At 38.1% G+C, this 56589-nt stretch carries 58 protein-coding genes (1 of these 58 running past the window's edge); 21 read left to right on the forward strand and 37 right to left on the reverse strand.

Going from position 1 to position 56589, the window contains the following annotated elements; genetic code table 11:
- From ACYT32_RS04190 to ACYT32_RS04235, 10 genes are all read right to left on the reverse strand, one after another.
- Positions 1-182 carry the beginning of a ClbS/DfsB family four-helix bundle protein gene (locus ACYT32_RS04190; RefSeq protein WP_395264549.1) on the reverse strand. 385 nt of this gene lie to the left of the window's left edge, so 182 of the gene's 567 nt are visible here — the first part of the coding sequence; its start codon is at positions 180-182; its stop codon lies beyond the left edge, outside the window.
- A gap of 192 nt (positions 183-374) precedes the next feature.
- Positions 375-1799, reverse strand: a complete 1425-nt coding sequence (locus ACYT32_RS04195; RefSeq protein WP_395264548.1) for a C69 family dipeptidase — start codon at positions 1797-1799, stop codon at positions 375-377.
- Between the two features lie 30 nt (positions 1800-1829).
- Positions 1830-2696, reverse strand: coding sequence for an L-serine ammonia-lyase, iron-sulfur-dependent, subunit alpha (gene sdaAA / locus ACYT32_RS04200; RefSeq protein WP_395264547.1), 867 nt, complete (start codon positions 2694-2696; stop codon positions 1830-1832).
- 12 nt (positions 2697-2708) lie between these two features.
- On the reverse strand, positions 2709-3380 hold the full coding sequence (gene sdaAB / locus ACYT32_RS04205; protein ID WP_395264546.1) for an L-serine ammonia-lyase, iron-sulfur-dependent subunit beta: 672 nt from the start codon (positions 3378-3380) through the stop codon (positions 2709-2711).
- Positions 3381-3518: 138 nt separating this feature from the next.
- Complete coding sequence (locus tag ACYT32_RS04210; protein WP_395264545.1) at positions 3519-4949, reverse strand: C69 family dipeptidase; 1431 nt, start codon at positions 4947-4949, stop codon at positions 3519-3521.
- 34 nt (positions 4950-4983) lie between these two features.
- Positions 4984-5322 (reverse strand): PqqD family peptide modification chaperone, encoded by a 339-nt coding sequence (locus ACYT32_RS04215; protein ID WP_395264766.1) that lies wholly within the window; start codon positions 5320-5322, stop codon positions 4984-4986.
- Between the two features lie 34 nt (positions 5323-5356).
- Positions 5357-7270 carry an OPT/YSL family transporter gene (locus ACYT32_RS04220; protein WP_395264544.1) on the reverse strand — a complete coding sequence of 638 codons (1914 nt, stop codon included), beginning with the start codon at positions 7268-7270 and terminating at the stop codon, positions 5357-5359.
- A gap of 380 nt (positions 7271-7650) precedes the next feature.
- Positions 7651-7815 carry a hypothetical protein gene (locus tag ACYT32_RS04225; RefSeq protein WP_395264543.1) on the reverse strand — a complete coding sequence of 55 codons (165 nt, stop codon included), beginning with the start codon at positions 7813-7815 and terminating at the stop codon, positions 7651-7653.
- 2 nt (positions 7816-7817) lie between these two features.
- Positions 7818-9164 carry a PTS sugar transporter subunit IIC gene (locus tag ACYT32_RS04230; RefSeq protein WP_395264542.1) on the reverse strand — a complete coding sequence of 449 codons (1347 nt, stop codon included), beginning with the start codon at positions 9162-9164 and terminating at the stop codon, positions 7818-7820.
- 27 nt (positions 9165-9191) lie between these two features.
- Positions 9192-10574 carry a glycoside hydrolase family 1 protein gene (locus ACYT32_RS04235; RefSeq protein ID WP_395264541.1) on the reverse strand — a complete coding sequence of 461 codons (1383 nt, stop codon included), beginning with the start codon at positions 10572-10574 and terminating at the stop codon, positions 9192-9194.
- A 162-nt stretch (positions 10575-10736) separates the two neighbouring features.
- Here ACYT32_RS04235 and ACYT32_RS04240 point away from each other — a divergent pair, with 162 nt between their 5' ends.
- A complete protein-coding gene (locus tag ACYT32_RS04240; RefSeq protein WP_395264540.1) occupies positions 10737-11462 on the forward strand; it encodes a GntR family transcriptional regulator in 726 nt (241 codons plus the stop codon).
- 51 nt (positions 11463-11513) lie between these two features.
- On the opposite strand, the gene ACYT32_RS04245 is transcribed toward ACYT32_RS04240, so the two are convergent.
- Positions 11514-12536: an LCP family protein gene (locus tag ACYT32_RS04245; protein ID WP_395264538.1), complete on the reverse strand. Its 1023-nt coding sequence runs from the start codon at positions 12534-12536 to the stop codon at positions 11514-11516.
- A 228-nt stretch (positions 12537-12764) separates the two neighbouring features.
- Between ACYT32_RS04245 and ACYT32_RS04250 the strand changes: the two genes are divergently transcribed.
- Together ACYT32_RS04250 and ACYT32_RS04255 are read left to right on the forward strand one after the other, a co-directional pair.
- The gene (locus ACYT32_RS04250) at positions 12765-13256 is read left to right on the forward strand and encodes a cysteine hydrolase family protein (protein WP_395264536.1); all 492 of its coding nucleotides are present in this window, start codon (positions 12765-12767) and stop codon (positions 13254-13256) included.
- Between the two features lie 84 nt (positions 13257-13340).
- A complete protein-coding gene (locus ACYT32_RS04255; protein ID WP_395264535.1) occupies positions 13341-13511 on the forward strand; it encodes a hypothetical protein in 171 nt (56 codons plus the stop codon).
- A 116-nt stretch (positions 13512-13627) separates the two neighbouring features.
- Here the strand turns inward: ACYT32_RS04255 and ACYT32_RS04260 are convergent, their stop codons facing one another.
- The 7 genes from ACYT32_RS04260 to ACYT32_RS04290 all read right to left on the reverse strand — a co-directional run bounded on the left by ACYT32_RS04260 (position 13628) and on the right by ACYT32_RS04290 (position 20043).
- Positions 13628-14464 (reverse strand): metallophosphoesterase family protein, encoded by an 837-nt coding sequence (locus tag ACYT32_RS04260; RefSeq protein WP_395264534.1) that lies wholly within the window; start codon positions 14462-14464, stop codon positions 13628-13630.
- The gene (locus ACYT32_RS04265) at positions 14457-15548 is read right to left on the reverse strand and encodes an ABC transporter ATP-binding protein (protein WP_395264533.1); all 1092 of its coding nucleotides are present in this window, start codon (positions 15546-15548) and stop codon (positions 14457-14459) included. The genes ACYT32_RS04260 and ACYT32_RS04265 overlap by 8 nt, the downstream gene beginning before the upstream one ends.
- A gap of 13 nt (positions 15549-15561) precedes the next feature.
- Positions 15562-16380 (reverse strand): carbohydrate ABC transporter permease, encoded by an 819-nt coding sequence (locus tag ACYT32_RS04270; RefSeq protein ID WP_395264532.1) that lies wholly within the window; start codon positions 16378-16380, stop codon positions 15562-15564.
- Positions 16373-17257: a carbohydrate ABC transporter permease gene (locus ACYT32_RS04275; protein ID WP_395264531.1), complete on the reverse strand. Its 885-nt coding sequence runs from the start codon at positions 17255-17257 to the stop codon at positions 16373-16375. Before ACYT32_RS04275 ends, ACYT32_RS04270 begins: the two co-directional genes overlap by 8 nt.
- Complete coding sequence (locus ACYT32_RS04280; protein ID WP_395264530.1) at positions 17241-18518, reverse strand: ABC transporter substrate-binding protein; 1278 nt, start codon at positions 18516-18518, stop codon at positions 17241-17243. The genes ACYT32_RS04275 and ACYT32_RS04280 overlap by 17 nt, the downstream gene beginning before the upstream one ends.
- A gap of 139 nt (positions 18519-18657) precedes the next feature.
- Positions 18658-18927 carry a hypothetical protein gene (locus ACYT32_RS04285; RefSeq protein ID WP_395264529.1) on the reverse strand — a complete coding sequence of 90 codons (270 nt, stop codon included), beginning with the start codon at positions 18925-18927 and terminating at the stop codon, positions 18658-18660.
- 792 nt (positions 18928-19719) lie between these two features.
- Positions 19720-20043 (reverse strand): thioredoxin family protein, encoded by a 324-nt coding sequence (locus tag ACYT32_RS04290; protein WP_395264527.1) that lies wholly within the window; start codon positions 20041-20043, stop codon positions 19720-19722.
- Positions 20044-20210: 167 nt separating this feature from the next.
- Here ACYT32_RS04290 and ACYT32_RS04295 point away from each other — a divergent pair, with 167 nt between their 5' ends.
- On the forward strand, positions 20211-20486 hold the full coding sequence (locus ACYT32_RS04295) for a metal-sensing transcriptional repressor (protein WP_395264526.1): 276 nt from the start codon (positions 20211-20213) through the stop codon (positions 20484-20486).
- A gap of 135 nt (positions 20487-20621) precedes the next feature.
- On the opposite strand, the gene ACYT32_RS04300 is transcribed toward ACYT32_RS04295, so the two are convergent.
- Positions 20622-21323 carry a VIT1/CCC1 transporter family protein gene (locus tag ACYT32_RS04300; RefSeq protein ID WP_395264525.1) on the reverse strand — a complete coding sequence of 234 codons (702 nt, stop codon included), beginning with the start codon at positions 21321-21323 and terminating at the stop codon, positions 20622-20624.
- A gap of 15 nt (positions 21324-21338) precedes the next feature.
- Positions 21339-22028 carry a VIT1/CCC1 transporter family protein gene (locus ACYT32_RS04305; RefSeq protein ID WP_395264524.1) on the reverse strand — a complete coding sequence of 230 codons (690 nt, stop codon included), beginning with the start codon at positions 22026-22028 and terminating at the stop codon, positions 21339-21341.
- A gap of 190 nt (positions 22029-22218) precedes the next feature.
- Here ACYT32_RS04305 and ACYT32_RS04310 point away from each other — a divergent pair, with 190 nt between their 5' ends.
- The 5 genes from ACYT32_RS04310 (at position 22219) to ACYT32_RS04330 (ending at position 25583) form a co-directional block, all read left to right on the forward strand.
- Complete coding sequence (locus tag ACYT32_RS04310) at positions 22219-22680, forward strand: Fur family transcriptional regulator (RefSeq protein WP_395264522.1); 462 nt, start codon at positions 22219-22221, stop codon at positions 22678-22680.
- Positions 22673-23092 (forward strand): arsenate reductase ArsC, encoded by a 420-nt coding sequence (locus tag ACYT32_RS04315; protein ID WP_395264521.1) that lies wholly within the window; start codon positions 22673-22675, stop codon positions 23090-23092. Before ACYT32_RS04310 ends, ACYT32_RS04315 begins: the two co-directional genes overlap by 8 nt.
- Positions 23093-23213: 121 nt before the next feature.
- The gene (locus ACYT32_RS04320) at positions 23214-24119 is read left to right on the forward strand and encodes a metal ABC transporter solute-binding protein, Zn/Mn family (protein WP_395264520.1); all 906 of its coding nucleotides are present in this window, start codon (positions 23214-23216) and stop codon (positions 24117-24119) included.
- Positions 24119-24799, forward strand: a complete 681-nt coding sequence (locus ACYT32_RS04325) for a metal ABC transporter ATP-binding protein (RefSeq protein ID WP_395264519.1) — start codon at positions 24119-24121, stop codon at positions 24797-24799. The genes ACYT32_RS04320 and ACYT32_RS04325 overlap by 1 nt, the downstream gene beginning before the upstream one ends.
- On the forward strand, positions 24786-25583 hold the full coding sequence (locus ACYT32_RS04330) for a metal ABC transporter permease (protein WP_395264518.1): 798 nt from the start codon (positions 24786-24788) through the stop codon (positions 25581-25583). Before ACYT32_RS04325 ends, ACYT32_RS04330 begins: the two co-directional genes overlap by 14 nt.
- 84 nt (positions 25584-25667) lie before the next feature.
- On the opposite strand, the gene ACYT32_RS04335 is transcribed toward ACYT32_RS04330, so the two are convergent.
- The 3 genes from ACYT32_RS04335 to ACYT32_RS04345 all read right to left on the reverse strand — a co-directional run bounded on the left by ACYT32_RS04335 (position 25668) and on the right by ACYT32_RS04345 (position 28156).
- Complete coding sequence (locus ACYT32_RS04335) at positions 25668-27086, reverse strand: MFS transporter (protein ID WP_395264517.1); 1419 nt, start codon at positions 27084-27086, stop codon at positions 25668-25670.
- The gene (locus tag ACYT32_RS04340) at positions 27070-27627 is read right to left on the reverse strand and encodes a PadR family transcriptional regulator (RefSeq protein ID WP_395264516.1); all 558 of its coding nucleotides are present in this window, start codon (positions 27625-27627) and stop codon (positions 27070-27072) included. The genes ACYT32_RS04335 and ACYT32_RS04340 overlap by 17 nt, the downstream gene beginning before the upstream one ends.
- A gap of 97 nt (positions 27628-27724) precedes the next feature.
- Entirely contained in the window at positions 27725-28156 is a 432-nt protein-coding gene (locus tag ACYT32_RS04345; RefSeq protein ID WP_395264764.1) for a Fur family transcriptional regulator, read from the reverse strand.
- A gap of 128 nt (positions 28157-28284) precedes the next feature.
- Between ACYT32_RS04345 and ACYT32_RS04350 the strand changes: the two genes are divergently transcribed.
- The 5 genes from ACYT32_RS04350 (at position 28285) to ACYT32_RS04370 (ending at position 33642) form a co-directional block, all read left to right on the forward strand.
- On the forward strand, positions 28285-28977 hold the full coding sequence (locus tag ACYT32_RS04350) for a response regulator transcription factor (RefSeq protein ID WP_395264515.1): 693 nt from the start codon (positions 28285-28287) through the stop codon (positions 28975-28977).
- The gene (locus tag ACYT32_RS04355; RefSeq protein WP_395264514.1) at positions 28974-30356 is read left to right on the forward strand and encodes a sensor histidine kinase; all 1383 of its coding nucleotides are present in this window, start codon (positions 28974-28976) and stop codon (positions 30354-30356) included. The genes ACYT32_RS04350 and ACYT32_RS04355 overlap by 4 nt, the downstream gene beginning before the upstream one ends.
- 245 nt (positions 30357-30601) lie before the next feature.
- Positions 30602-32104, forward strand: a complete 1503-nt coding sequence (locus ACYT32_RS04360) for an AMP-binding protein (RefSeq protein ID WP_395264513.1) — start codon at positions 30602-30604, stop codon at positions 32102-32104.
- Positions 32105-32107: 3 nt separating this feature from the next.
- Positions 32108-32920: an ABC transporter permease subunit gene (locus tag ACYT32_RS04365; protein WP_395264512.1), complete on the forward strand. Its 813-nt coding sequence runs from the start codon at positions 32108-32110 to the stop codon at positions 32918-32920.
- Positions 32920-33642, forward strand: coding sequence for an ABC transporter ATP-binding protein (locus ACYT32_RS04370; RefSeq protein WP_395264511.1), 723 nt, complete (start codon positions 32920-32922; stop codon positions 33640-33642). Before ACYT32_RS04365 ends, ACYT32_RS04370 begins: the two co-directional genes overlap by 1 nt.
- A 96-nt stretch (positions 33643-33738) precedes the next feature.
- Here ACYT32_RS04370 and ACYT32_RS04375 read toward each other — a convergent pair whose 3' ends face one another.
- Genes ACYT32_RS04375 through ACYT32_RS04385 form a run of 3 tightly spaced genes read right to left on the reverse strand, consistent with a single transcriptional unit; the run spans position 33739 to position 36461 of the window.
- The gene (locus tag ACYT32_RS04375; protein WP_395264510.1) at positions 33739-34236 is read right to left on the reverse strand and encodes a PTS sugar transporter subunit IIA; all 498 of its coding nucleotides are present in this window, start codon (positions 34234-34236) and stop codon (positions 33739-33741) included.
- 11 nt (positions 34237-34247) lie between these two features.
- The gene (locus ACYT32_RS04380; RefSeq protein WP_395264509.1) at positions 34248-35753 is read right to left on the reverse strand and encodes a PTS transporter subunit EIIC; all 1506 of its coding nucleotides are present in this window, start codon (positions 35751-35753) and stop codon (positions 34248-34250) included.
- An 18-nt stretch (positions 35754-35771) separates the two neighbouring features.
- Positions 35772-36461, reverse strand: coding sequence for an N-acetylmannosamine-6-phosphate 2-epimerase (locus ACYT32_RS04385; RefSeq protein WP_395264507.1), 690 nt, complete (start codon positions 36459-36461; stop codon positions 35772-35774).
- Between the two features lie 158 nt (positions 36462-36619).
- On the opposite strand from ACYT32_RS04385, the gene ACYT32_RS04390 reads away from it, so the two are divergent.
- Positions 36620-37435: a MurR/RpiR family transcriptional regulator gene (locus tag ACYT32_RS04390; protein WP_395264506.1), complete on the forward strand. Its 816-nt coding sequence runs from the start codon at positions 36620-36622 to the stop codon at positions 37433-37435.
- Positions 37436-37560: 125 nt separating this feature from the next.
- On the opposite strand, the gene ACYT32_RS04395 is transcribed toward ACYT32_RS04390, so the two are convergent.
- The 7 genes from ACYT32_RS04395 to ACYT32_RS04425 form a co-directional block, all read right to left on the reverse strand.
- On the reverse strand, positions 37561-38535 hold the full coding sequence (locus ACYT32_RS04395; RefSeq protein ID WP_395264505.1) for an aliphatic sulfonate ABC transporter substrate-binding protein: 975 nt from the start codon (positions 38533-38535) through the stop codon (positions 37561-37563).
- Positions 38532-40049, reverse strand: coding sequence for an AMP-binding protein (locus ACYT32_RS04400; RefSeq protein ID WP_395264504.1), 1518 nt, complete (start codon positions 40047-40049; stop codon positions 38532-38534). Before ACYT32_RS04400 ends, ACYT32_RS04395 begins: the two co-directional genes overlap by 4 nt.
- Positions 40006-41223 carry an acyltransferase gene (locus ACYT32_RS04405; RefSeq protein WP_395264503.1) on the reverse strand — a complete coding sequence of 406 codons (1218 nt, stop codon included), beginning with the start codon at positions 41221-41223 and terminating at the stop codon, positions 40006-40008. Before ACYT32_RS04405 ends, ACYT32_RS04400 begins: the two co-directional genes overlap by 44 nt.
- 176 nt (positions 41224-41399) lie before the next feature.
- Complete coding sequence (locus ACYT32_RS04410) at positions 41400-42209, reverse strand: SDR family NAD(P)-dependent oxidoreductase (RefSeq protein WP_395264502.1); 810 nt, start codon at positions 42207-42209, stop codon at positions 41400-41402.
- 86 nt (positions 42210-42295) lie between these two features.
- Positions 42296-44620, reverse strand: a complete 2325-nt coding sequence (locus tag ACYT32_RS04415; protein ID WP_395264501.1) for a glycoside hydrolase family 65 protein — start codon at positions 44618-44620, stop codon at positions 42296-42298.
- Between the two features lie 270 nt (positions 44621-44890).
- Positions 44891-45148: a RodZ family helix-turn-helix domain-containing protein gene (locus tag ACYT32_RS04420; RefSeq protein WP_395264499.1), complete on the reverse strand. Its 258-nt coding sequence runs from the start codon at positions 45146-45148 to the stop codon at positions 44891-44893.
- Between the two features lie 262 nt (positions 45149-45410).
- A complete protein-coding gene (locus tag ACYT32_RS04425; protein ID WP_395264498.1) occupies positions 45411-45899 on the reverse strand; it encodes a hypothetical protein in 489 nt (162 codons plus the stop codon).
- Positions 45900-46345: 446 nt separating this feature from the next.
- Between ACYT32_RS04425 and ACYT32_RS04430 the strand changes: the two genes are divergently transcribed.
- The 6 genes from ACYT32_RS04430 (at position 46346) to ACYT32_RS04455 (ending at position 52989) form a co-directional block, all read left to right on the forward strand.
- On the forward strand, positions 46346-47359 hold the full coding sequence (locus tag ACYT32_RS04430) for an ABC transporter ATP-binding protein (RefSeq protein ID WP_395264497.1): 1014 nt from the start codon (positions 46346-46348) through the stop codon (positions 47357-47359).
- Positions 47356-48327, forward strand: coding sequence for an ABC transporter ATP-binding protein (locus tag ACYT32_RS04435; RefSeq protein WP_395264495.1), 972 nt, complete (start codon positions 47356-47358; stop codon positions 48325-48327). Before ACYT32_RS04430 ends, ACYT32_RS04435 begins: the two co-directional genes overlap by 4 nt.
- Positions 48327-49286 carry an ABC transporter permease gene (locus ACYT32_RS04440; protein ID WP_395264494.1) on the forward strand — a complete coding sequence of 320 codons (960 nt, stop codon included), beginning with the start codon at positions 48327-48329 and terminating at the stop codon, positions 49284-49286. The genes ACYT32_RS04435 and ACYT32_RS04440 overlap by 1 nt, the downstream gene beginning before the upstream one ends.
- 15 nt (positions 49287-49301) lie before the next feature.
- Complete coding sequence (locus tag ACYT32_RS04445; RefSeq protein ID WP_395264493.1) at positions 49302-50252, forward strand: ABC transporter permease; 951 nt, start codon at positions 49302-49304, stop codon at positions 50250-50252.
- Between the two features lie 145 nt (positions 50253-50397).
- Positions 50398-52209, forward strand: coding sequence for an oligopeptide ABC transporter substrate-binding protein (locus tag ACYT32_RS04450; RefSeq protein WP_395264492.1), 1812 nt, complete (start codon positions 50398-50400; stop codon positions 52207-52209).
- A gap of 210 nt (positions 52210-52419) precedes the next feature.
- Positions 52420-52989 carry a sugar O-acetyltransferase gene (locus ACYT32_RS04455; protein ID WP_395264491.1) on the forward strand — a complete coding sequence of 190 codons (570 nt, stop codon included), beginning with the start codon at positions 52420-52422 and terminating at the stop codon, positions 52987-52989.
- 62 nt (positions 52990-53051) lie between these two features.
- Here the strand turns inward: ACYT32_RS04455 and ACYT32_RS04460 are convergent, their stop codons facing one another.
- The 4 genes from ACYT32_RS04460 to ACYT32_RS04475 all read right to left on the reverse strand — a co-directional run bounded on the left by ACYT32_RS04460 (position 53052) and on the right by ACYT32_RS04475 (position 56505).
- Complete coding sequence (locus ACYT32_RS04460) at positions 53052-53663, reverse strand: NAD(P)H-binding protein (protein ID WP_395264489.1); 612 nt, start codon at positions 53661-53663, stop codon at positions 53052-53054.
- Between the two features lie 147 nt (positions 53664-53810).
- A complete protein-coding gene (locus tag ACYT32_RS04465; protein WP_395264488.1) occupies positions 53811-54875 on the reverse strand; it encodes a baeRF8 domain-containing protein in 1065 nt (354 codons plus the stop codon).
- 188 nt (positions 54876-55063) lie between these two features.
- Positions 55064-55909 carry an aldo/keto reductase gene (locus tag ACYT32_RS04470; RefSeq protein WP_395264487.1) on the reverse strand — a complete coding sequence of 282 codons (846 nt, stop codon included), beginning with the start codon at positions 55907-55909 and terminating at the stop codon, positions 55064-55066.
- Positions 55910-55968: 59 nt separating this feature from the next.
- On the reverse strand, positions 55969-56505 hold the full coding sequence (locus ACYT32_RS04475) for a GNAT family N-acetyltransferase (RefSeq protein ID WP_395264486.1): 537 nt from the start codon (positions 56503-56505) through the stop codon (positions 55969-55971).
- Positions 56506-56589: the final 84 nt, after the last annotated feature.

Genomic DNA, 56589 nt, shown 5'->3' on the forward strand with positions numbered 1-56589 from the left:
TATGAAAGCATCTCTCTAGGTGTTTTATCCACCTGCTCGATTCTTTCATCAGCAACCTCATCGCTGATACCCTCATATTCACCAATGAATTTATGATAACTCTCTCTGATTTGGTCTATCAATTCTTCTGAATTTTTATATACCTGCATGCCTTCGCTACCTTTCATTGATTTTATTCCCAATCTGGGAAACTCCCAATATCTATTATAGGCTTGAAGTTGTCATCTGACTAAAAAAAAGCTCATGATATAGCCAATTTGTTGTTGGAAAACGTTTTATTTATGTTATATTAATTGGTTATACAAAAAAATGGAGCTTTTTAGACAATGAAAAATGCCTAAGAAACTCCATTTTTTCTCAAAATTTAACAGCTATTAAAGATTTGGGTCCATTTTAAAAGTTAATTTACTCAATTCAGTTCCTTGCGTGATCAAGTCACCGAGATGTTCACGTGTTTTTTCATTAAAGTATTTTGCAATTTGGTGATTCTGTTGTGTTAAATAATCGGTTAAAGCTTGGCCTGACATATTAGCAGTCGCTTTATCGACGGCCGCTATCTTTTGTCTAGCCCAGATCGACAGTTCTTTTTGATAATCTAGATTAACTTGGGCAAACTCGCTGTAATGGCTCTCGACAATCATTGAAAGACTTTCATACAACCAATAAGAGCTCTTCAAATCCAATTTCTTTGGTACATAACTGTATGACTCATCAATGTCGTCAGCATTAGTAAAGAAAGGCACATAAGGCGTAAAACTAGGAATTCCTAGTGCCTTCCATTCGATCGCATTAGCAGGGAACTTTTGGGCATCCCGTAATTGTAAAATGTGGGAATTGGCCGTCCTGGACAAAGAAATAGCCCGATAACGTTGCTTTTCTTCGACAGTGCCACTCCCAAGCGGATCAAACGGCGTTTCGTTGTAGTGCGAGGCTAAAATATATTGAATATCTTCGACAGCAATCTTATGTTCTGGTTTTCTCAAAAAAGGTAGATCACTAGCTTCAGGATCTTGTTTTACCGAAGGATTGAGCACTTTTTGACCGTACCATACTCGCGGTGTGTTGTAATGACGATCTTGTTTAGTACTCGTTCCAAAAATATGACGGAAATTCCAAGTGTTGTCATCAGGGTTAAGATCATGCTCTGCAACAAATTCTTGAATTCCTGGTGACCATTGATAATTGGCAGGATCATTAAAATCAATCGTTTCGATTCCAATTTGATTGGCAGCGACCGCATAACAATCATCTGGAATTCTGATTGCCACCCAATGGTGTCCAGTCGCTATTTCCATATACCAAATTTCATTTTGATCAAAGAACTCCACTCCATTACTTTCAGTGGAACCATATTTAGCAATCAAATCGCCTAAATATTTAACCCCTTGGCGAGCTGAGTCGATGTAGGGCAAAACTAGTGTTGTTATTGAATCTTCTGCCACCCCGTTTTCAATCAAAGGATCGTATGCCAAAACTAACTCATTGGCAACGACGCTCTCGGTAGCGCTCAACCCCACATTCTGCTCATTGATACCGTCTTCCTCGTACCATCCCTCAGTTTGATCAGCATCAGGCGAAGCAGTGTAGCGATAACCGTTTTCTGGCAATTCAACACTTAACTTATTGTAAGGTGACGTGTAAGTCTCGTGGCGGTCTTTAACCGCTGGCACAACGATAAAACGTTTAGGCCAGTTAGCCACAAAATTATCTTCGTTCCGAGCAATATAATTAACCCCATCGATGGCGGCTTTCTTACCGACCATAATAGATGTACAGGCCATATGTTTTTGATTTCTCATCGTAAACTCCCCTCATAGACAAAACACTACTTAGTCTCCAAAAATCTCTTTCTTTAGTTTCAAAGCTGTTGGTGTCGTTGCCAGACCACCTTCTGCCGTCTCTTTAAAGATTGAAGGCATCTGTTGACCAACCTTATGCATTGCTTCAACCACTTCATCAACTGGAATTACACTCTTGATTCCAGCCAAAGCCATATCTGCTGAAATCATCGCCTGTGAGGAACCTAAAGCATTACGTTTGACACAAGGAACTTCAACTAAGCCTGCGACAGGATCACAGACTAAGCCCATCATATTTTGAAGCGTGATTGAGATAGCCTCTGCTGCCTGTTGAGCTGTACCACCTTTGGCACAAACTAAAGCAGCTGATGCCATTGCAGCAGCTGAACCAACTTCAGCCTGACAGCCACCTTCAGCTCCAGCAATCGAAGAGTTATTGGCAATTACTAATCCAAACGCACCGGCAGTAAAGAGGAAGTCTACTTGTTGGTCACGAGTTAAATGGAGTCGGTCACGATTAGCAACCAAAACACCAGCCAATACACCCGCACTACCAGCAGTCGGTGTAGCACAGATCAAGCCCATTTTAGCGTTGACTTCATTTACGGCCACAGCATTGCGAACTGCCTCAAGGATAGGCTCACCACTCAAAAAATCACCTTTTTTGAGATACTCGTCCATTAATTTGGCATCTCCACCAGTGAGACCAGTAACTGATTTAACACCAGCGACTCCTTCTTCAATCGACTTTTCCATAACCTCTAAGTTACGTTCCATCTGTTGGCGAATAAATTCTTTACTGCGCTGAGTATTTTCCATTTCTGTTTGAACCATTAAATCGGCGACTGAATCATAATCAGCACTTTTTTCGACTAATTCTTTAATTGTATAGAACATTTTTCAATCCCCTTATTCAAAATACGTCGCATTATCAACATTTGGTAAAGCTTTCAATCTAGCTAAGATTTCTGGACGATCACGACGCTCATCAACTTCGATAATCATAATCGCTTTTTCACCCTTAGCCGCTCTAGTAACAGTCATCGTACCGATATTGATCTTAAATTGGGAAAAAACATCGGTAACTTTTGCGATCATCCCGGCAATATCTTGATGAACAGTAATATAAGTTGGCGTTCCCAAACTCAACGACATCTTGAAACCATTGATTTCAGAGATTTGAATATTTCCTCCACCAATAGAAATTCCGGTAACTGATAATTCATGATCACCCTTCACTAAATTAATCTTAGCCGTATTAGGGTGATCAACTTTGTCACTCTTAGGAACAAAAGCAACTTTGATTCCTTGATCATAAGCAATCTTCAAAGAGTCGGCCAAATGCTCATCATCAGGCTCCATCCCTAACAAACCACCGACAATAGCAACATCAGTTCCATGACCACGGTACGTCTTAGCAAAAGATTCATACAAGTCGATAGTTATTTTGTCAGGCTGCTCGCCAAAAATATCATGCACGACTTTACCAATTCTAGCTGCACCAGCTGTATGCGAACTGCTTGGTCCTACCATGACTGGACCAATAATATCAAAGACACTTTTAAAACGAATATCCTTCATAATCAATACCTCGTGACTTTTTTCATTAACTAAATTTTACAATTAATAGATATTAAAATCATTATTATTTTCAGATAATAAAAGACCTAGCAATCAAAATTTGATCACTAGGCCCTCCTGTTTCCTAAGTTTTTTTAATTAAAGATTTGGATCCATCTTGAAAGTCAATTTGCTCAATTCAGTACCTTGAGTAACTAAGTCTGCCAAATGTGCCATTGTCTCTTCATTGTAGTGTTTTACAATCTCATGGTTTTGTTCTGTAAGGTAATCTGTCAAAGCATCGCCTGACATTGTAACAGCCTTCTTGTCAACTTCAGCAATCTTTCTGCGTGCCCATTCTGACAAAGCTTTTTGATAGTCTAGGTTAGGTTCGACGAATTCCTTGTAGTGTGACTCAACTACCATTGCCAAAGCTTCATACATCCAATAGGCACTCTTTAAGTCCATCTTTTCTGGAGTGTAGCTGTATGATTCATCAATGTCATTAGCATTAGTAAAGAATGGTACTTGTGGACAGAAGCTAGGAATACCAAAGCCAGTCCATTCAACACCAGCAGCTCCATTCTTATCTGAATCTCTCATTTGAAGGATATGGGAGTTGGCTGTACGTGATAGTGAAATAGCACGATAAGTCTTCTTGTCATGTTCACTGCCGCTACCAAGTGGATCATATTTTGTTTCATTGTAGTGTGACTTCAAAATATATTGAATGTCTTCCACAGCAATCTTGTGGTCTGGTTTTCTGATAAATGGCAGCTCAGCTGATTCTGGGTCTTGTGTGTCATCAGATGGGTTCAAATAACGTTGGGCAAACCATACACGAGGTGTGTTGTAGTGATGATCTTTTTCAGTATCTGTACCAAAGATATGACGGAAATCCCAACGATCAAAATCAGGGTTTAAGTCATGTTCGGAAACAAATTCTTGGATACCATCAGCCCACATGTAGTTGTCAGGATCGTTAAAATCAATATCTTGGATAGCTACTTGGTTAGCAGCGACTGCATAACAATCATCGGGGATACGTACAGCTACCCATTGATGTCCAGTTACGACTTCCATATACCAAACTTCATTCTTGTCGTTGAATTGAAGTCCATTACCTTCAGCTGAACCATATTTAGCAACCAATTTACCTAAGTATTCAACTCCATGACGAGCTGAATCGATATATGGCAAAACTAAAGTTGCAAGCGAGTCTTCAGCTAGTCCATTCTTAACGTATGGATCAAAGGCAAGAACTTTTTCATTGGCATAAACACTTTCAGTTGCACTCATACCAACGTTCTTTTCGTTAAATCCATCTTCTTCATTAGGACCGGTACTTTGATCGGCATCAAGTGTCGATGTATAACGATAGCCGCTTTCTGGATAAGGTGCTGTCATTTGATTATATGGTGAAGTATATGTTTCGTGACGTCCTGAAACTGCAGGTTGTACAATGATCCGTTTTCTGTAGATAGCATTGAGACGGTCTTCATTTCTGGAAATATAAGTTGCTCCGTCCATTGAAGCCTTCTTACCTACCATGATTGATGTACAAGCTGATAATTCGATACGATCTGTCATTTTAATATCCCCCATTAATTTATTTTTATAATACCTATGATACACGTTCAATTAGATGATCAACATTCTCAATTTGTTGTAAAAACAAAATTAATCTCGTATAGCGATATTGGTCAGTATCTGGGAATTTTTCGGCCAGTTCCTTACCAATTTCGTAGGCATTACGATGACCATTGACCTTAGTAAAGACGTAACTGCCATACTCGTCTAATTCCAAATAAGTTTTCTCAGGAATTCTGACATGCAGCTTCCGGAAAAACTTCTGAATCGGATGATCTTGTTCACGCACGATGGTAATGATACCGGCTTTTCTTTCAAAAGTTACTGCCGGATTCTTTTTAAAAACCATCTTCTTTAAATCTGCTTCAGTCAATTGTGGACGTTTTGCCATTTTTATCGCCCCTTAATTATTTTGTTTCTTTTTTAATATTTAATAATGGAATAATAATGCTTACTACTAGGACTGCCAAGAGGATCAAGCCCATTTCATTGCTGCCGGCAAAGCCGGATGGCATCTTGCCACTCAAGACACCAGTTACGTGCAAGATAATACCAATCAAACCAATAATTGAACCACCAGCGATTAAACCAGATGAAAGACTGACACCACTTTGCACACGTCTGTCCTTGAGTTCATTATCTGCCGTAACTTTTTCGATCAATAGTTTGATCAAAGCACCGACTAAGATAATTGAAGTCGTGGAAATTGGTAGATAGAATCCTAAAGCAACCGTCATAATTGATAAACCTAACATCCAACAAACGATGGCCATAACGACACCGATGATGATCATGATCCAAGGCAAATTTCCAGACATGATACCGGTCGTCAATGTAGCAATCAAGTTAGCTTGAGGCATACCAAATGGTGGATTTGAACCTGTAATTTTAAGTTGAGGTTCAAGGATTACTGTAGTACCAACTACAACAATGACACCAATCATGGCAGCAATCATGAAGTATCTCATCATTTCATTCTTGTTACCACCGATAATATAGTTAACCTTTTGTGTCTGCATGTAGGCACCACCAACAGAAATAGCTGTAACGATGAAGACACCGAATAGTAATAGTGTTTGATTATGTGCATTGCTAGTCCAGCCACAAATGACAAAGACTAAAGTCATAATAACTAATGAAGCAATTGTCATACCGGAAACTGGAGCGTTAGAACAGCCAATCGTACCAGCTAAACGTGCTGAAACGATAACGAATAATAGAGCTAAAATCAAAGCTAAAATACCACCAACAAAGGCCATGGCGATATTGCCAGAAATAAAGAAACCAACAACGAAGATAGCGATAACAGCGATAACTAAAGACCAAATACCTAGCATATTGCGATCGTCACCACCACTGTTTCTGGCATTAAGAGTTTTCTTAATTGAAGTAACGATAACTGGAATCAATTTAACCGCACCAACGATACCACCACAGAGCATCATCCCGGCACCGATATATTTCGAATAAGAACCGGCAACTTGGTCGACACCCATCTGGTTAACCGCGATGGAAACATCATTCCAGTCTTTAGCATGATTCCCAGCCATTTGCGTAAAATTAGCAATCAATGGCGTAATAGCAAAGTTAGAAAGAATCGACCCAGCAAACATCGTTAAAGCAACATCTAGCCCGACTACGAAACCAATTCCGGCTAACATTGGATTAACTTCGGTCGACATCTTCCAACGATAAAACGAGTTACCGATGTAGGTGATCGTACTATTGACCCAGCCAAATACTTGCGTCGTCAAAAGTGTCAAAATACCACCGATTCCAAAACCGATCCCCATAAATTTCAGAGAATCACCACCAGCTTCAGAAGCAACTAAGGCTTCCGAGATAGCCATTGATTCTGGATATACCAGCCTGCCATGCTCTTCAACAACCAAATAGTTTTGAACTAAGGAGGCCGTCCCAATTGCAAAGAGTACCGCTAAGGCTCCGACAAAAACCCCAGAGATAAAATTGACGCGTCCACCAATGATAATAATTGCAGGTAGAACATAAATCATCCCACTGGCAATGGATTCACCACCACTGGACATTCCTTGCATGAGATTTTTTCCCAGGATACCTTTCTTCTTGGCAAAAGCCGCAATCAAACCAGAACCAATAATTGACCCTGGAATACCAGCAGCAACCGTCAATCCAGCCTTCATTCCTGAATAAGCTGTCGAAGCGGCAAAGATAACTGCCAAGATGGCACCCATAATCATGACCACAGAATTGCCGCCATGATTATCTTGATCAGTCACATACGGTACATATTTTTCTCCAGATATGCCACCGTAAGCTGACTTAGATAAACTTTTCTTCATCTAAAACATCCCCTAACTTATAAAGTGGTTCGTTTCGCTCAAGAAATAATTATCATTTTCTCCTTTGTTTGATTTCATTTTTATGGTAACGCTTACAGACATTTAAAACAACCAAATTTTGTGATTAAAATCACATTTTCTTTAAATAAAGTCACAGAATTGCCAACGTGTGTAGGTTTTGTGAACATGTGTATACACATGGTTAACAGTGGAAACTGATATAAGTGCGTATCCCTCCATTCTAAGGTTCATTATATAAATCATATAAAAGCTTTATTTTGATAAGATGGAATTTACTTAATAACCTTGCCCACTATGGATTATAGAAGCTTTACTTTCATATAACAAAAAAATCCCACAAATTAATGTGAGATTTTTCATCATTTTTTCTTATTAGTAGCCAACTTGTTTCTTAACTCAACGATAAACAAAATAGCTACAACAAAGGTACTGACAGTCGTAAGATTTAAGCCAAAATTCACTAGATCGAATAATCCTAAGAGGATCAAAGCAGCTACCGCTAAATAACTAAACCAAATTTTCATAATTAGGCTTTAGCTTCTTCACGGTGCATTTCAGCTTGTTTTGCGGCTACACGTTCACTGATCTTCATGAATGGTAGATACAAAGCAACACCGACTGCCAAAATTATGACTTGTAGTACGACTGAACGCCAATCACCTGCAGTTGATAGATATGGTCCAATCAGTGGAGGTGTGGTCCATGGAACTAAGACGACGGTTCTTGAAACCCAGCCGAACAAGGTTGCATAGTAACCCATCAAAGCACCAATCACTGGGAACAAGACGAATGGAATCATCATAGGTAGGTTGAAGACAATTGGATAACCAAAGATCATAGGTTCATTGATATTGAAAATACCAGGTGCCAATGAAAGTTTTGCCACGTCTCGACTAGACTTAACTTTACTGAATAATAGAATAGCAATAATTAATGAAATAGTTGAACCAGAACCACCAACTAGTACGTAGTTTGAAACGAATGAAGTTGTGATGATGTTAGGAATAGCTGCATGATGAGCATAAGCTAACATATTCTGATTCATGTTGATCAAAACAAGTGGGTCCATCAAAGAACCTGAAATAACAGTTTGGTGAATACCCAAAGTAAAGAGGAAGTTAGCACAGAAGTAAATGACACAGAAACCGACGATACTTGTGTTGAAACCTCTGAGTGGTTCTTGAATCCAATTCTTGATCAAATTGATCAAATCGGCATTGAATAGACCTGATAGTAATGCAGCAATCAATGCAAAGAGTGACATCAAAATCAAAGCAGGAATCAAAACACTGAATGATTGACTGACTGCAGGTGGAACATTTTCACCCAAATTAATTTGTAACTTTTTAATTCCGGCTAGTTTGATAAAAATGGCTGTGGCAACCAAACCAACGATAATACCACCGAACATACCTTGTGTACCGGTATTTAAATAACTCATACCACCAGTAACAGTATGCATCGTTTTCCCATTTAGACCGGTTAAAGAAATTTGACCTGGCATCATGATAAAGAGTGAAGCCAAAGCCATTGCGGCTGCAGCAATAGGATTATTAAAGCCTTTATTACGAGCCAACATGTAACCGATCATTGGTGCAACCAAAACACCAGCGACATTTAAAGTACCATTTGCGATGGCATTACCAAAGACTTGAACTTTAGCCAATGTGGCACCCTTGAATAGCCAAACAAAAACTGTGTTATTTAACAGTGTTCCTAATCCAGCAATAATGAACACTGGTAAGATAACCGCGAAAGCATCACGAAGTGACCTTAGATAAACCCAATTACCAACAGTCACTGAAACTTTAGTGAACTTGTCAAGAAATGAACTATGTTCTAGTTTTTCTGACGTTGTTTCATTACTTTCCATAATTTCGCCCCCAAAATATCTTTTAGATTATTTCAAATCTGATAAATCTGCACCATTAGTAGCGATAACATGTTGCAACCACCAATAGCTCTTCTTTGGTACACGTTTCATATCCTTCAAATCATGGTTGGTACGGTTGACATAAACCGTTCCATAACGTTTATCCATATTTCCGCTGGAACTTGGAATATCGATCAATCCCCAGCCAAGATATCCAAGCACTTTAACCCCATCTTTGAAAATGGCATCTTTCATAGCTTGAATATGTTCGCGATGATACTCGATCCGTTCGTTGTCTTGAATTTCATTACCATCGAATTTCTCACGCAAACCGATACCATTCTCAATCGGAAACATAGGTACGCTATATTCGTTATAAACTTTTGTCAAAACATCTCTAAATCCTAATGGATCAATTTGCCAACCGAATTCGGATGCCTTGAGATAAGGATTCTTTTCGTTTCCTTTATCAAGATAATAATTAGGAATTGTACCTTCTGGAACTGCTTTGGAATTAATGGTGTCGCTTCTATAATAGCTAAATGCAATAAAATCAGATGAAACCTTAACCAAAGTATCCGAATCTTCCTCACGATAATCCATATCGATTGCACGATTCTTGACAAAAGTCATAACTTCATTTGAATAACGACCATAAACAAACACATCCAAGAGATCATTATTCATGAATTCATTGATCTGGCGTGCATAAAGAATATCTTTTGGATCAGATGTTGCTGGATAAACTTCACTATAAGCTAACATTCCTCCAATCAGGCAATCAGTCTGGTCATGAATATAATTTGCTACTCCGGCATGTACCAGCATAACGTGATGACTTATTTGATACAATTCATCGACCGTCTTGTCACCAGTCAAGTACCCTGCAATTCGGAATGCTTCACTAGAATGATATAGATTTTGCTCGTTGAAAGTGATCCAGTATTTTACTCGATCACCGAAACGTTTAACCATTTCCCGGCCGTAACGAACAAAAGCGTCGACCACATGTCGAGACAAGAAGCCGTTGTATTCCTCAGCTAAATGCAGCGGCATATCGAAGTGATATAGACAAATCATTGGCGTTATATTGCGTTTCAACAAAGCGTCAATCAAATCACTGTAAAATTGAATGCCTTCTTCATTGAACTCACCATCGCCTTGCGGATTGACTCGGCTCCAAGAAATTTGAAAACGATAAAAATTCATCCCTTGTTGTGCCATCAGATCAAAATCCTCGTTGTAACGATGATACTCATCAATCGCATCATGCCAATCAGAACTATTCTCTGTAGCAGGTCGAATATCATAAACCGACTTGCCCTTACCTCCAAGATCATAGGCTCCTTCAGTTTGCATGCTCGAAGTGGAGTTACCCCAAAAGAAATTCTCTGGTAATTTTTCTGTCATATCCACCTTCCTCTCTGTTGTTTATTTTTGAATACGCTTTCAGTATAGACTCACTTTCGAGATATGTGAATATTTATTTTTATAAAAGTATATGCTTTTATTCCCAACAATTATTTCTTTTTAATGATAAAATAGCAGTAATAAGTTGGGGAGATTGGAACAATGGCCTATAAATACAAAGAAGTAGCGGATCAAATTCGTACACAAATTCAAAATGGTATCTATGCTCCAGGTGAATTATTGCCAGACCAAAATCAAATTGCCAAAGTTTTTTCAACCACACGGATCACTGTTCATAAGGCGTTACAGTTATTGATGGTTGAAGGAATGATCTATTCGAAGCGAGGTTCAGGAACCTACGTTAGAAAAGATTATAATCAGGCCGAACATGACAGCGAGTATGGTAAAGTTTCACCTATCGATAAACCTCTAGGGGCAACCATGACCAATCAGGGTAAAAAAGTTACCAGTAAAGTACTTGAATTATCCGCTCGAATTCCTACCAAGGATGAAGCTGACAAACTGTTGATTCCAGAAACTGAGCCCGTCTACGTTATTCGGAGGATTCGTTTCGTCAATGGTGTCGTCTTTGCTTCAGAACACACCGTCATGCCGACCTCAATCACAACTCTGACTACGGATATCTTGGAAGGTTCAATCTATGGACATTTACAAGAAGCCGGCTTACACATTGAAGGTTCTCACCGTATCATCAGCGCTGATACCGCTAAACCAACTGATGTCGAAAATGGACTAGCTGAGAAAATCGGTGAACCCGTTTTAGTTATCAATCAGTTGAGTTACCTCGATGACGGCCAGCCTTTCGAAATTTCCGAATCTCGTTTCCCTTATAAGACAAGTAAACTAACCGCCGACATAACGCTATAACAGCAAAAAACACCCGCTGATTCCTTAGATGAATCAACGGGTGTTTTGAGTTTAATAAGTGGTATTAGTATAGTACATCGTATCTAACCCATAAGTATCATAATCTGTATTTTCAGGGTCACTGAAAAATGTTTCATTCTTAGCATTGAGCTTAGTTTCAGTATTATCCAAAGTTTGCTTAGTTAAATGAAGATTGTCACGTAGCTTATCGGATGCCTTTTGCATGGTAGCTGTTGGCAAAACTTGATAAGAACTTCCATTGATCCAAGCAGTTTGTCCTTGCAGTTGATTGAAATTCATTGACTTAGAAGTATTATGATACTTCAAGACAATCTGATCAATTTCTGAAGTAGTCAGATCAGTGTTGATATCGTTGCCTAAATCTTTGATCAAACTAGGAATTTTAACAATATACTTCGGTTGTTCCATCTTTTTGACTACAGCTTTAAGAATCTGCTGCTGACGAATCTGGCGGCCATAGTCTCCACGGGGATCTTGATAGCGCATCCGTGCATATGTCAAAGCCTCTTTACCGTTCAAATGATGGGTTCCCTTAGGTACCGTCACTCCATCAAAGGACACATCCATCGGACTAGTTATCGTCACCCCTCCTACAAAGTCAACCGTCTTTTTCAAAGCTTCCATGTTAATTGCTACATGATAATCGACTGGTACTCCTAATAAACTGCCAACCGTGCTCTTAGCCATCTTGGACAATCCAATATTATAAGCTGCATTGATCTTTTGAACATTCTTAGGAGTATCTCCGACCATTTCTGCCAAAGAATCACGGGGAATCGAATAAGCCACCATCTTTTTCTTTTGAGGATTGAGCGTCAGTAGCATCATTGTATCAGAATTACCCCGGTCAACTCGTCCATCAGTTCCCGTATCGGCTCCTAATAACAGAATCGAAAAAGGTTTACCTTGATCAATTTTTTTGGACACACTAGCTTTATTTGTATTCAAAGCCTTCAAAGACTGCTGGGTTCGATAAATAAAGATTCCACCAACAGCTAAAAAGACAACTAAAATTAGACCAATTATTAAAGAAATTATTTTAAATTTTTTCATTATTATTTCCTACATTTTGTTAGAAATAATTATAAAACTAATTTTGTCTTACTCGCAAATAATTTGGTAATAAGTCTTCAAGATGTAAATAACTGTATTTATATGAACGTGACTTGTGCTTCAACAACCGAGACAGCTATTTTGTTAAATAGACAAAATGTACATTAAAAATTGAAAGTGATATTCTTAACGTCAAAAAGTTGTAAATAATAATTAGGAGGATTAATCATGGCACAACTAGCTGATACTTTAATCGTAATTGATCTCCAAAACGCCTTACAAGATTGTTATGACTTCAATAATTTGATTGAAAAAACTAATCTACGCATTCAGTCCTATCGAAAAGAAAATCGACCAATCATTTTTATCCAACACCATGACCAAGACTTAATCAAAGGGAGTGAGGATTGGCAACTTTTTGACGGATTAGATTTTAAAAAATCAGATTTGTTCAGTGAAAAAGCTCATGCCAATGCCTTCTATCACACTGATTTGCAACAAATTCTTCAAAGCCACAATCTGCAAGCTTTGGAAATCTGCGGCGCTCAAACTAATTATTGTTGTAACGCTACGATCATCATGGCACATGGTTTAGGATACAAGATCACCATGGGACATAACATGACGACCACGACTGATAACGATTATCTGGATACCACCTCAACTATTTCCTTTTTTGAAAATATTTGGAATCATCGATTCCTCAGTTTTGTAGAATAATAGCCTCAAGGTGCGCAAATATACTGCAATTATTGATAGAATATTATGTAAGATTCATGTATATGAAACGAGGGAAATTATATTATGTTTATTATTTTAGGATTAGCCTTAACTGTTTTAGCAATCTTGGCTATCGTTGGTTTCATTAGCAATTCAAAAACTTTTGGCACAAAGATAATATCTAGTAAATTGAGTTGGTATATCACAGCCTTGGTAATCGGTCTATTGATGATTGCTTATGGTATCTTCTTCTAAAATAGCTTTCGACTGATATTTTATGTGCCCCTAGAGTTAACTAAACTTTAGGGGTATTTTTGCGACTAAAAAAGACTACCTTTCACTATGGAAATAGTGGCAAGTAGTCTTAATGATTAATTAAAAACATCCTCATCTACAAATTCAGTATCTTCTACATCAACGTGACTAATCACTTCATTACTTTGATAAATACATTTGGTCTCTACACCAACATTTCCATCATCGATAGTAATCACGTCATAGTAAGTGGCATCGTAAACATAATGGATCTTATCGTTATCGCAGTTGATATGATAAGCGCTTGAATCAGCCGAATGCAGTAAAATATTGTCTCTTTCAAAAGACGTTTCAAAATGAATATGCCCTGAAAAGATAGCCTTCACCGAGGTATCCTTGACGACGCGCATCAAATCTTCTCCATCTTGTAAAATGCTGTATCTCATCTGATGAATTGCTGGTCCGTCAATTGGATGATGCAAGAAAATTACCGCATCATGTTTACTATTCATCAAATTATCTTCTAACCAGCTCAATTGTTGCTGGCCAATATAGCCTTGTTCATAATCGTGAAATTTGCTATCAAGAAAGTACAAGTCAGTTTTGCCAGCAGTAATTGAGTAATAATATTTACCTTGCGGCTCGCTTTTCAAATAACCAGAAAAGAAAGCTTTGCTCCTATCATGATTCCCCATGATAACTTGGAAGGGAACCTCTAAAAAGTCCTGATATTCTTGAATTATTTTAGCTAGTCTTTGATAATCTTGCTCATTTCCTTCATGAATCAAATCGCCCGTTATAACGATCAAATCAGGTTTATTTGGCATCTTAGCGATAGATTGAACGATGTTATCTAGCTTTTGATAGGGACTAACTTTTTGGTTATTAGCGTCAACGGCTCCTTGTGGCGTTAAGTGAGTATCAGTGATCTGGATAATTTTAAGTTTACTCATTGTTCCCCCAATATAAGTTCTCTTTTGTCTTCGTATCAAACAAAATCGATGATTTTTGATCAATTGTGATAAATACTTGTTCATTCAAAGTATAGGAATTCTCAGTCACTATGGCTTTCACATTTTTACCACTTTCCATTCTCAAAAGCAGCTGATTGAAGCGCCCGTAGTCAACGATTTCTTCGACGGTGGTAGCAATACTATAGTCGTTCATTTTTACTTTGGAACAATTCAAATGCTCTGGCCGTACGCCTAATAAATAATCTTGATAAGGCAAGTTATCGTTGGTTACTTGTAAGATGGTCTGACCATTTAAAATCAAGTTTTCTTCATCCAAACTAACATCTATGACATTTATTTGCGGTGTGCCAATGAACTGCGCTACAAACAAATTAGTCGGATGATTATAAATATTCTCCGGCTTATCGATCATCTGAATAATACCTTGATTCATCACGGCAATTCTGTCGCCAAGCGCCATCGCTTCTAGTTGATCATGTGTTACATAAACGATCGTTTGATGATTATTCTCATGTAAGTTTTGAATTTCATCCCTGGCCTTTTCCCGCAATTGCACATCAATATTGGAAAGAGGTTCATCCAAAAGAAAGATCTTACTCTTTTTAACCATACCTCGACCGACCGCCACCCGTTGTTTTTGACCACCAGATAATTGGGCCGGCAGTCTATCTTGATAATCTTCTAAGTTCAAAGTTTTCAAAGCTTTATCAATTGTAGTCTTTCGTTGTTGAGCTGGAACCTTATGAACTTTGAGCGCATATTCCAGATTTTGATAAACTGTCATGTTTGGGTACAGCGCATAATCTTGAAATACCATTGCGATCGTACTGCCATCGTTTTTAATTGAATCAAGACTCTGACCATCAATTTCGAGCTTTCCAGAAGTCGGTTTTTCTAAACCGGCGATCATTCTTAAAGTCGTCGATTTACCACAACCTGAGGGACCTAGTAAAACTAAAAATTCACCCGCTTTTATTTTAAGATCCATATTATTGATAATTTTCGTATTCTTGAATTGTTTACAAACACCAGTTAACTCAATTGTTGCATTATTCTCATTCATTAATGAATTTCTCCTACTTTAAACCGCTGTTACTAATACTGTTTAGAATATATTTTTGAAATACAAGGTAGATGATCAAAGGAAGAATCACCATGATCGTCGATAGAGCCATTGCCAGTGGAAAATTGGTCCCACCTTCACTTGAAATATAATTTTGTAATGCCAATGGTAACGTGAAGCTGGTCTTGTCTTTTAAGATCAACGTTGGCCAAACATACTCATTCCACGAGTTGATGAAAAAGATGGCTCCAACACTAACGATACTTGGCTTCAAAATTGGGATAATGATATTCAAAAAGATTTTCCGGTTAGGTATATTATCCACACGGGCCGCATCAATCAAGCTTCTTGGTATCTTCTCCATTGTCTTCAAGAAAATCATGATCCCGGTCGCATCACATAATTGTGGCAAAGCGACACCCAAAACATTATTCATCAGGTTTAATTTTGAAATCACTAAATAATTTGGAATCATAACAATCGTAAAAGGCACAAAAATTGTTGCTACAAAGACTAAGTAGATCCACATTTTTCCTTTAAATTCATAATTTCTAAAGGCATAGGCCGTCAATAATCCAGTTGCTAATTTTCCAATGGTTACGATTGAAGCCATCAAAAAAGTATTACCTGTTAGTCCCAACAAATTAATCTGTTTGTTCAATAAGGCGTAATTTTCCAAAGTTGGATGCAACGGTATCAGATTCAGCATCGTACTATATGAATCACGTAACGTTTTAAACGAATTCGAAATCATAAACAGGATTGGCAATAACGAAGAGACGACTATCAAAAGGAGCAGCAAGTGCCACAAGTTGATTTTTTTCCTAAACATATTGCTTAGTCCTCCCTTCCACAAACCGAATTTCAATGAACAATAGAATTAAAAAGATTATAAAGGTAACTATTGCTAAGGCCGAAGAAGTTCCAGTTTTGTATAAAACGAAGGCATTCAAGTATGTCTGATAGATCATATTGGAAGATCCGTAGTAAGGACCACCAGTCGTAATTACATTAATCGGCGTAAAAACATACTGCAGCCCTTGAACAATAGTTAAAATCAAAACATAAATCCCAATTCCACGGTTCATCGGTAATATCACATTCCAAATCAGTTTCCACTTGGGGATATTATCCACCGTGGCAGCGTCGATAATATTCTTCGGAATTGAACCCAAACCAGTCAAAAGCAGGATGAAATTATATCCAAAAACTTTCCAATTAGTAATAATGCAGATCACTGTAATGGCCATAATTCCCGAATTAGTCCAGTTTGGAAAATTAATACCAAAGTTTCGCAGAATGTATCCAACTGGTCCTGAGACTGGATTCAAGATCCAAGTAAAAGCCATTGCTCCAACAACTAATGAGAATAAACTAGGAATGAAGAACAATACTTTATATGTCCCTTGCATTTTTTTGATAAAGAATTTCACTACCAGCGAGATGAAATAAGGAAACACAAAATTCATAATTACCAAAAAGACAATATAGATCAAGGTATTGCCAATCACCTTTTGATTTACAGGATCTGTGAACACTTCAATGTAGTTTCTAAAACCAACAAACTCTTTTGTCGGTGCAATTAGGTTCCAATCAAAAAAGCTTAGATAGAAAGTGTAAAGAATCGGCACTATCATAAATACCGTCAATAAAATTGCCGTTGGCAATAAATAAAGAAATGGTAATATTTTTTTACTTCTGTTGTGCATTTATCTTGTCCTGAGCTGTTTTTAGAGTTGATGCTACATCACTGCCTGACAAAATCTTATCCCGGGCATCGATCATTGATTGTTCAGCTTGTAGACCTTTCTTAGGGAATGATGTCCAAGGAATTGCTTTATCTAAAGTCTTAACCGCTGGGTCCATCATTGGATTTGCTTTAACATAATCTTTGAATTCACTTGAATTTAAGGCCACTTTCGTAGATGGCAAATAACCAGTTCCCTTACTCCAAGCTACCGCCGATTCAGCTTTGTACATCCACTTTTCAAATTGCCAAGCTGCTTTTTGTTGTTCAGAATCTTGAGCAGTAATAGCGAGCATTGATCCGCCGACAGGTACAACTGTTTGATGACCTTTGAAATGTGGTGCAACTATTGCTATAGCATTGAAACTAGCACTCTTTTTAATGTGAGAAGCTTGGGCAATAGTCGTAAAAGCCATTGCTACATCGCCTTTCACGAATGAATCCATTCCTTGAGCCCATGGTGTATGAAGGGCTAATTTATCATTGACCATTTCTTGATAATATTTATATGCATTAATACCATCTGTACTGCCAAATGCGGCTTTACCACTCTTTTGAATCTTCGCTCCATTACTTAACATAAGTGCTTGTTGAGCCCAAGTATCACCAGGTTCTTGAATATAAAGTCCGTATTTTCCAGATTGATCATGAATCTTCTTTGAGGCTTTTTTAACACCTTCCCAAGTAGTTAGTGAATCTTCAGAGATATTATATTTACTCAAAATATCTTTGTTTAAGAATAATACCGGTGTACTCAATGAATATGGCAATCCGACCAAATTACCTTTACTATCCTTAGCAAAATCTAGCGTTCTTTTAACAAAGTTTGTCTCGATAAATTTATTGTTACCATCGAATTTTTTCGCTGCGTCCGTTGGCGTCATATATTTAAAATTACTTGCAAAATAGTTATCATAAGCCCAGCCAACTTGAACAACATCAGGAACCTTCCCAGAGGCTTGAGCTGATTGTAAGTTTTGCATTAATCCCTTATACATATCAGGATTATACTTAGCAGTAACTTTAATATTCTTATGTGTTGAATTAAACTTTTTAACTAAATCGTCAACAGTGGCACCACCTTGAGTTTGTGCATTAACGTGCCAATAAGTTATGTGTTTGACTGACGAAGCCGAAGTTTTTTTGCTACAACCAGTAAAAACGACTCCCATCAGTAAGATCCCCATTAATAATAAAACTTTCCCTATATTGCTATGTTTCATACTAATTTCCTCCATTCAATACCATAAATGTTAAGGAAAAAATGTATAAATAAAGTATGTTTAATGTTTAGAATCTGCAAAGTTTGTGTATATTTTCTTTACAAAAAAAAGACCACTTGAAGTGATCTTTTACTAGAAATCAAGGATATGTAACGAAACTATGAACGATCTCATAGCCAGTCAAATGTTGATCGTCAAGTTCATCGTTGATGATTCGATCGGGAAATTCAGCATGGTCGATTTCGTAAACTAAGAAGTATTTTGATTTGTCATCTGATGCATACCAGCGACCGATTGCCGACAATGTTGGACATGTATCAGGATAAAATTTCACGGGACGACCAAAGTCGATCGTAATAATTTCACCCTGCAAAAAAGTAACCAATTTTTGACCAAACGTTTTACTCATTTACACTCACCCCTATTAGATATGCCATCTATGTAACCGCTTACTTTATCACTGATAATATACCACCATTTTTAACTTTAATGTATTTTATTTTAGTTTCATTTTTGGGGAGTGCAGTTGTTTGGGTTCACTGCCGTCATCCGCTCCAGTTCTGGGGGATATGGAACGTGGTGGGCCGACTTGGAGCCAAGAAGACCGCTTGTCTTCAAGCTCGTCCTTTTACTAAATTGGCAAAAGACGCCAATTAAGTAAAATTTCACCACTGATATCCCCCAGAACTTCCGCTCCTGACTAGGGTTACTGCATATTTTATTTGTTAGTGATATGTATAGGAATCCTACGTTCCTTATTTTGCTTGGTAGGAGTGGAAGCTGGAAAACCTTGATGCTTAAGAGCAAAAGATAAAAAGCAAGACAAAAAAAGTATTGAATTGACTTATGTTTATATCAATTCAATACATTATTTACTTTCTATCAAAGATATTAATTCATTTAAAGACACCGGTTCATTTTATCTTTTAAGGATTTAAATTTTTGACTTTAATCTTTAGCCTTTGAACTTGCCTTAGCTCTTGAACTTGTTCACTTGAGGGTTATCCAAACATGTTTTAACAACCTAGGCTGTAGTGAGAGCTCTGAGGGGTCTCAGCCATGAAATTGTTCTTAGTGGGCGAAGCACACTTAGAACAAGGCTCGACTTTGAAACAATTGCGAACTTCAATTGGTTCAAAGCGATGCCCATGGCGTTCCAGACCCCTCAGAGCCGAACGGAAGCCGGCAGTGAACTTATAAACTACATGTACTTTTCAAGTGCCATCTTAAACTTCTCTTCAGGTTGATAACCAACCAAACGGCCAACCACGTTGCCATCCTTCTTGATGATGAAAGTTGGAATACCTTGGATACCAAAATTGTTTGGTGTCTCTGGATTGTGATCAACATTCATTGAAGTAAACTTGATCTTGTCCCCTAACTCATCCTTAGAAGATAACTTCTCCAAGATTGGGTTCATCATTTTACATGGAGGACACCAATCTGCATTAAAATCAGTAATAACTAGTCCTGTACTAGTTTCATCGTTATACGTCTTGTCTGTTAGCTCAGTAATATTAGCCATTATTCAATTCTCCTTCTCATTAACTTTGCATATACAATATACCCCCTAGGGTAAATTCACGCAAATATTTTGTTTTACTAGCATTTATCCTTTTAAAAAAGCAAATATTTGCTTACCGGTACCCGTGCGGGTATACTTTAAATAAGAAATTAATTTGGGAGGTTATTATGGCTCAAACACCCGAAGAAAATGTGGCGGCGAGAAAAAAAATCACTACTCGGCTCAAGCGTTCCCGTGGACAGCTCGACGCTGTTTTGAGAATGATGGACGAAGATAAACCCTGTGATGATATTTTAATGCAATTATCCGCTGTTAAATCTAGCGTTGATAAGGCGATGAAGTTGGTCATTGCTCAAAATATCCGCCAAAATACTGACTGTAAAGATTCAGCTCAATTAGCGGAATTACAAAAATCTCTTGATTTGATGTTAAAGACAAAATAAGTTTTGGAAAATATCTTTACCCAATTTTCACATAATAAATATCCCAGTGAATTAACCATCACAGATGATTGATTCCTGGGATTTTTTGCGAAGAAATTGTAATTCTTAGTCAAACTTATTTTACAAAACGAATAATTAAAGCATCAATCCGACTGAATAGTGAATTGCCATTGTGATTAGACCAACGATAATATTTCTGATCATAGCAGTTTTGACCAAACCATCACCTAACTTTGCACTTAAGAAGCCAGTTAAGGCCACGGACAAAGTCACAGCTAAAATTGTACCGGGCCATTGAATTGACACTGGTAAAAAGGTCATTGCGACTAATGGGAAAATTCCACCGGAAGCGGCTGAAACTAGTGAAGAAAAGGCGGCATCCCAAGGATTCATATAGTGGCCTAGTTGCAAATCATACTTAACTCGAACGACTGTCCCTAGGGCATCTTTTTTCATCAATTCTTCAGCAATCTTTGTAGCTGTATCTTTGGTAACGCCACGTTCTACATAGTAATTAGCTACCACAGCTAGTTCACTTTCATAATCGGTCTTGATTAGGTCACGTTCTTTTTCAATTGCAGCTCTTTCGGTATCCTTTTGAGAGCTAACGGAAGCATATTCTCCTGAAGCCATTGAAAAAGCACATGCTAACAAATCTGACAAACCGGCAATAAAGATCGTAAATTGATTGGTTGTCGCAACCGCCACTGAGAAAAGTACGCCGACGACTGTCAAGATACCATCATTTGAGCCTAAGACACCTGCTCGCAAGGTATTAGAACGTTCTGCCATGGTCTTTTTTTGTTTTCTTGGTTTAGAAATTGTCACTTGTTTCATTATCTTCACTCCCTATTAATGCGCAAACAGCGAACCGATCGCATAAGTTACAAACATTGTTAATAATCCTGAAACCACATTTCTAATAACCGCTTTGAAACGATTGGCTCCACCTAAAGCTGCTGCTGTATATCCTGTAATCGACAAGGCAATGATGACAGCGATAACGGTCGCAACCATCTTAATATCTTGGGGAAACATTGTAATTGAAACTAGTGGCAAGATCGAACCGGTAGGAAATGAAATCATTGATGCCAAAGCAGCCGCAATCGCACTAGTCTTTTCTTTCGGATTAAAACCATATCTTTCACGGACTGCTACGTCCAAAGGATCATCGCTCAACATTTCTTGAGTAGCTTGTGTGGCTAACTCATTGGAAATCCCGGTTGCTTGATACTTGTCACGAATAAAGCTGAACTCTTCTTCATAATGACCATCTAACGCCGAAGATTCTTTCTCTAGAGCTCGTTTTTCACTATCACGTTGAGTACTAACCGAGACCCATTCACCCATCGCCATTGAAATAGTTCCAGCTAGCATACCTGCAATTCCTGATAGAAAAATGGCTCGACTATTACTCTGTGCACTGGCAACACCGATTACGATCCCGGCAACTGAAACAATCCCATCATTGGCACCCATGACGCTGGCCCGCATAACGTTGATTTTTTCAGCTAAGCTTCGTTGTTTCTTTTCTTTAGCCATATTTTGTCACTCCTTAGCTTTATCTTACATTGGAATGGTTCTCACTTACTAACGAGTTCATACTAACGCATGTTTCTTTAAAAGTAAACAATTAACTGTTTCAACAAAAAGGATAGATTACTTGGAATTATCACAGACTCCGTATTATAATTAACTTGTAATGATTCTTAGGTAGAAAGGAAGATTGCTCATGGCTAGTAACGCAGTAATGGAGGAAACTCTGCAAGTTTTAAAAGATCATAAATTAAGAGTCACTCCGCAAAGACATATTATCTTGGCTTATATGGTTAGTCATCATAATCATCCCACGGTCGAAACAATCCGTGATGCCCTCAGTAAAGAATTACCAAATATCGGGTCATCTACGATCTACAATACGTTGAATACTTTTGTTGACCATCATCTCGTGGTTGAACTGCAAAATGGTGATGGTAGTACTCACTACGATTACTTTGGTTCACCCCACTATCATGCCATTTGTACTAACTGCGGTCGGATCGTTGACGTCACTTATCCTGGCTTTAGCGATACTGAAAAAAACCTCGAGCAAAAAACAGCTGAGATTTCTGGCTACATGATTTCCGGCAATCATATGGAAGTCTATGGTTTGTGTCCAGAATGTCAGATTAAATTAGGTATTAACAATGACTAAAAGTATCTATTTCCTCTGTAGCGGCAACTCCTGTCGTGGTCAGATGGCCTTGGGGTATACTAAAAAATACTTGCCCGATTGGGAAGTTCAAAGCGCTGGCGTACGGGCTGAAGCTATTGATCCCAAAGCTGTGCAAGTAATGGCCGAAGACAAGATCGATATTTCACAGCAGCAATCTAAAAAGATCGATGACTTATTCTTGAAACATGCCACGGTGATCGTTACTTTAAGCGGCGAGGCTCGAGACAAAAATATCATCCCTCAAGGAGCTCGCTGGTTGCACTGGCCTATCGCTGATCCTACCTTAACTAATGGCAATGATGACGAGATCATGCAGGCGTATCGTAGTGTCCGAGATGACATTAAACAACATATTTTAGAATTAACTGATTACATCAATAAACACCAATAAGCTAGGCCTTTGTGGGTCTAGCTATTTTTTTGTCGTCAACTAGATAGTAAAAATTACTATTTACATCTAAAAAGGATTAATGTAAGGTTAAATAGTATTTTTTATCATTAAGGAGAAAAGCATGAAATATCATAACCAAAAATTTTTCGGAATCATTTTTACTTTTTTAGCTTTCATTTTAATTCTGGCGGCTTGTTCTAACAAAACTGCTTCGACAAACCCCGATAAAATAAAAATTGTGACTACGACTGACTTTTACGCCGATGCTGCTAAGACAATCATTGGTAACAAAGGGTCTGTCACTTCCATTATTAATAGTCCCTCCGTTGACCCCCACGATTACGAACCAACGACTAACGTGGCAAAAATTGTCACTAAGGCCGACTTTGTTATCGCTAACGGCCTCGGTTATGACGCTTGGATGGATAAACTCAATACGAATGGTCAATACATCAAAATTGGCGAAAAAATTATGCACAAAAAGATCGGCGATAATCCGCACATCTGGTACGACCCGCAAACTATGATCCGCTACACTAATTACTTAACCAAAAAACTGAGCCAGAAATATCCTCAGGACAAAGCGTATTTTGAAAAGAATGCCCAAAAGTACTTAACTACGCTTGAACCTGTTCAAAATGAACTAATCCAATTAAAAAAAGCTGCTCAAAAGTTACCTAATAAAAATGTCTATGTCAGCGAACCAGTCTTTGATTATTCTTTAGCTGCCATTGGTTTAAAGGTCACAAATCAAAAATTCGAAGCCGCAATTGAAAATGGTACTGACCCTTCCCCAGCGGTAATCAAAGATATGCAAAAGGAAATTACTGACAAACAAATTGCTCTATTTGTCCTCAATACTCAAGCTGATAGCAATATCGTGGAGAATATGGTCAAACGTGTGCAAAAACAACAGTTGCCAATCTTAAAAGTCACTGAAACTTTACCCCAGGGCAAAAATTACCAGTCATGGATGTTGAGTCAATATCAAGCCTTAAACAAAATCCTAAAAAGTGAGTCCAAATAATGATTGAAGTCAATAATTTAACCAAAAAATTCGGCCAACAATTAGTTTTCAAAAAGATAAACTTTACTATCAAACAAGGGGAATTTGTCAGTTTGATTGGTACTAATGGCTCTGGTAAAACAACCTTGATTAAAATATTGTTAGGTATAGAGTCTCAGACTACTGGTCTTATTACTATCAATCAACGAAAGATCGGCTATGTTCCTCAGTTTCGCAATATAGATAACGATTATCCCTTGAGTATTAAACAATTTATCGATTTAAACTTAAAATTCACCCTTAACTTAAAGAAACGTCGTCAAAATAAGGCCCTGCTACAAAAAGTCATCACGAAAACGCAGCTTTCTCAGATCCAAGATCGTCCTTTAGGATTGATATCGGGCGGCGAGAAACAAAAAGCCTATTTAGCTCAAGCTTTGTTAACTCAACCTGACGTTTTGATCTTAGATGAAGCGACTGCTAGTTTAGATGTTGCTGTCAAAAGGCAATTAATGGATCTGGTGCGAGAATTAAATCAAAAAGAACAACTAACAGTAATCTTAATTACTCATGATTACGAATTAACCAAAGAATACACTGATCGAGTTTTATTATTTCAAGATAAGACCCTCAAAGAAATTGCCTTAACCGACGTCTCTGAAAATATGTTTGCGCAGGAGGAAAAAAATGTTTGCTTATGATTTTATGCGTAACGCCTTTATTGCCAGCACTTTTATCGCTATAACGGCGGGATTAGTTGGCGTCTTCGTCGTTGCCCGCAACATGTCCTTTTTGTCACACACCTTGTCCGAGATCGGTTTTGCTGGAGCTGCTTTTGGTATCTTGGTTGGTCTAACGCCGCTTGTAGGCATGATAATTTTTACGCTGATCAGTTCGATTGCGGTTGGCAAATTGAGTAATGAAGCCTCCCGCCGTGAAGCTTCCATCAGTGCAATTTCTTCACTATTTATCGGTTTAGGCATTCTCTTTTTATCGCTTTCTGCCCAATCCAGTAGCTATGCTACTAACATTCTCTTCGGAAGTATCGTCGGTATCAGCACACCAGAAGTCAAACAGTTACTAGTGCTTGCTTTGTTTGTAATAATCGCTTTTGTAAGTTTTTATAAACCGTTGGCTTTTGATTCATTCGACCACATTGGAGCACAGGCAGCTGGCCAAAATTCAACTTTTCTCTCCATTATCTTCTTAATCACTCTAGCTTTAAGCGTCAGTATCGGTGCACAGATTGTCGGTTCATTACTGGTCTTTGTATTGTTGACCCTACCCGCAGCCACGGCCAAATATCTCGTTCATACGGTTCCACAGATGATTTTAGTCTCCGTTGGATTATCTTTGATTGGCGTTTGGTTAGGTCTGTATCTGGCTTATATCACCAATTGGCCGGTAACCTTTTTTATTTCGACTTTTGAAGTCATGATGTATTTTTTCAGTTTAGGTTACAAAAATTGGAAATTAACTCACTAACGCTGTAGCAAAAAGGCCCCCCGCTTCTATAAATTTTAGAAGCGGAGGGCCTTTTTATCAGTCAAAGTCACCTTTAGCTTTTGATTATTTTTTAAACAAGCGGACACCTGTGATAACTGTAGCTATCAGACAAATGACAAAGGAGACTATGAAAGTAACGTGCATTCCAGTAATAAAGATCTCCGGTTGAGCTGGCAAATATGAAGTTACCGTTCGACCAGCGGCGTGGCTCATTGCAGAGAATAACACAGTCGTAGCAGCCGAAATACCAACAATCATGCCTAATTCTCGACCTAAAGCGCTAATCCCGCCAGCAATCCCAAAGTCTTTCACATCGACTGAACTCATAACGATCGAGTTGTTGGGAGCTTGGAAGATTCCATTTCCTAAGCCAACTAAGCCCACGAAAAACATGAAGATCAATAATGGCGAAGTTAAATTGACAAACAGATAACCGACCTGACTGATAGAAATCAAGATCAGACCGATAAACGTCAATAATTCTGGACCAATTTTATCCGAAATAGCACCGGCCACTGGGGCAACAACGACTTGCACGATAGGAAAAGTCATCAAAGCATAGCCGGCGTAATTAGCAGCCATACCACGAGCATTTTCCAAATAAAACGGTGATATAACGTTGAAGAAGAAATTAGCCACGAAAATTAAAAAGGCACAGAAGATACTAATTGAAAAATCAATATTTTTGAAGATCCGTAAATCTAAGACGGGATGTTCGATTCTTAGTTCGATCCGAACGAAGATAATAAAACTGATTAAAGCTACTAGGAACAATATTAAAATCACTGGCTGTAAGAAACCAATTTCTTGACCTAAGAAGACGCCAGCAAACAGTGTCACCATAACTAATGCAAATAAGAAAGAACCAATTTTATCGATTTTTTGCTTAGATAACGTAATATCTTTTGGCAAGACTCTCATTCCTAACAAAACTGCCACAATTCCAACAGGTACATTCATCCAAAAAATGTAGCCCCAAGGTAAGTGAGCTAAAATCAAACCACCGACACCAGGACCAGCAATACTGCCCAAAGCGACGAATGATCCAATCATCCCCAAAGCCCGGCCGCGTTCAGAAAAGGGAAATACTTCCGTGATAATTCCATTATTAGTACTCATTGTCATCGAAGCCCCAACAGCTTGTAATGATCTAGCAGCTAACAGAACAATCAATCCTGAATTAAAGCCACAGAGTAGTGAACCGACAGTAAATAAAATTGAACCAATTTTAAAAATTCTGATCTTTCCATAAGCGTCACCGAGCTTTCCAAATGGCAACAACAATGCACAGATGACAATCAAGTAAATTGAAACGACCCATTCGGCTTGATTCATCGGAATCTTTAAATCTTTACTCATTACTGGCAAAGCAATGTTGACGATACTTCCATCCAAAGTCGACATGAAAGTAAACATACAGACTGCTACCAATATTAACCAACGGTGTTTTTGAATTGCAGGATCTTTAGCAAAGCTTTCCATATATTAACGCCCCTTTTCGTTCTTCTAGAAGTTTACTAACCCAATCTACTTGAACTTGGGCATGTTTGATTTGTAATTGTTTGACCAACAGCGCATCCTCGATATCTTTTTGCAACATGTGTGGATTGTCTGCTAATTCTTCTTGTGAATCGATAATCTGTTGTAACTTGGTCATGGAAAAGTTACGAAAATCTGTTAGGACATTAACTTGTTGATTCTGATCTAACAAATGTAAAAATTGGATCTTCATCAAAAAAGTAAATTGTGTTTTCTTATTGATTGGAGTTGGTTCCGTAGCCATTTTAAAAAAATGTTGTCTGCCAGTGACCGTAATAGTTGCCAATTTCTGAGGGCGCCCACCACAAGATTCTTGATAATTTAATTTGATTTCACCAGCTTCAGCTAGTTTATCAAGGATCGGATATAGAGTGCCAAAACTGATCGTCTGATCGGCTCCAGCAATGCTTCTAAAAGCCTTGCGTAAGGCATATCCAGTCATTGGATTATCCATCAACTGTCCTAAGATAAATAGTTCGTACAAGTAATCGCCTGCTTTCCACAATTTCCCATTGTATATCGATTCGATACACTGTACAAGTTAAAGCAAAAAAAATAAGCAGAGCCTCAACAGACTTTGCCTATACTTCAACCTCTAGCTTCTTAATACATTCTGGACAGAGGCCATACACCTCAATCGTATGTCCTTCAATCATATATCCTGGCAATTGCTTTTCAAAAAACTCGATGGGACAAGACTCTATTTCCGTTACTTTGCCACAATTCTTGCAGACAAAGTGATGATGATGCCGATGATCAAAATCACACTGATATTTCACTAAAGTCTTATCCTTTTCTTGATATTCGACCAAACCAATTTCAGCGAACTCTTTCAAGTTACGATAGATCGTATTATTGCTCATCCCCGGGTAAAGGGTCCGCATATAATTTGCAATATCATTAATCGATACATACTGCACAGTAAACTTTTGTAGATAATCGATCAAGTCAGTTCTCTGCTTCGTTATCTTGTAATTGTTCTGTTTAAGAATCTTAAGTGCTTTTTCCAAAATCTCACCCTTTTCATTAGTCTTTTTAGTATAACACAATTAGTAATTATTACTATTTAATATATTTTAGTTAGAATTAAGACTGAATTGATATTATAATGATTAAAAATTAATCATTGGGAGATTTGTTAATGAAAAATACAATATTAATTGTCGAAGATGAACGTAGCCTTTCCAGCTATGTAAAAAAGGAGCTACAATTTGAGGATTTTGAGGTCGTCGTAGCCAATGATGGGGCTGAGGCGATGGACCTTTATGAAAAATATCAAAACGAATTACTCTTGATTTTATTGGATTGGATGTTGCCTAAACTTGATGGTATGGAAGTTTTGCGGCGAATTAGAAAGCACGATCAAGTACCCGTCATTGTGATGACCGCCCGCGACTACATCGGTGACAAAGTGGCTGGCCTGGATAACGGTGCGGACGACTACATCACTAAGCCGTTTGAAATTGAAGAATTATTAGCCCGAGTCCGTGTGATCCAACGACGCACAGAACATTTGGCTGAACCTGATCAGACATATCAAATTGCTGACTTAATTCTAAATACCAAGTCTCACCAAGTTACAAGAGATAATGAGAATGTCCAATTGACACGTCGAGAATATGACTTACTGTTGTTTTTCCTACAACACACTGGCAAAGTCTTCACACGTGATGAACTGCTTGATAACGTCTGGGGCGAAGACTTTCTCGGACAACAAAATGTGGTCGATGTCTATGTTGGATACTTACGTAACAAAGTTGACGGCAAAAATAATAAGCCTTTGATCCAAACTATTCGTGGCGTTGGCTATTCGCTTGAGGATGTGACCGAATGAATAATCCCAGATCATTAACTTATCAAGCCTTAATCAATCAAGGTATCCGGAGACTTGTCATCATCATTACCTTGTCTATCAGCGCTTTAATTTTGCTGGTAGTTGGGGTCCAACAGTACTCTCAAACAGTTCATGAAGCCAACGGACAAATGATGAGTCTCTATCGAGCTAACATTGATGATATCCCCAGTTTCATTCAGTGGAATAATCAAAACAACCGTCACACCAAACAAAATACTATTATCCGAGTGAAAACCAAGAAATCTTCAATCACCGCTGCTTCTAATCGCACTGGCCAAGCAATCATGACAACTTCAGCCTCCCAAAGGTTTATCAGTCAACGAAAATATATCGTCCTGCCCGGACAACATATCGTCTACGTTCCAGGATACGGTCTATTTCTCTTTTACACTAAAAAAGATAGCGATACAACATACCAACTCTGGACCAGTCTGAGTCGTCTGATCAATAGTTTAGCTTTATTATTGATCTTCATTATTATCATCGTCTTTGTAACACTAGGATTTGGAACTTGGTGGGCTCAACAATTAGCCGCTAAACTGAGTGCTCCTACAATTAAATTAGTAGATGAAATTCATCGTACAGCCAATGATACTGTCGACCAGCCTACTCTAAAAGTTCCTGACAATCCTCAAGAAATTAAGGAACTGGGCGATGCCTTCAACGAGTTACTGAAGACCCAAAATCAGCGTTTACAGCGTGAAAAGGACTTTGTTTCCAATGCCTCGCACGAATTAAAGACTCCCATTGCCGCAATTCGAGGCAATATCACTTTGATCAAACGTCATGGTGACAAACATCCCGATGTTATTCCCGAATCCCTTGGCTTCATTGATGAAGAGTCCCTGCGAATGCAAGACTTGATCACTAACTTATTGCACCTTTCTCGCGCTGATCGAGCTGATTTAGTCTTAGAAAAGACTGACCTTTCCAAAGTAGTGAACCAAATCGGTAGCCAGTACCAAAAGACCATACCAAAATTACAACTAGACATCGAACCTGATATTTCGATTTTAGGCAATACCGATACTTTAAAGCAGATCATCGTTGCCCTATTGGACAATGCCCACAAATATTCTCCTGAGAAAAGTCCGATTGTTTTGGCGCTCAAACAACAAGAGCAGAAAATTTATTTGGACGTGAAGGACCAAGGTATGGGAATTCCTGATGACCAAAAGGATTTGATTTTCCAGCGTTTCTATCGAGTTGATACGTCTCATTCAACCGAAATCAAAGGTAGCGGCTTAGGTCTGTCAATTGTCTCGCAACTAGTCAAAATCAATAACGGCGCAATTTCTGTCTTAGATAATCAGCCAAAAGGTTCAATCTTTAGAATCACCTTTGACGAAATTTCTTAAGATCATCAATACCGGATTAAAAGCCTGTCTTTTCAATAGTTTCAACCAATACCCTCTGACTCTAAATACAGAATCAGAGGGCATTTTTTGTTCAATCATAAGAAATTCTTAGATAAACCTTATCAAACCTAAGTAGTTGCTAAAAAGAGATGCTTGTAAACTATGGTTATTCAATCGAAAGGACAACGAGTTTCTAGTAAGAACTATCCTCCCCCTAAAAGTTTATGAAACTCTGGTAAATAAATATGTCAGAACTCACAGAAAGATTACAACAACAATTAATGGCTGGCGTCAACCGTCCTTTGATGCAAGATGCAAATCAAAATTGGTACACCGGCAATGAACTTAACTTAGAAAAAAATGTTTGGAAAAATTATTGGGAAAATAAAGGTATCGGCCATAACGATATCGTCTTAATCAGCTTAACAAATTCAGTTACTTATAGTTTAGTTATCGAAAGTCTCTGGGATGTTGGCGCAATTGTTCAACCAATCAATCCCCAAACAAATGAAATTCAAATCAGTGAACTAGAAGATCAATATCATTATTCCGCAATTATTTTAGATGCTGAGACTAAACCATTCGATATTTTAAATGAGCTTTTTAATAATCAACCACGCCTCACAACTCTCCATGAACCAGAAGTTCAAATTTATCTTCGTAACAATCACATCACTCACCTAGCTGAGATTCCTGACGACGAGCAGTTGGCTTTGATTATGCATACCTCGGGAACAACTGGTAAGCCAAAACGAGTGGGCCTAACTCATCAACAATTACTAGCAGGTGCCTTTAACGTTATCGACACTCAAGAACTAACTCATGAAGACAGTACCTTTATTCTAATGCCAATGTTCCACATCAATGCGATGGTTATCTCAAACTTGGCAACCCGCCTTTCTCACGGACAATTGCTTTTTCGGCCTAAGTTCAGCGCCCACCTCTTTTGGAAAGATGTCAGTAGTGAAAAAGTGACTTGGGTTTCCTTGACTCCAGCAATTGTCGCCATTCTTTTACAAAGAGAAGAACAACCAAAATCTAATCAGCTTCGATTTCTCAGAACTGCTTCAGCCCCTCTGTTGCCAAGCATTCACGAGGAATTTAGCCAAAGATTTTCAATTCCATTAATCGAAAGTTATGGCATGACTGAAGCTGCTAGTCAAATTGCTCAAAATCCTTTGAATCATCCAATTCGAAATTCGGTTGGTATCGTCAAAGATATTCAAATCAGAATTTTAGACAGTAATCATCAAGAATTGGCTCCTAACGAAGTCGGTGAAATCGCACTGAAAGGTGAACAAGTCATCACTCATTATCTTGATCCCCAACCAGAAGCTTTTCACGACGGCTGGCTCTTAACTGGAGACCTAGGATCACTTGATTCTCAAGGTTACTTGCATATGGCTGGTCGTATCAAAGAAATGATCATCCGTGGTGGTGAAAACGTCAATCCACTGGCAGTTGAAGATTGTCTCCATGATTTAAAATTCATTAGAGAAATTGCTGTAATCGGAACTCCTGATTTAATCTATGGTGAAACTGTCACCGCCGTTATCGTTCCAAAGAAACTCAGCCATGATCATCGCCACCAATTAGCGTTGTTGAATGAATTAGCAAATGAGCAATTATTACCAGTTGAACGCCCAACCAAGTACATTTTCAGTACTCAGTTACCGAAAAATGCGACGGGAAAGATTCAACGAACACTTCTAGCTCAAGAAGTGACTCAACAACTCAAGGAGGCCTAATCAATGCAGAAACCAGTTTCAATTTCAACGGCTAAGCGCAGAAAATTTACCGTTCCAGTCGAAAAATTTTTACCATTCTTAATACCAATCATCGTAATTTTATTTTGGCAAGTCAGTAGTTCTTTGGGATGGCTTTCTAGCTCAGTTTTGCCATCGCCATTATCCGTCATTCAAGATGGAATCAAATTGACCGCTTCCGGCGAATTACCAAAAAACTTGAGCATCAGTCTTTATCGAGCCACAGTTGGCCTCTTGATCGGTGGTGGTATTGGCTTTATCCTTGGCTTCATTAACGGAATGTCTAAGACGAGCCGACTACTTTTCGATTCATCCATTCAAATGTTTCGTAACATCCCCCATTTAGCCCTTATTCCCTTAATCATTCTCTGGTTAGGAATTAATGAATCAGCCAAGATCTCATTGGTTGCTATCGGAACCATGTTCCCCGTTTATATCAATACTTTCCACGGAATCCAATCCGTTGACCCTGATTTAATTGAAATGGGTGAATCTTATGAATTAACTAAAAAGCAAATGTTTTTCAAAATTATTTTCCCAGCCGCCCTACCACAAATACTAGTTGGTGTTCGTTATGCTCTAGGTGTTATGTGGACTACTTTGATCGTCGCTGAAACGATCTCTGCTAGTTCTGGTATCGGTTATATGGCTAATAACGCAGAAGACTTTGTCGATATGGAAACAGTTGTTTTATGTATCGTCGTCTACGCTATTTTAGGAAAAATTTCAGATTTAATTGCCAAGAGTTTTGAAAGTCTCTTACTTGATTGGCAAAATACAGCAAGGAGTAATGCCTAATGAACAATACAATGATTTCAATAAAAAACGTTAATAAAATGTACAATAATTTGACCGCACTCCACGACGTCAATCTCGATATCAACCAAGGCGAATTTATCGCTCTAGTTGGAATGAGTGGTGGCGGCAAGAGTACCTTATTAAGATTGATTGCTGGATTAGAAAAGCCAACAGAAGGCTCTGTCACTATCAATCAGTCAGAAACTAAATCTTTGATACGCGTAATGTTTCAAGAAGATCGACTACTTCCCTGGATGTCCGTTTTAGACAATTTATCTTTTGGTTCAAAGGATAAAAATACTAAAGCGCATGCCCAAGAATTATTACAATTAGTCGAACTCGAAGACTACGCCGACCACTACCCTAATCAATTATCTGGTGGGCAAAAACAACGAGTCGCTTTAGCAAGAGCTTTAATGAGCCATCCGAAGATATTGCTGTTAGATGAACCCCTTGGAGCTTTAGATGCTTTGACCAGACGTAAGATGCAAGACTTGATTCTCGACATTTGTCAGAAACAAAATCTAACGACAATCTTAGTTACCCATGACGTTGAAGAAGCCGCTCGAATGGCCGACCGCATCGTCGTTATGAAGAATTCAACAAATTCGTTCGAGGAAACTTGCCCTAAGAACCGCAATGCCGGACAGATCGGTATCGTAGCTGATCGAGTTCTGGGTGAGATTCTTGAAGAAGAACCTGTAGCCGTTAAAACAGCTTAAAAAGGCCTCCAAAATTGGAGGCCTTTTTCTCTTTCAACTATAAATTTCAAAAAACAGCCTCTATTCCATTGCATTTTCGGAATAGAAGCTGTTTTTTTATTTAACCGTGGCGACCATCATTGCCGATCCATCATTAATAGCCGTAGAATCATTGGCTTCGATCTCAACACCTTCAACCTTATCAGTTGTATTAGTTATAATCGTTAGAACGACAGTATCTTTACCAGAATCCTCAACTTGTTGCAAATCCATAACTGCAATAGGTGTATGAACTCCGACCTTGTCCCCATCTTTAACTAAAATCTTAAATGGTTTACCTTCTAGATCAACGGTATCGAGTCCCATATGGACCATAATCTCTAATCCATTAGGCGTTTTAAAACCTATAGCATGTTTCGTTTTAAAAACTGAAGTCACTGTACCCTCAATCGGCGAATAGATTTTATCATCGTCTGGTACAACCCCGAATCCTTCACCCATCATTTTTTGAGCAAAGACTTGATCGCTCACATTTTCTAATGCTTGTACTTTACCCTTAACTGGAGCATATAATGTTTCAGTTAATTTTTTCTTACCAAATCCAAATAGTCCCATTAGCCTAACCTCTATTCATCGGTACCTAAAATACCATTAATTTCTTGACTGTAAAGATCGGCTTTGCCACCGTAAACGGCTTGTAATCCACCACTTACATCAAGAACAGCTGTTGCACCAAGATTCTTTAAAACCTGCTTATTGACTTTAGTATTATCAACTACAGAAATTCTCAATCTTGTTGCACATGCTTCAACATTTTGAATATTCTCAGCACCACCGAGAGCATCAATAATTTGATTTGATTGTTCATGTAAACTGGAATTTTTATCAGCGGTTGATTCTGAAGATGAACTATCGTCATCATCTACCATACCTGGAATGGCAACATGAAATTTAGAGATGCAGAATCTAAATACTACATAGTAAACTACGGCCCATATTAAGCCAAACCAGATAACCGTTGGCCAATTAGTTTTATCTTTACCTTGTAGGACACCGAACAATAAGTAATCAATGAACCCACCAGAGAACGAGTTACCTATTCTAATATTAAGAATATCAGCAAAGAAAAATGACAATCCATCTAGAAAGGCATGAATAACATACAACCAAGGAGCAACAAATAAGAAAGTATATTCAAGCGGTTCTGTAATACCGGTTAAGAATGAAGTCAAACCACCACTGAGATAAAGACCGCCATCCTTCTTTCTATTCTTCTTGGGAATTGAACGGTACATCGCAAAGGCAGCTGCTGGAAGTCCAAACATCATTGTTGCAAATCTACCAGCAAAGAAGCGTGTACCATAAGTAAATAGTCCAACATGATTTGGATCAGCTAATTGTGCAAAAAAGATATTTTGTGCACCAACAACAGTGTGTCCAGCAACAGTAGCTGTTCCGCCCAATGATGTATACCAGAATAATGGATAAATTGTATGGTGCAACCCGACTGCACCTAGTAAGCGTAATAAGAATCCATATAAGAAGGTACCAATACTACCCATTTTAGCAATGGCATGTCCAACGACAATCATTTGATCTTGAATTGGAGGCCAGATCATATAAAAAATTGCACCAATAAAAATTGCAGCAAATGAAGTAATAATTGGAATAAATCTCGAACCGCCAAAAAATCCTAAAAATTGTGGTAATTCAATTTTCCGATAACGATTGTGCAGATATGCAACCATACCACCAATTACAATTGAACCGACGACACCTGTATCAACCGTAGTACCTTTAGGTGAAAATAGCTGCAACAAACCTGCAATTGTAGCAGTATAAACTAGAAAAGCAACTGCTCCGGATAAACCAGCGGTTCCTTTATCACCATTAGCTAACCCTACTGCTAAACCAACTGCGAAAATCAAAGCAATATTTGAGAATACTGCATTACCAGCAAAACTCATGACCTTTAAAATTGTTTGTAGCCAAACTGCATCTAACCAAGGATAAGCTTTAACGGCAGCATCATTTGTCAAGGCACCACCTAAACCTAGAAGAAGACCTGCTGCAGGTAAAATAGCAATAGGCAGCATGAAGGCTCTTCCCAGTTGTGAGAACTTCTTAAACATATCTATCAACTCCTTATTTTATTGAAGGGCTTTGATGAAACGTTGAGCAATTTCCAAAGGACGAGTAATCGCACCACCAACTACGATCCCTGTTGCACCCATATCTTGAATCTGTTTGGCTTGTTGTGGCGTGTGAATTTTACCTTCAGCGATAACGGGCATACCGGCATCGATATAAGCTTGAATCAAATCAATATCTGGGCCATCTTTTTCCACACTCTCTTCGGTATATCCGCTTAAAGTAGTGCCGACAAAATCCACTCCTGCTGCATAAGCATTTTGACCCTCCTCAAATGTTGAAGTATCTGCCATCAACAACTGATCAGGATATTTAGCTTTAATCTCTTTGATGAATTCAGCAACGGTTTTGCCATCATGTCTAGGTCTCAAGGTGCAATCAAAAGCAATCACCTCTACGCCAGTTTCATGTAATTCATCAATTTCTTTCATCGTAGCTGTAATGAAAGGTTTCTCTGGCGGATAACTTTTCTTGATAATGCCAATGATCGGCAAATCTACAACTGCTTGAATCTCTTTGATATCACGAACTGAATTGGCACGTATCCCGACTGCTCCAGCTTGTTTAGCTGCCAAAGCTAACAAGGGCATTACTCCGCCAGCTTTTGTATAAAGCGGTTCTCCTGGCAAAGCTTGGCAAGATACGATTAATCCACCCTTAATTTGTTTAATAAACTTATCTTTATTCATTCTCCAATTTCCCTCCAAAATATAAATCTTTGGATTTAATTCTCCATAAGCAATATAAAACATCCCAGCTTGTTTGTAAACCCTTTCTTTTTCGATTTCTAAATTAGAGCCTGAAATTGTATAATTATAAAGACAAAATAATTGGAGAAGGTTTAAGCATGAATATCGATGATCTTATCAAAAGTAAATATGAAACTCTGACCAAATCTGAAAAGCGAATTGCTCAATATATCCTCAATAATAAAAAATCGGTTATTTATGGCACGATGGAGACAATAAAAAAAGACATTGCAGTGGGAGATGCTACAATCGTCCGTTTTTCAAAAAAATTAGGCTATTCGGGATTCAACGACTTAAAAATCGATCTTGCTAAAAATGAATTGGAAGCTAATAATGTCGATTCCAGTCACGACTACTATGATGACATTGCCGATCACCTAATCACTACCATTAAGGACACGGTCGCGTTGATCAATCCTGAAGATCTCAATTCAGCAATTTCTCTAATTTCCAATTGTCGAAAGATGTATATTTTCGGCGTCGGTCACAGTGGTGAAATTGGTAAAGATTTTTCAAAAATGCTATTGCGAATCGGTTTAATCGTTCAAGCTGAAACTGATCCCCACTTCCAGTCACAAATGGCCGCGATGATGACCAAAGATGACCTAGTTATTGGTATCTCCTTATCCGGTGAAACTAAGGACACTTATGATTCTTTAACAGTTGCCAAAAAAAGTGGCGCAAAAGTCATTTCTATCACCAATAACAACCTCTCCTCAATTGCTCAAATCAGCGATATAACGTTACGAACTTCAATTGAAGAATTTTTAGACGGAGGCTCATTAGCTGGGCAATTATCGCAATTGTATGTCTGCGAAGTACTGATCCATGGTTATGAACGACAAAACGATGTAGATGCTGTTTCCTTGCGGGAAAAGGCTCTCCGTTCGATTATGGATAAGCGTATGAATTAATAAGCACTCTGACTGTTTATTCAAACGAACCTTTCCAAGATTGTTTCTTAAGTACAAAATAACAATTGAAAATGAACGACAAAAAACTCCAATCGGAATTTATTCGATTGGAGTTTTTTGAAATTTTATTGATTCTTATAATCGCCTGAGTCACTCACGGTAACTTTATTTTCAATCAAGTTTTCTTCATAGAACAGATCCGCAATCTTCTGCTCTTCTTTGGCATACGTGCTGTTCATAGCACTAATTCCGTAAGTTCTGCGGTCGACCATCTTCTTAACCACGGCTTTAGAAACGTTCAATGACTTACTCATCATTGTGATAAGTTCACTGTGATTCTCGTTAGCCCACTTCATATCTTCTTCAAGATACTTGATCAGATATTTTGAAACCTCAGTATTAGACTTAGCATAACTTTGCATTGCCAAGATGTAATCACGGTTATTGGTGATACCAACACCATTCGTTAACAATTTAGCGTTTTGGGTAATTTCAGCTTGTGACGTGTATGGGTCCCAAGTTGCCCAAGCGTCTACTTTACCTTTTGAAAAAGCGACACTGGCACTTGATTGGTCCATATTGACCCAAGTAATATCACTAGCCTTTAAACCGGCCTTCTTCAAAGCTGCTAACAACATATATTGGGAACTGGTTCCTTTAGTATAAGCTACCTTCTTTCCTTTCAAATCTTTAATGGAGGAAATGCTGGAAGTCTTCTTGACCAAAATTCCTGAACCTTTAGCCTTAGAATATCCTGCAGCGACGAAAGTCAATTTAGTTCCAGTTGAAAGAGCCGATACTGGCGGTGTATCACCAGTTCTAGCATAATTGATACTTCCGGCCTTTAGGGCTTGCATTAATGAATTACCATCTTGGAATTCCTTCCAGACGATCTTGTAGCCTTTAGCCTTCATCTTCTTAGCAAATTCGCCGCGTTCTTTGGCAATATCGAAAGGATCACCCTTCTGATAACCAATCGTCACTGTTTGTAGGTCTGAACTGGCAGCTCCTGCATCAGTCTGTTTGAATCCATAGAAGGCAATGATAGCCCAGAATAATAAGACAATCCCAATCAGTAATTTTTTACGTTTTTTTCTCATACAGCTCTCCCAACTAGATTTGACATAACTTGTTCACGTAATTTTAAGCGAATAACCTTACCCGTTGCATTGCGAGGATAATCTTGTACAAAAAAGACTCGCGTTGGTTGTTCATATTTAGCTAAAGTCTCTTTAGCATGAGCTAATATTTTTTCACGAACTAGCTCTTCATTCTGCTTCCCATTAGTAATAATCACTGCCGTGACCGCTTCACCATAAATCGAATCAGGTGTACCAATAACAGAAACTTCTTTGACGAAACTCAACTGACTCAAAGCGTTCTCCACTTGTGCAGGAGCAACTTTTTCACCACCACGATTGATGATGTCTTTTTTACGCCCTTTGACAAAGAGATACCCATCCTCATCCAGATAACCTAGATCACCGGTTAAAAACCAGCCATCTTCAAATGATTCTGGGTGCGGATCGAGATAATCTTTAATAACATGGTCACCACGAACTACGATTTCACCAATTTTGTTAGATTCAGTCTCAATCACTCCATCATTCATAATTTGAACTTCGGTTTTATAAGCCTTGCCGGCTGAACCTACTTTAGGCGCATCGAAAGGATTGATCGTACATTGACTAGCCGTTTCTGTCATCCCGTATCCTTCCAAGATTGTTGTGTGGAACCTCGTTTGAAAGGCGGTCAATTTATCCAACGGTAAAGCAAATGACGAGCATCTGACGAATCGTAATCTAATATCGTCATCGTAACTAGCATTAGCCTTTTGATTGATCAGTAAGATGTTGACGATCGTAGGGACTACGGAGACCCAAGTTACTTGATTATCTCTCACCTGATTCCAAAACTTAGACGCACTGAATTTTTCTGCAATAACTAACTTGCCTCCAGACAATCTCGTTGCCAAAATTGAAACGGCTTGGGCATTGATATGAAACATTGGCATAACCACCATAGTCGTATCTTGTGGTGTCATCTTATGACTTTCAATATCATGTTCAACACCATTAAAGAGTATTTCATGTGAAAGACCCACTCGCTTAGGTTTACCAGTTGTTCCAGAGGTATTCATGATCAAAGCCAAATCTTTATCTTCAGCTACGCCAGCATCATGTCCCATCAATTTGCGGTCACGGATAATGTGTAAGAGAGAAAAAGTTTGCAAATGTAACGCCGTTACAATGGCTAATCTGTCATCAAGTGCAGCGTTGATCAACTCCTCGCCAACAATCGAAGCCACATAATCATGTTCACTCAATGCTTGTTTTAACTCTAGTTCAGGGGTAGTTGCTGCGATGGGATGCATGACGGCACCAACTTCCCAAAGAGCTTGAGCAATTACTGGATAAGCCGCCGTATTTGGTAAGCAAACCAAGACGACATCGCCCATTCCAATGTGAAGATCTAAGAATTCCTCTCGTAAAATTCTGACATCGTCAGCTATCTCATATCCAGTAAACCAACGATTCATTTTTTCATCTTTAATAATTTTTTCAGACATATTATTCTCTAATTGCTTGTTTAATTGATTTGTTATTTTTGACATTTTCTTTTACTCCTTCGACTTCTTTTTTAGCCTTACTGAGATGCCACTGTGGACGTCCAATCAAGACACCAAATGGGGGAACTTTGTAACAGAACCAGGAAATTAAGAATGCACCGCCTAAAACAAAGGCGTAGCCCACTGGCAATAATAGTAATGTCACGATTGATGGTAATTTGATTACACTCAAGATACCGTATAACAGCGTTATAGGAATCGTTTGGGTCAGATAGATTCCAAAGGAAACCGTCGACATATTTTTAACAATTTTATCGAGCCAATGTGGGAAATTCTTTTCGCGTGCCTTGGCATACTGTCTACCGATCCAAAATACGAAAGCGATCATAAAAGTATCGTAAATGAAGATAAAGGGCTGATGAATGGATTCTGTTGCACCCATACTTAACTTCAAAATCTTTAAGTTACCAAAGAATAAGGCAACTGTTCCTAGCGCTAATACCAAGGTGGACCAACCAATCACCCGATGATTTTTTTCGATAAAACGGTCGACTTCATCATAGTGAATTGCCACGAACGCTCCAGCGATGAAATAAAATTGGTAAACCAAAATATTCATGCCATAAGCTCTAAATAAGTACCACCAACTGTCACGGTCAACTCCAGGCAACCAGTACTTGATACCAATGACTAGCAGTAATTGGATGATGGCACTAGCTACTAAAATGGTCACGTGATGATTTTTCAGTTTCTTGAACATGTAGACCAATAATGGAAAAATCAAATACAATTGGAAAGTGACCAAGATATAGTACATGTAGTATTTATTACCATGAATAATTGCATCAAATAAGTTTTTGAAGTAATTAGGCCAATTTATCGCAATCCCAGCGGTGATCGTTGCAAACCACATCAGAATAGCATTCCAACCAATATAAGGAATTCCCACACTGATATAACGTTTCTTCCAAAATTTGAACCAATGTTGTTCTTTATTGTAATAATTGAGAACTAAAACGAGTCCGGTCATAAACATAAAACCCATTCTCGTAAAGTGAAGTGCCAAATGAGTCGCCTCTAAGAACAACTCACTGCCAGAACCACTGCCGACATTGTTCTTAAAAGCTGTGGTCGTATGATTCAACAACACCCCTGCGATAAAAAGTACACGCATCAGGTCGACTTCATACAAATATTTTTTCTTTTTTACTTGTGTCAAAAGGTCACCTCTGTAACTTGTTTCTTGTTTCTATCAAAAGCATATTTAAGTTATAGCATCCCTAGAGGTGTAGGGTCTTGATGATTCAATAAGGTTAAAATAAGAAATTCTTAGAGAACAAAAAAAGTGCCCTAAATGATATAAAAATCACTTAGGACACCATTTTATATTTACTATTACTTCATCAATCTGTGCAGTACAGTTCTATAAGTATTAGGCATAGTCCGAGCAATCATCACCATGCCATGATCCATAACCGAATTAAAGTAACGACGTTTAGGATGAATATCTGTCGCAGCTTGATAAAAGACTTTTGCTAAGTCTCTTGAAGTCGCCCCAGAACCAAGCATTCCAAATAAGTGTTCAACTTTGTCAATTAAATCTTCATAAGGGGAATCATCAAACAGATTCTCACGTGCATTTTCAAAAGCAATTTTACTCCACTCTGACTTAGTTAAGCCTGGTTGTACCACAACTGAGCGAATACCAAATTTTCGAACTTCAGTATCCAAAACATCACTCCACATGTTCAAACTAGCTTTGGTGGCATGATACCAACCACCTAATGGGCTATAAACATTGGCTCCAATCGATGAGATATTGACGATTCGTCCAGACTTTTGTTGGCGCATATATGGCAAAACATATTTTGTTAATTGACCAGCACCAAACAAATTGACTTCAAATTGTTTCTTAGCTTTTTCAATCGGCACTTCCTCTAAGGGTCCATACTCGCCATAACCAGCATTATTGATCAAAACGTCGATATGTCCCTCTTCTTTAATGACATGATCGACCAAGCCACGGACTGATAATTTGTCAGTTACATCCAACGCTTGGGTATGGATACCTTTTTCTTGTAGATCTTTCAAACGCTCGATACGACGGGCTCCACCATAAACTGAGAAACCTTGTTCTTTAAAAAGTAAGGCCGCCTCACGTCCCATTCCTGATGAAATACCGGTAATGATAACTACTTGTGCCATATTCCCCTCCAAGTTCACTTTTATTACTATTTTAAACCTTGAGCAGAAAAAAAAGACCAATCAATATAAATTGGTCTTTTCTATCATCATGTGATGATTACCTCAACTAAATTTTTTATTTCAACACCAGAATTCGCCGATACCTGATATTCTTGACCGTGATTGATAAACTCGATTGGATCTCCATGAACATGAACTTTCAATGTTTGATGATCAACTTCAACAAAAACTTCGCTGCCTTGCCAATTGATCTGATATTTGAGACTCTTCCATTCTTTTGGCAAATGTGGTTCGATCTGTAATTTGCCGTTGTCAGTTCTTAACCCACCGAATCCTTGCACTGTCATATTCCAAATTCCACCGCAACTAGCTAGATGGATTCCTTGTACAGCCTTGCCGACATGAACACCCAGGTCTGTCTCACAAGACATCTCATAATAATGATACGCTTTATCAGCCAGTCCTAATTCACTAGCCAAAATGGAATGCGTTGACAGTGATAATGATGAATCGTGGGTTGTCTTAGGTTCATAATAATCCCAATTACTTCTTTTGACATCATCACTGAACATATCTTCAAACAGACACATCAGTAATAAGACATCTGATTGCTTCGTAACTTGCATTTGACCGATTTGAGTCAAATTGTATGTCTTAAAAATATTACTCAATTGATTATTCTCAACAAAACGAGAGACATCGATCACTTTCTTTGATAAATATTGATCGTCTTCAGGAATTACCCCAGCCTCATTTGGTTGTGGCAAATAGATCTTATTAACTTGTTCGACCCACTGTGTATAAGTATCATCTAAATCCAATCTGTTATTCAATTCAACATACAGATCTGGATAATCTTCTTTGATTAAGTTGTAAACTTTGATGGCTTTTTGAATACTCCACTGAGCAGTGTAATTCGTATAAGCATTGTTATTGATATGTTCCTTATACTCATCCGGACCGATAACGTCATTGATTTCGTAGCGGTCTTTTTCGTAATCGTATTCCAGGCGGCTACTCCAAAATTTTGCTCCGTCCAAAACGATCTCGTAGCCCATCTTTTTAGCAAACTCTTGGTCACGGGTCACACTCAGATACTCCATGACAGCAAAGATAATATCACTGGTAATATGAGGTTCAATGAAACCTGACCAAACTTTCATTGGCTTACCAGTAATGATATCAGCTGAACCCCACAATGGTGCGGTCTCACCATCAGAAGGATTAGCGGCTTCCCATGGGAATTGAGCTCCTTGATAATTGTTATTACGGGCTTTACGATGGGCACCTTCCAAACCTAGATAACGGTAGTTCAAGAGACTCTTCGCTACTTTAGGTTTGGTAAAAATATAATAAGGCAACATGAAAATCTCGGTATCCCAGAAAGTATGTCCCTTGTACCCTTCACCAGTTAAACCTTTCGCACCGATACTCATCCGTGGATCATGTGGGGTACTAGCAGCCAGTTGATAGCGGGCAAAGTTAACTGCCACTTGAGGTTTCTCATCCGCTGCTTCAATCTTTAGATAATTTTTTTGCCAAACTGCTTTGTCCCATGCGCGAGTGGACTTATGCAACAATTCTTGATAGCTGCTCAAGCCAGCATATCTCAAAGCCGAAATTGACTGGTTGACTAAATCATAGATGTCACGATCAATACTTGTAGAGACGTTAACGTACTTAACGAAAGCTAATTTCTGACCTTTTTGCAGGTTGACTTCAAAACTACCAAAGATTTGACGACGTCCCATATCCAAAGACGGCTTAGTATTCAACATCACTTCATCAACGAACAATCTATGTCTGACGTTAAAAGCAAAATCGATTCCAGATTGTTGCGTCTTCATTTGCAGTTGAATAAAGTTCTCGTCAAAGAGACGCTTATCACCTTCAATCAAGTGTTGAGTAGAACTATTGGATTGTTGTCCATCAATACCTGATTTGATCTTCAAGTTGATATCTTGATCAGCCGTAATCTCAACTTTGGAGACGAATAGATGCTTGTCATCCATTGAAACGAAACGATTATATCTAAAAGTGATCCGTTTGCCATCAATGATCCAATCAAAGATACGGGTCAATTCACCATTTTTCATATTCAAATATTTTTGATAATGTTCCACTTTACCATCTTTTAGACAAAGTGGATGACCGTCCACCTGAAGGTCAATATTTAAAATATCAGGCAAATTAGGCAGCTCTGTCACTTCACCAGGAAACGCATCGAAGGTGCCTGAGACAAACATATTACGCCGCTCATGCAAAGTGCTTTCTTCTTCTGCGGCCCTGATCCCCAAATAACCATTGCCTTGAAACATTAAGGTTTCAATTTTATTGACTGTTTCGTCATCATGATTGTTAGTTGCGATACGCCAACTATTTTTCTTATCTGTATTTATGCAAAATTTCATTTCTCATCGTCCAATCAAAAATAATTTGCCTCAATACTGGTAAATGGGTTGACCTGTTTAAACTTCCTCGAGACCATTGTAAACGATTCAGCTTATATTGTAAAAAAAGAGGAATTATGCACTGACTAATTTATTACTATCATCAGCAATAAAGATAATCATAAATTATATTTTCTGTCTAAACAAAAATACCTTCTGATTCTAAATACTGAATCAGAAGGTATTTTTAATTGCTGGACAAAAGCTAGTTTTCAAACCAGCTCTCATTTTCTATTGTCGTCTGCTCTTATTCTCTTTTAAATTCTTTAAGATCAGCTCTTGCATTTCCTTTAAATCCACACCGTACAAGTCTGATAGGACAAATAATAATTCCCCATCGATAATCTTATTCTTATCAGTTTCAATTGCACTTAAAACTGAGGTCGATGTAGAAAAATTATAATCGCTCTTCACAGTATCAACGACTTGTTGCAAGGTCATTTCCTTAAAGAACCGTTTGGTCCGAAGATATCTTCCAATTGTCATCATATGCCAATACAACCTATACCTTTCATAAATGATAGTCTTACCCAAAATATGACTTCTCAACTAAACCATATCAAAAAGCCGACTTTAACATAACACAAAAAATATTCTAAAAGAAATAATTTTTTATGACTGCACTATTTAGTAGGATATCAGTTATTCCTTAGAGAAACCTTAAATTAAAATAATATCCCTCAAATTAATGCTTTTATTATTATATCCTTTTATGTCAGATTAGCTCCAGCAAAAAATACAAAATTAATTTTTATTTATTAATATCCGTTTGTAACTGATTTAATTGCCCACTATTGGATAATTTCTGATATTGCTGATAAGCCTGATACCAGTTTCCAGAAGCAATGGCTTGACGTAAGCCGCCATAACTTTTATTGGAAAAAATTTCTTGGGCCGCTCTTTGGGACTGTGCAGCGGACAAGTCAGATGAATCTTCAATCAAATTAGCTGTCTTAGTTTGACTGTTAGCAGCTGAAATCAATTGCGACATTTTCTTCTTACCTAAAATAGAAGCTGCCTGATCAATTTTCTTATCTTTAGTTGAATCTCCAGTCTTCTTTGACTTAACTTTTTTGACTAATTCTGACTTAACAACCTTGTCGCTAGCAGTGTCATTACCAGTTAAATCACGGACGATGTTATTTAATGGAAAGAAAAAAACGATACACAAAGCCAAAATAACCACGATTCCCCCAATTGTCAGGAACAACGATTTCTTACTTGTTTTACGATGACGCATATAACCACCCTTTTCTAGTTACGTATTTTAACACTTATTAATTTCAACAATTAGCTTCAAAAAGCATCGTCCTAGTATGGATTAATGTCTTGATTTCTGCAATCTTTTTCCTCAATAAAATAATTGTAAAAAAAATTAGAAAAGAAATACGAATAAATTTTATCGTTATAACGCCATAATACCGTGTTTTTTTAAAGACGTAGCGTCATCTTTTTGGCCAATATTACCGCTTTCAATCTCTCTTTTTAGCTCAAAAAGCTGTTAAATGTACATTTGAACGTAATTAATCTTTTTAATCTTTTTCTAATAATAAGACTTGTAAATTAAATTTAAGTTAATTATAATCATCATCAAACATTAGATCCGCCAGCAAGCACATCAGCCATACAAGTTCTAACTGCTGATTAGGTTAATAAGAAACAAATTAGAAACGGGGAGGCGATTCCTTGGAGCAACAAGAAAAGTTTTTAAATATCAAGGATGTCAGCACAGCTTTTAAAATCGACGGAAAATTTTACAATGCAATCTCACATATTAATCTGGAAGTTAAAAATGATGAGATCTTAGCAATTGTCGGTGAGTCAGGTTGCGGTAAGAGTACCTTAGCCACAACTATCATGGGACTTCATAATCCCGATGAAACTAAGACCACTGGCGAAATTGATTTTGAAGGAACCAATTTGTTAAAGCTCAATGAAGAAGGCTATAACCATTTACGTGGTGCCAAGATCGGTATGATTTTTCAAGATCCGCTTTCAGCCTTGAACCCTTTAAAAAGAATTGAAGATCAAATTCAAGAAGTTATGGACTATCATACTTACCTTTCCGATACTCAGAAACATCAAAGAGTCCTTGAATTACTTGATCAAGTCGGAATTGTCAATCCCAAAAGAACAGCACGACAGTTTCCACATGAATTATCTGGTGGTATGAGACAACGGGTCATCATTGCGATTGCAATTGCCTGTAAACCAGATTTAATTATCGCTGACGAACCAACGACTGCTCTAGATGTAACTATTCAAGCACAGATCCTCGACGTTTTGCAAAGTATTCAAAAGAAAAATCATGCTGGAATTATTTTAATCACCCACGACCTTGGTGTCGTAGCTGAAACAGCCGATCGAGTAGCCGTAATGTATGCCGGGCAGATTGTTGAAGAAGGCAGCGTTGATCAAATTTTTAATAATCCACAACATCCCTATACTCGTTCTCTTTTGAGATCAATGCCTCAATTGGACGATGAGAATGATGATCTTTACGTAATCAAAGGAAATGTTCCTTCTCTTCAAAAAATGCCGCAAATGGGCGATCGTTTCGCCCCCAGAATTCCATGGGTACCTGCTAGCGCTCACGAAAAAGAACCTAGCATGCATGAAATTGAAAATGGTCATCTAGTTCGTTGCACTTGCTACCAGTACTTTTCATTTCCTGATGAACAGGGGGTCACCAATTCATGAGTTTAATTCAAATCAATGATCTAAAAGTACACTACCCTATCCGCTCAGGTTTTTTTAACCGCATCACCGATTATGTTAAAGCCGTAGATGGTATCAGTTTTGATATTCAAGCTGGTCAAACTTATGGATTAGTTGGCGAGTCAGGATCTGGTAAATCTACTACTGGTAAGGCCATTGTTGGTTTAGAGAATGCCACTAGTGGTTCCGTTACTTATAAAGGAAAAGATATTACCAAAAAAGCCAATCGTCAGTCACTGGATTACAACCATGATGTCCAGATGATTTTCCAAGATTCACTTTCTAGTCTGAATCCGCGTAAAAGAATCGAAGACATTATCGCTGAACCGTTAAGAAATTTTGAACATCTTGATAAAGACGCTGAAAAGTTAAGAGTTTTGCAACTGCTTGATATCGTCGGTCTTGATGCCGATGCACTCTACAAATATCCGCATCAATTCTCTGGTGGTCAAAGGCAAAGAATCGGCGTCGCCAGAGCAGTAGCAACCAATCCTAAATTGATTATTGCTGATGAACCAGTTTCAGCTTTGGATCTATCAGTTCAAGCTCAAGTTCTTAATTTTATGAAAAAGATCCAACGTGATTTCAATATCTCCTATCTATTCATTTCCCACGACTTGGGCGTCGTCAGACATATGTGTGACAACATTGCGATTATGAACCGAGGTCGGTTGGTTGAAATTGGTTCCAGAGATGATATTTATAATCACCCTCTTCATATCTACACGAAGCGTTTGTTAGCTGCCATCCCAGAAACTAACGTCAATCATCGTGAAGAACATCGAGCTAATCGACTGCAGGTGGAAGCAATCTACAAACAGCAGCAAAATGATTATTACGATCAAAGCGGATTGGCCTACCCACTAGTTCAAATTAGTCCGACTCATTCAGTCGCTTTGCCACCAAATATGATCGAAAAAATTCAACATGAAGGGACGGTGCAGGCATAATGTGGAAAACAATTCTTCGTCGTATTTTAATTATGATTCCAGAAATTATTATTCTCAGCATTCTAGTTTTTCTTTTAGCTAAAGCAATGCCTGGAGATCCCTTTACTGGTTCGATCAATCCTAAAGCTGATCCAGCTCAGTTACATCATTTGATGAAAATAAATGGCCTGTACGATCCTTGGTATCAGCAATACTGGAATTGGGTAGTTCATCTATTCCACGGTAATCTAGGAGATAGTTATCAATACCAAGAACCAGTTGCTCGTTTAATCGGCGATCGAGCTGTCAATACACTCTGGTTAGCTCTTTTTACAACTATATTAACGTATTGCTTGGCTTTACCAATGGGACTTTACGCTGCTAAGCACGAAGGTAAATTACCTGACACCGTTATCAGAATCTATACTTACGTTACATACTGTATTCCTTTCTTCGTTATCTTAGTTATTGGTATCTGGATCTTTGGTTACGTTCTTGGTTGGTTCCCAACAACTGGTTCGATCTCGTCTACTGCTAATCCGGGATTTGCCTCAATTGGCTCTCGACTCTACCATATCCTCTTACCAGGTCTATTAGGAGCACTCTTCGGAACCGTCAACGTCGTTCAATACTTACGTTCGGAAGCAATCGACGCCAAAGGTTCTGACTATGTAAGAACTGCCCGTTCAAAAGGTGTTCCTGAAAAAGATATTTATCGACACCATATTTTCCGAAACTCACTCTTACCAATCGCTGCATTTGCAGGTTATTCACTTACTGGTTTGTTGAACGGATCACTCTTTACTGAAACAGTCTTCTCTTACCCAGGTATGGGACTACTTTTCATCAATTCGATCAGTTACCGTGATTACACTGTTATTACGGCCTTGGTCCTGATCTACGGTATTTTAAATCTATTGGGTACATTACTATCTGACATCATTCTCAGTTTGGTTGACCCAAGAATCAGGATTCAATAAAGGAGGCGACTAATTATGGAAGAAAATCTCAATAAACATTCAACAATTTCAGCTGACGATTTAAGTCGTCTCTCTAAAGAGGCTCAAGAAGAAGCTACTCCTTCAGCAACTAAAATCATCTGGAATGAGTTTAAGGCTGATAAGCCTGCTATGGCAGCATTGATCATCGTCGTGGCATTCATCTTGTTTATCATTATCGCATCGGCTTTTATCAACACATCCCAGATGATGCAAACCAATATCATGAATTATAATGCGGCTCCTGGTACCAATGGTTTCATCCTAGGGGCAGATACAGCTGGGCGATCAATTGCTAAACAGTTGATCGTTGGGGCTAGAAACTCGGTTGGTATCGCAATTGGTTTGACGATCATCTCCTCAGCTTTTGGTATTTGTTGGGGATTAATATCCGGTTATTTTAATGGCTATATTGACTGGACAATGCAACGTGTTTACGACTTCATGATGATGTTACCTATGACAATGATGATCATCGTTTTAGTTACAATCATTAAAAACTATAACGCCGTGACACTAACACTAATTTTTTCAATCTTCTATTGGGAAGGAACTTCCCGTTTGATTCGATCACGAACGCTTTCTGAGTCGAAGAAGGACTACGTGGCCGCTTCAAAAACTTCTGGAACTAGTAATTTTAAAATTATTTTTAAGGAAATCATGCCTAATATTTCATCGTTGATCATTGTCGACACGACTTTATCCTTTGCTGAAAATATCGGTGTTGAAACTGGGCTTTCCTACCTAGGATTTGGTTTACCAATTTCTACACCATCATTAGGTACTTTAATTGCTAACGCCAATGATCCTAACAATATTACAGAATATTGGTGGACTTGGTTACCAGCAGCACTTTTGATTATCATTCTTTGTTTATCGATCAGTTATATTGGCCAAGTAATTCGCCGTTCAGCAGATGCTTCTCAACGCCACGGCATCGAAGCCTAACTATTTTAAACAAACCTGTGAAAGAAGTGATGCCTCTATTACCACAAGCGAAATATCTGTTTTAGAATCTTATCCACCAGTTTTCTCTTATCAACAGTTCTATTGAACCTATTCTGACTAAATAATTTCCAAGGGGGAAATATATATGGTTAAAACTAAAAATAAACTAGCTACCATTGCTGTAACTTTTCTAGCAGCTTTAACTCTGGCCGGTTGTTCAAATAGCAATTCTTCAGCAACTTCCAGTAAGGCACTTGACTTACCAACTGCTGCTAAGAATACTGCTAAAACTGATGCCACTGCTACCAAAAATGGTACTTTGAAATTGGCTTTACCAACCAGTTCACCATTCCAAGGTATTACTGATGCAGTCTTACAATCTAATGCATCTGATCAGATGGCTTTTTCTCCAGGTGGTCTTGATACATTATTCAATACCGATAAAAATTATAAAATCGTCGATGGTGGTCTTGCCAACCAACGTCTCGATCGTTCAGCCAAAACAGCCACAATCACACTTCGTAAAGGTGCTAAGTGGTCTAATGGTACACCAGTAACTGCTAAAGATATTGAATATGCCTATGAAGTTTTGGGTAATAAGGAATCTACTACTCAACAATATTCTTCAGACTTTGAGAATATCAAAGGTATGGCAGCTTATCATAATGGTACTGCTGACACAATCTCCGGTATTACTTATCCTAATGGCGAAAATGGTAATTCTGTCGTCATCCACTTCAAACAAATGGCTCCAAGTATGAAATTCTCCGGTAACTCATACATCTGGGGTAGTGTTGAACCTTACGAATACATCAAAGATGTTCCTATCGCCAAACTTGCTTCTTCTGAACAAGTTCGTAAGAATCCTATCTTCACTGGTCCTTACAAGCTAGATAAAATTGTTGAAGGTGAATCAACATCATGGTCACCAAACAAGTACTACTACGGTAAGAAAGCTCAAATCGGCCACATTACCATCAATGTTGTTTCTCAAAATAATATTGATAAAGCTCTTCAATCAAAGAAATATGATTCAGTTGTTCCAAGTACTGCTGGTCTGTTAGGCGGTACTGATTATAAGGCCTTGAAGAACCTCAAAGGTTACACTGATGTTGGACAACCTGCTTTGTCTTACAGTTACTTTGCCTTTAATTTAGGTCATTTCGATACTAAGACTGGTAAAAATGTCGAAGATTCTAATAAGAAGATGGCCAACAAGAAGCTACGTCAAGCTATGATGTATGCTCTAAACGTTGACCAAGTAACCAAGAAGTTTAGTAATGGTGTTAAACAACGTGCTAATACTTTGATCCCACCTGTATTCAAGAATTACTACGATAAGAGTGCTAAAGGTTACACTTTGAATACTAAGAAAGCCGAAAAATTACTTGATGAAGCTGGTTACAAGAAACGTAACGGTAGTAAATGGCGTTCTGATCCAAAGGGCAAACCATTAACAATTTACTTCGGTGCTATGACAAGTAACTCCAGTACTGAAGCTGTTTACCAAGATTATCTACAACAATGGCACAAAGTTGGTTTGAACGTTAAATTTACTAGTGGCAAACCAATGGAAATGAATAGTTTCTACGATACTTTGGAAAAACCAGAACAAAACAAGATGGATCTATGGTTAGGTGCCTGGTCATTATCATCTGAACCTACTCAGACACAACTATATGGCGAAACCGCTCCATTCAACTATGGTCACTTTGTAACTGCCAAGAATACTCAATTGATCAATAAGATGAACGACAGTACTTCTTGGAATGATGCTACACGTGCTAAGACCTTCAAGGAATGGCAAAACTATATGAACTCTCAAGCTGCTGTCGTTGGTGAACAATTCAACTACGCATGGCAACCAGTTAACAACCGTGTCAAAGGATTCGATGTCAGTCCTGCAAATACAGAATTCTACAGCAATCTGACATTGACTTCTTCAAGTATGAAGTAGTCAATGGGCTCCATCATTCATGATCGATTAACCACTCTCCCACATTACACACATAAAAATGGTTAATTGGTTTTGTTTAAAACCTCAAAAAAAGCTGAAACATTTAGATAATTCCCAATCTAAATTGTTTTAGCTTTTTTGCTGACTTTGACTATTTTCTAATTGTGCTATGCTTAACATATGTCAATTTTGAGGAGAGATTAATTTTAAATGAATATTGAAGAAGATTCATCGTACCAACAAATGATCAATGGAGAGCTGTATCTAGAATCAAAGGATCTAGCTAAGCTACGTAATGACGTTCGGACTAAATTAATGGAATATAACCGAATTGCCAATAATGAGGAACGTAATACAAAGATCAAAAGTTTGATGAAATCAGTCGGTGATAGATTCTTCGTTGAACCAACTCTTTATTTTAGCTATGGCGTGAATATTACCATCGGAAATCACTTTTACGCTAATCACGATGTGATGCTCTGTGACGAAGGCAAAATCACCATCGGTAATGATGTCAAGTTTGGACCCAAGGTGGGTCTCTACACGCCACAGCATCCTCTAGATCCAAGCGTTCGTCGTACTGAAGCTGAAACAGTCGCTCCCATTACGATCGGTAACGATGTTTGGGTTGGTGGCGGAGCCAGTATCTTACCAGGTGTCACACTGGGCAATAATGTTGTCGTTGGTGCGGGATCTGTAGTCACTCATTCATTCCCAGACAATGTAATTGTAGTCGGCAATCCGGCACGAATCCTTAGAGAAAATAAGCCTAAAGCTTAAAAATACATACAAAAATTCCAGTGAATTAACTATTTTAATTGGTTAACTCACCGGAATTTTTTTTAATCGGCTTTACGACTGATAGCTATACTGTCATGCGAATCTAATTTATCGCTGTGGGCTAAATGGACGATCAAATCGGCCACACTCTCTTTAGAAACTTCATCCACTTTATAGGGAGCCCCATTATGAACTATTTCATAATTGGTTACATCTTTTCCATCATCTAACCAACTAGGACGGATAATAGTGTAATTCAAATCTGAGTTTTCGATTAAATTTACTACTTGGCGGTATGGGGCCAAAATCTCTTCTTCTGTCAAGTTTCCTGATGCTCCAGTTGTCGTAGGAACATCGTTGCAAAGGCCCATTGAAGTCAAAAACAAGAATCTTTTCACGCCTGCTTTGTCCATTGCATCGACGATCTTTTGAATCATGCGTTCTTCATTGCTATCAAGTGATACCAACACCACATCGATGCCTTCCATCGCTTCATTCAAAATCTGCTCATCAATAATGTCTCCTTGAAATACACGCTCTCGGCTTTGGTCAACTGACAAAAGTCCGGTATAACGTGCCATCAAAGTAATATTATCATCAGTTTTGTTCAAAAAATATTTGGCAGCTGTTTGTCCCATCAAACTAGTTGCACCAATAATTAATACATTTGTCATGCTACTCTACCTCCGATTTTTTACTCCTCAGTTACACTCTAATCCTAACTCTTTTCTAAAAAAAACGGTTGTTTTTCTTATAGACAAGACGAAAAAAGTGTCAGTCTACTATCAGACCAACACTTTTTCTAATTTATTACTGTTAAACTAATACAAAATTGCATTTATACTAGGATAACTAGTGTCGCCAGGCGTATATAATACCCGACAACTGATTTTATTGAGTAAGGATTTGATCAGTAATTTATTATGTTCAACTGAATAAGAACTACCATCATTAAACGACACTAAAGATTTAACAATCCGATTGTTCAATGCTGAATCGATGATACTGATATCGCTGACTACGCGTTGTTTCTCCTCAGCCAATTTAACATCTTGTTTCACTTGTTCTACTTCAGCTAATCTCTGTGCGGCAAAGAAATTATTGATTATCTCCGCTAAGACTGTTCGTGACGGATTAATAACTGATTCACGAATGACACCACCGATATATGCACTATCCTCATAAGACTTCAGATAAATATCTAAGGTCTCTGGTAAGCCTGTTAAAATGACAGTTTTCCCAGTCTCACGATGAAGTTTCGATAATTCACGGTTTAAATATCGATAGTAGATAGTTTGGTCCTTTTGTTGCTCTTCAGATTTAGTCCGATGACCATGATAAGCCGCTGTCAATCCTCCATATGAACCTGAATTCAAATTGGAGTTAGCGTCAAAATCTGTATAGTAGTCTGAAAACTTGGAGTGAATCCCCTCTATTTCAACTTCATTCAAACTTTTAATATCATAGATATTGATTCGATCCCGACTTAAGTTAATCAAATACTCAGGCCTGTGAACTTCCTCTTCCGGTAACAATAAATCTTGAACTAAAAAGGTGTTTCCCACATGTTCTTTTGCTAAAACAGTATGTTCCATTTCACAAATTTCAATCTGTTCATTGTTGGCAAAAATTAAAAGTGCCTTCTTAGAACTGTTCCATAATTTACGATCTAAGATTAAAGCTTCCAAATTCTCAACTGCTTGATTCCATTCTCGACGTGGATAATTATATTCAAGATCTTTTTTTACATCTTTTAAAAGATTTTTATAGGCTAACAAATTAGACTCTGCTTGAGGAGTTGTCGGATGAATTGGTAAAATAATGCTGATTTTAGGTTCCAAATCGGATTTTAGAAGTTTCATTAAGTTATCGTTTTGTAATTTCATAGTTCCTCTTCTTTTCCATAAAATCTTATCGTTATCATTAGTATATTTTTATATTAGCATGTTAAATGTGAAAAGTCTAATTATTATATAATTCTTTTAATTTTTCGAACAAAAAAGCTACTCATCGATTCTAACTTTGAATCAACAAGTAGTTTTTCCGGATAAAAATTAAATTTCACAGCTTATTTTTAGCCTTGGGTTGGATTATGAAAATGTGATGGTGCAGTGTCAGGCATAGCATTCAAAGTTGCCATATCTTCAGCACTGATTTCAAAGTCTAACTTAGCATTGGCCAAGATGTGTTCTTTATGAACCGCCTTAGGCAAAGGCAAGACGCCGTTTTGAATTACAAATTGAATTGCTAATTTTGGAACGCTGATATCATACTTTTCAGCCATCTTTAGCATGTCAGGATTGTTAATCAAGCCACCAGTAGCTAGAGGCGAATATGCTTCTACTAAGATATCATTCTCTTTAGCGAATTCAGTGATTTTTGGTTCTGTAAAACCAACATAGTATTGAATTTGATCTACCATTGGCTTAACAGTTGCCGTCTTCATAACATTTTCCAAGTCGTGGACATTGAAATTGGAAACTCCAATCGTTTTAACTCGTCCAGATTGATAAATCTCTTCCATTGCCTTCCAAACTTCAAGGTTTTCTTTGTCATAATTAGCACCGATCTCATTCCATGGCCATGGAGCGTGGACTAAGTAGAGATCCAAATAGTCGAGGTCAAGGTTCTTCATCGTGGTATTAAAGTCATCTAAAGCACCTTGGTAAGACTTAGTTTGACCTGGCAGCTTCGATGTCACGAAGACATCCTCACGTTTGAGACCAGAATCTCTAATACCTTGACCAACTTCTTTCTCATTTTCATAGGCTAGAGCCGTATCGATATGTCTATAACCGGCATCCAAAGCATCCTTTACTGCTTGGCGTGCTTCATTGGCGGGAATCTGCCAAGTACCAAAAGCTACCTTGGGAATTTTTACACCATTATAAATATCAAAAGTATCAGTTAATTTTGTCATAAAATGCTCCCTTCAAATCATCATTAGAGATGATAATAAACCTTAGAGCTTACTCTAAGTCAAACATTATAGGGCAAAACTTTGTCCATCTTGTCCAGACGAGGGTTGAGATTCTTTTCAAGCCATACCACATCTAACCAGCGATTGAATTTGAAGCCAACTTTAGGAAACGTCCCAACTTTTTGATAGCCGAATTTCTCATGGAAACGAATGCTATTGTCGTTTCCTTCAGTAACGCAAGCCATCAGATTAACTACACCTTGTTTCTTCAAGGTAGATTCTAGTACTTGATATAATTTAGTTCCTAGTCCGTGACCCTTAAATTCACGGTCAACATAAATACTAGCTTCCACAGTCCAAGCATATGCAGCACGGGGACCATACAAATGAGCATACGCATAGCCACAGATTTTATCGTCATCATTTAAAGCGACGAGATATGGAAAATCTCTGGAAATGTCGATGATCCTTTGACGAAAGTTTTCAAGACTGGGAATGGCATCTTCAAACGTGATCGTGGTATTTGTGATATAAGGTGCATAAATGTCGAGTAAAATTTGGGCATCGTCTGGAGTTGCCTGTCTGATCTTTACCATGGAAAGTCCTTCTCTCATTGGAATAATTAATAATTATAGTCTATTTTTGATCCCTTTGGCATAAAAAATTTCAAAATTTAAACG

This window comes from Companilactobacillus sp. FL22-3 (genome assembly GCF_054881455.1).

Excerpts from the sequence above, each read along its gene's own strand:
- ACYT32_RS04220 (WP_395264544.1), bottom strand. The coding sequence starts at position 7,270 with ATGAAGAAAAGTTTATCTAAGTCAGCTTACGGTGGCATATCTGGAGAA.
- ACYT32_RS04460 (WP_395264489.1), bottom strand. The coding sequence starts at position 53,663 with ATGACAAATGTATTAATTATTGGTGCAACTAGTTTGATGGGACAAACA.
- ACYT32_RS04375 (WP_395264510.1), bottom strand. The coding sequence starts at position 34,236 with ATGGGACTATTTGGATTTGGTAAGAAAAAATTAACTGAAACATTATAT.
- ACYT32_RS04450 (WP_395264492.1), top strand. The coding sequence starts at position 50,398 with ATGGTTAAAACTAAAAATAAACTAGCTACCATTGCTGTAACTTTTCTA.
- ACYT32_RS04390 (WP_395264506.1), top strand. The coding sequence starts at position 36,620 with ATGAATATCGATGATCTTATCAAAAGTAAATATGAAACTCTGACCAAA.
- ACYT32_RS04250 (WP_395264536.1), top strand. The coding sequence starts at position 12,765 with ATGGCACAACTAGCTGATACTTTAATCGTAATTGATCTCCAAAACGCC.
- ACYT32_RS04410 (WP_395264502.1), bottom strand. The coding sequence starts at position 42,209 with ATGGCACAAGTAGTTATCATTACCGGTATTTCATCAGGAATGGGACGT.
- ACYT32_RS04415 (WP_395264501.1), bottom strand. The coding sequence starts at position 44,620 with ATGAAATTTTGCATAAATACAGATAAGAAAAATAGTTGGCGTATCGCA.
- ACYT32_RS04275 (WP_395264531.1), bottom strand. The coding sequence starts at position 17,257 with ATGCACAACAGAAGTAAAAAAATATTACCATTTCTTTATTTATTGCCA.
- ACYT32_RS04310 (WP_395264522.1), top strand. The coding sequence starts at position 22,219 with ATGGCTAGTAACGCAGTAATGGAGGAAACTCTGCAAGTTTTAAAAGAT.
- ACYT32_RS04420 (WP_395264499.1), bottom strand. The coding sequence starts at position 45,148 with ATGATGACAATTGGAAGATATCTTCGGACCAAACGGTTCTTTAAGGAA.
- ACYT32_RS04230 (WP_395264542.1), bottom strand. The coding sequence starts at position 9,164 with ATGGAAAGTAATGAAACAACGTCAGAAAAACTAGAACATAGTTCATTT.
- ACYT32_RS04195 (WP_395264548.1), bottom strand. The coding sequence starts at position 1,799 with ATGAGAAATCAAAAACATATGGCCTGTACATCTATTATGGTCGGTAAG.
- ACYT32_RS04455 (WP_395264491.1), top strand. The coding sequence starts at position 52,420 with ATGAATATTGAAGAAGATTCATCGTACCAACAAATGATCAATGGAGAG.
- ACYT32_RS04280 (WP_395264530.1), bottom strand. The coding sequence starts at position 18,518 with ATGAAACATAGCAATATAGGGAAAGTTTTATTATTAATGGGGATCTTA.
- ACYT32_RS04285 (WP_395264529.1), bottom strand. The coding sequence starts at position 18,927 with ATGAGTAAAACGTTTGGTCAAAAATTGGTTACTTTTTTGCAGGGTGAA.
- ACYT32_RS04290 (WP_395264527.1), bottom strand. The coding sequence starts at position 20,043 with ATGGCTAATATTACTGAGCTAACAGACAAGACGTATAACGATGAAACT.
- ACYT32_RS04395 (WP_395264505.1), bottom strand. The coding sequence starts at position 38,535 with ATGAGAAAAAAACGTAAAAAATTACTGATTGGGATTGTCTTATTATTC.
- ACYT32_RS04400 (WP_395264504.1), bottom strand. The coding sequence starts at position 40,049 with ATGTCAAAAATAACAAATCAATTAAACAAGCAATTAGAGAATAATATG.
- ACYT32_RS04210 (WP_395264545.1), bottom strand. The coding sequence starts at position 4,949 with ATGACAGATCGTATCGAATTATCAGCTTGTACATCAATCATGGTAGGT.
- sdaAB (WP_395264546.1), bottom strand. The coding sequence starts at position 3,380 with ATGAAGGATATTCGTTTTAAAAGTGTCTTTGATATTATTGGTCCAGTC.
- ACYT32_RS04270 (WP_395264532.1), bottom strand. The coding sequence starts at position 16,380 with ATGTTTAGGAAAAAAATCAACTTGTGGCACTTGCTGCTCCTTTTGATA.
- ACYT32_RS04365 (WP_395264512.1), top strand. The coding sequence starts at position 32,108 with ATGCAGAAACCAGTTTCAATTTCAACGGCTAAGCGCAGAAAATTTACC.
- ACYT32_RS04325 (WP_395264519.1), top strand. The coding sequence starts at position 24,119 with ATGATTGAAGTCAATAATTTAACCAAAAAATTCGGCCAACAATTAGTT.
- ACYT32_RS04300 (WP_395264525.1), bottom strand. The coding sequence starts at position 21,323 with ATGAAACAAGTGACAATTTCTAAACCAAGAAAACAAAAAAAGACCATG.
- ACYT32_RS04425 (WP_395264498.1), bottom strand. The coding sequence starts at position 45,899 with ATGCGTCATCGTAAAACAAGTAAGAAATCGTTGTTCCTGACAATTGGG.
- ACYT32_RS04355 (WP_395264514.1), top strand. The coding sequence starts at position 28,974 with ATGAATAATCCCAGATCATTAACTTATCAAGCCTTAATCAATCAAGGT.
- ACYT32_RS04305 (WP_395264524.1), bottom strand. The coding sequence starts at position 22,028 with ATGGCTAAAGAAAAGAAACAACGAAGCTTAGCTGAAAAAATCAACGTT.
- ACYT32_RS04380 (WP_395264509.1), bottom strand. The coding sequence starts at position 35,753 with ATGTTTAAGAAGTTCTCACAACTGGGAAGAGCCTTCATGCTGCCTATT.
- ACYT32_RS04370 (WP_395264511.1), top strand. The coding sequence starts at position 32,920 with ATGAACAATACAATGATTTCAATAAAAAACGTTAATAAAATGTACAAT.
- ACYT32_RS04240 (WP_395264540.1), top strand. The coding sequence starts at position 10,737 with ATGGCCTATAAATACAAAGAAGTAGCGGATCAAATTCGTACACAAATT.
- ACYT32_RS04225 (WP_395264543.1), bottom strand. The coding sequence starts at position 7,815 with ATGAAAATTTGGTTTAGTTATTTAGCGGTAGCTGCTTTGATCCTCTTA.
- sdaAA (WP_395264547.1), bottom strand. The coding sequence starts at position 2,696 with ATGTTCTATACAATTAAAGAATTAGTCGAAAAAAGTGCTGATTATGAT.
- ACYT32_RS04315 (WP_395264521.1), top strand. The coding sequence starts at position 22,673 with ATGACTAAAAGTATCTATTTCCTCTGTAGCGGCAACTCCTGTCGTGGT.
- ACYT32_RS04360 (WP_395264513.1), top strand. The coding sequence starts at position 30,602 with ATGTCAGAACTCACAGAAAGATTACAACAACAATTAATGGCTGGCGTC.
- ACYT32_RS04260 (WP_395264534.1), bottom strand. The coding sequence starts at position 14,464 with ATGAGTAAACTTAAAATTATCCAGATCACTGATACTCACTTAACGCCA.
- ACYT32_RS04440 (WP_395264494.1), top strand. The coding sequence starts at position 48,327 with ATGTGGAAAACAATTCTTCGTCGTATTTTAATTATGATTCCAGAAATT.
- ACYT32_RS04350 (WP_395264515.1), top strand. The coding sequence starts at position 28,285 with ATGAAAAATACAATATTAATTGTCGAAGATGAACGTAGCCTTTCCAGC.
- ACYT32_RS04445 (WP_395264493.1), top strand. The coding sequence starts at position 49,302 with ATGGAAGAAAATCTCAATAAACATTCAACAATTTCAGCTGACGATTTA.
- ACYT32_RS04235 (WP_395264541.1), bottom strand. The coding sequence starts at position 10,574 with ATGACAGAAAAATTACCAGAGAATTTCTTTTGGGGTAACTCCACTTCG.
- ACYT32_RS04245 (WP_395264538.1), bottom strand. The coding sequence starts at position 12,536 with ATGAAAAAATTTAAAATAATTTCTTTAATAATTGGTCTAATTTTAGTT.
- ACYT32_RS04330 (WP_395264518.1), top strand. The coding sequence starts at position 24,786 with ATGTTTGCTTATGATTTTATGCGTAACGCCTTTATTGCCAGCACTTTT.
- ACYT32_RS04255 (WP_395264535.1), top strand. The coding sequence starts at position 13,341 with ATGTTTATTATTTTAGGATTAGCCTTAACTGTTTTAGCAATCTTGGCT.
- ACYT32_RS04465 (WP_395264488.1), bottom strand. The coding sequence starts at position 54,875 with ATGAAATTACAAAACGATAACTTAATGAAACTTCTAAAATCCGATTTG.
- ACYT32_RS04335 (WP_395264517.1), bottom strand. The coding sequence starts at position 27,086 with ATGGAAAGCTTTGCTAAAGATCCTGCAATTCAAAAACACCGTTGGTTA.
- ACYT32_RS04435 (WP_395264495.1), top strand. The coding sequence starts at position 47,356 with ATGAGTTTAATTCAAATCAATGATCTAAAAGTACACTACCCTATCCGC.
- ACYT32_RS04320 (WP_395264520.1), top strand. The coding sequence starts at position 23,214 with ATGAAATATCATAACCAAAAATTTTTCGGAATCATTTTTACTTTTTTA.
- ACYT32_RS04295 (WP_395264526.1), top strand. The coding sequence starts at position 20,211 with ATGGCTCAAACACCCGAAGAAAATGTGGCGGCGAGAAAAAAAATCACT.
- ACYT32_RS04265 (WP_395264533.1), bottom strand. The coding sequence starts at position 15,548 with ATGAATGAGAATAATGCAACAATTGAGTTAACTGGTGTTTGTAAACAA.
- ACYT32_RS04470 (WP_395264487.1), bottom strand. The coding sequence starts at position 55,909 with ATGACAAAATTAACTGATACTTTTGATATTTATAATGGTGTAAAAATT.
- ACYT32_RS04385 (WP_395264507.1), bottom strand. The coding sequence starts at position 36,461 with ATGAATAAAGATAAGTTTATTAAACAAATTAAGGGTGGATTAATCGTA.
- ACYT32_RS04475 (WP_395264486.1), bottom strand. The coding sequence starts at position 56,505 with ATGGTAAAGATCAGACAGGCAACTCCAGACGATGCCCAAATTTTACTC.